Here is a 42,750-nt window from a genome sequence, read left to right as displayed (position 1 = left end):
AAATTAAGGAAAGTTACATGCCGATCATGCCACATTTGAAGCCCGAAAACTACGTGTCCCGTGATGGTTGCGGTTTAAAATGGTTTTTTCCACCCTGAATCTCCATCCGGCATGGCCTGATTGTCAAACCACTGGACAAATGTGTCATTGTGTCAAGGTTGAGTCAGTGACAATGACACATTTGTCCGGGCAAGAATGACAAATGACGGCCAAATTGGCTTGCAAGAGTGACATCATATCCGTTCAAACGGACACATTTCCCCTTGAATGACATCTTTTTGTCACCTTGATTGACAAATCGTCTGACATTGTCAAATGTAACGTACCATGAATAAAAAAGCGTATCGCTTGACCAAACCAAAAAAAGATCTTATTTTGGTCTGAAAGGAGAGCCGATCATGAAAATGTCCGAACAAATCAAACCCATCAGCTACTTGAAAGCCCACGCCCCCGAAGTCATTCGCCACTTGGCGGAAGGGGCCGATCCCGTGATCATCACGCTCCATGGCGAAGCCAAGGCGGTATTGCAGGACATCGGAACCTATGAGCAAACCCAGGAGACACTGGCTCTGCTCAAGCTCCTGGCAATGGGGCAGAGGGAGATCGAACAGGGTGAAGTGATGCCCGCCATGGAGGTGGTCCACCGGTTACGCACGGCATGACCCCCATGCGCTTCGAAGTGCTGCTCACGAAGAGCGCCGCGCGTGCTCTTGATATGCCGGCAAAGAATGCTCGCATTCATTGATGAACAGCAGACATCGCAAGACCCTTGAGACCATCTTCTCGCTTCCGGTTCCCGCATCGCTCGCATGGAACAGGATTGAGGCGTTGTTCGTGGCGCTCGGGGCCGAGGTGATCGAAGGCAGAGGTTCACGGGTCGGATTCAAGCTGCATGGCGAACGCGCCGACTTTCATCGTCCACATCCGGGCAAGGAAGCCAAGCCCTATCAAGTTCGCGCAACCCGCGACTTTCTGGAACGAATTGGAGTCAGGCCATGACCCCCATGATGCACAAGGGCTATGCCGCCCGGATCGAATACAGCGACGAGGATGAATGCTTCGTTGGTCGGGTCGCGGGCATCAAATCGATCATCACCTTCCACGGTGAGTCCGTTTCCGAAGTGCGACAGGCATTTCGAGAGGCCATCGATTTCTATCTGGAAACCTGCTCGGCCAGAGGCGAAAGTCCTGACAAGCCCTTCTCCGGCAAAATCATGGCAAGGATTCCGCCGGAACTACACGCCCGGGCCATCTCGGTGGCCGAGGCCCTTGGCAAGAACCTCAATCAGTTCGTTGCCGAAGCCATCGAACGGGCTGTGAAGTCCTGATCCTGAATTTCTTTTGTCGCGCCGTGACCAAAGTCTGCCGTGGTGCCTCGGCGAACCAGATGCTGTTGCGTCACATTTTTTCGTCAAGATTTTTCCCCGTCGCCAAATGCCGCAGCCCCGGAACCGCCACCACCAACCGCTGCGCCATGCGTTCGGTCGTCCAATCCTGGGAGTTCATCACTTCCGTCAATCCATCCAAGGCTTCCCGCACCCGCCCCTCGGGGAGGGGTTGGCCCTTGACGACGATGATTTGTTCGAACAGGGAAGCGTCGCGGGGTTCAGAATCATCGAAGAATTCCTCGAACGGTTTTTCCCCGGAGGTGTCGCTGGGAGAAAAACAACAAGGCCAGCGCCGATCATCGGCGCGCCGCGTCCGGGCAAAGGCTCGGGCAGACTGTTCGTCGGGACATGAATAAGGTTCCAAGCCCCGCTCCCGCAACAGCAGAACGGCAATCTCGGAAAATGTTTTCAAATCGATCCCCGGATCCAGCCTCGGGACGAAAATATCCCGATGCTGCCCCAGAAAACAGGACAGAAGACACAACTGCCCCGCCTCCTCATGGGAAATAAAATAGCGTTCGATGTCGTTGGGGGCCGACAAGGGTTGTCCTTTTTCCAGGCGCCGCAAAAATCCATGCAGCAGACTGCCATCGGAAAAGGCCACATTGGCAAAACGGGCGCTCGAACAGGTAAAGCCACGCGCGGGAAGAAACATCACCTGTTCCATTATCGCCTTCGACGCCCCCATCAAACTGGCCGGGCGGACCGCCTTGTCGGAGGAGACCGAAAAAAAATGGCGCGGCGGATCCTGTTCCAGGCGATCCAGCCAGTGCGCCAGATCAAGAATGTTGGTCTTGATCATCCGCATGGTGCTGAACGGATCGCGCTCGGAACGGACATGCTTGAGGGCGGCAAAGTTGACCACGACATCGAAGCGTCCCGCCTGGGCCATAAACCGGTCGAACATTATCGTCCCCAGGGCAATGGAGCGGGTCGAAAAATCGCGCGGAATGAAGGTTTCGGAAGATCGCAGGTCGCGCACCAACTCCACCAGATTGTTCTCGCTGGGATCGATCAGGCAAACCCCCCGGGGCCTCAGTCGCATCAACTGTTTGACAAAGAAAGACCCGATCGATCCCGCCGCCCCCACCACCAGAATCCTGGCCCCCCCCACCTTTTCTTCAAGCAACGCCTGGCAGGAATCATGATCATCCTGAAACAAACCCCGGTCGCGCCCCAGAATGCGCCTCATGAGTGCGTCATGCCCGATCATTCCGTCGTCCCCCCCGTCATCCGTTCCACCTGTTCCAGGAGCATGCGCGCCCCGGCATGCCCCTCGTCCTTGTCGAGGATCGTCCGGCAACACGCCTGGACCCCCTGCCAATCGCCCTCCTCCAGCAACAACTGCCCCATCTTGATCAGCGTGACAAAATCACCCCGTACCACCTTGTTGTAATCGCGATAGACACCCAGCGCCCGCGTCCTGTCGCCGGTCAAACGCAGCAGGTCGGCGTAAAAAGGAAAATGAATCAGCGAGTTTTCCGCCAGACGTTTGGCCACGGCGCAGGCGCTGACCAATTCTCTCTGCCGCAGATGAATGGTCAATTGCCGCTGCCACCCCTCCAGGACAAGCGACTCGAAGGTGATTTGCCGATATTCCTTCATGGCTTCCTCATAGGCGCCCCGCTTCTCGGCCAACAACCCCCGGATCAGATGGAGGAACTGCCCCTTCTCCTCCATCTCCCCCTTGCCGATCCCCTCCATAAACTGTTGCAACCGTTCCATCTCATTGTTCTGAAACATGGCCATCACCTTGGAGCGGATGGCCCGGGGTGCGGCAAGACGGTTTTTGCAATGCTCCTTGTAATCGTGTTCGGTCTGACGCATGAGCGCTTCGTGCGCAGCCAAAAACGCTTCCATCCGTTTCCGAATCCGCTCGGGGTGGTCGGCGATGGTCTCACCCCTGCGGGCAAGGAAAATCGCTACCCGCCCCTCCTGACCATCCTTTTCATACTGGTCTAAAAGACGTTTGATGTTGGCAGCGGGCCGATCCTCCTCGATGCGCATCTGCACGCGCGCCCGGTTGTCATCGATGGTTTTCAACAGATTGGTGGCACTGTCGCGATAGACCTCATAATAACGACGTCCCGTGGTTTCGACCTCCTCGTCGCTCCAGGCACGACTCTTGTCGGGACGGCTCAGCTTGAGCAGGTCACCGACACTCCATTTTTTCACCAGACGGGACACCTCCTTGTAGTCCTCGTCGAGAATACCTTCAATCTCATCCATCCGCTTCTTGAACTTGAAATCGGGTGGCTTGCCCCTTCGTCCGAACAGTCGGTCGTTGCAGTCGATCGCCTCCGCGGTCAACTTGCGAACGGCGCGAACCTCCTCGCGAATCCGCAGCAATTCCGTTTCGACCCGTTCATAATGTTCGATCCGGGTCTCCGGCGTTTCGCGGGGCAGAAGGTCCTGGAGGATGTCCCAGGCGCTGCGCTCGACCTCGGGACACACCAGTTCATCCCATGATCGAAACGCCACCCCCTCGATTTTTGCCGCCGCCGCCGCCGGATTGATCACCACGCAGTCCTTGGATTGGGCATATTCGGCCAGCGATTGCAGCGCCGGAATGGCATTGAAAAAATCGCTGCTGGTCTCGGCACGCCAGCCGCCGTTGGTCTCGACCCACAATTCCGAACGATGGACATACGGCCCCGTCGCCATCTCCACGCTGCCACGGGCATGGGTGAACCCCTCCCGACTGAAGCACAGATCCAGACCCGCCAGGATGATCCGCGAAAACCCCATCTCGACCGCCGTTCCCAACGCCTGATGACTGACCGTGATTCCCGGATAAAGTCGCGACGGGGGATTGTGTGGCGTCAGCCACGGAAAGAGTGTCCCCATGTACAGGCTCTGGCCACGCCACAGCCCCATCAACCGGGGATTGAGATGGTACATGTTGACCATCAGGCTTCGCTCGTGAAATTCAAGCACCTGCTTGCTCTGATGAAAGATGATGTCGTGCGGATCGATGGCAAAAAACAGGTCGGGAACGATCCCCTCGCGGGCCAGTTGCGTGGCAATCCGCGCCACTGCCATCACCACCAGACGCTCCCGGTTTTCGCGGACCCAGGCGAAACTTTCATCCAGACTCGGGCCCCCCCCCAAAAGAACCGCCGTCCGCCCGGCAAACACCCCGTCCAGAACATGTACCGGAGTCCGGTTCTCCGCCAAATTCTCCAGACACTTGAGCATGAAAATACGGGTCCCGATCTCCTGCCCGACCGCAATCTGAAACTGCCCCAGGCGTTCGTCAAAGTCGTTCCAGAGTTTGACATACCCTTCATGAAAGCCATCGAGCACCGCCATGGAACGCCAGGGATGGACATTGCCGATATAAAAATAATCCTTGAGCGACAATTCCTCCGCCTTCCCCAGCCATTCCTCGGGAGTGGCGACCACCACATGCTCGGGAAGATCCCGCGACAACAACCCCTCGTCGTACAACCGTTGCAAAAGCTCCGGATACTCGATAAACAGAAACCGGCTCCCCTCCCCGGTTTTTTTCTTGGCGATCCAATTGACCAGAAGGCCGCCATCGGTCCCCGGAATCAGATTCAGGGAATCCTTGCGCTCGACCATCCCGCCAAAATGACGCTGGAAATAATTTTCCGCGCCAATCCTGGAAAAAGTTTCCCCATTGATCGCCGGAAAATAACATTCACCGAACGGATTGGTGAGGATGGTACCAAAGGGGACGGAAGCGTTGCTCATGAGTGGCAGCCTTCGACTTAAGGAAAGTAAGGTCTTGATCTTTTCTTTGGCGCGGGCCTATCCTCGGTGCCATGGGGTAGCACAACCAGAGGCACGTTGAAAACACACCATGACTTCAGATCCGTCCGATCCCGTTCAGGCAATGATTCAGAAGACCGCCCGACTGTTGCAGGACCCTCGGGAACCCCTGGTCGCCCAGGACATCACGCCATTATTGCAACCATTATTTCAACTTTTAGAGCAATTTCCGGGCCATCCACGCCTGCATCATCTTTACGGGCTGGCGCTCGATCGGAGCGGCGACACCAACCGGGCGTTGCATCACGTCAGCCGCGCCATCGCCCTCGAACCGGGTCAGGTCGAACCTTTGCGCTCCCTGGCCCTGCTGCTGAAGAAAAAAGGAAAACCCCAGGTCGCCGAAGCGCGCATCAAAGACGCCATCGCCCTGCAACCCGATCACGCCGAACTCCATTTTCTTCTGGGCGACCTGTGCATGGACCAGGGGATCATGGAACGGGCCATTGCCTCCTTTTCCCGAGCCATCGATCTGGACCCGGAATTTTCCTCCGCCTGGGTCAACCTTGGGCTGTGCCGCAAGGCGATGGGAGATTTTCCGGCGGCGCAGGCCTGTTTCGAACGCGCCCTGGAACTTGATCCCGACAACGCTCTTGGCCACGTCAACCTGGCCCTGACCTTGCTCCTCGCCGGGGCCTACACCCGGGGATTTGCCGAATTCGAGTGGCGTTTCCGCCTGCCCCAGGGACATCCCCTGCCGCTCGAACCGCCCCCCGGAACGCCACCATGGAACGGCGAATCCCTGAGTGGCAAAAAAATTCTGGTCCTGGCGGAACAGGGTTATGGCGACGCCATTCAATTTGTCCGTTTCATCCCCAACCTGCACGCCCTGGGAGGGCAAACGCTGCTGGCGGTCCCCGCCCCCCTCGAATCCCTGTTCCAGGAGCAACAGGGATTGGGTCGGGTGCAATCGACTGTCCGTCGGGATGAGAAATTTGATTTTTTCATCCCCATGATGAGCCTGGGACGCTTTTTCGCCCCCACCCCCGACACCATCTCAGGCCCAATCCCCTACCTTGAAGCAAACCGGGAACGGGCCATGGCCTGGGAACGACGCCTCCCGCCAAACCGCTTCCGGATCGGGCTTGTCTGGGCGGGGAAACCGCTGCATGCCAACGACCCCCTGCGGCGCCGTTCGCTCCCCGCCGCCGCATTGACGCCACTGTTCCAGGAACAGGACAACCTTCTCTTCGTCAGCCTGCAAAAAGAGTCGCCAACCGAAGTGTGCTTCGACCTTCCCCCGGACAGGACGGTCCTTGATTTTGGCAAGGAGCTGCACGATTTCGCCGATACCGCCGCCCTCATGGACCGGCTCGATCTGATCATCACCATCGATACCGCCGCCGCCCATCTGGCGGGGGCTCTGGGAAAACCGGTCCGGGTCCTCCTGCCCCTGGCCCCCGACTGGCGCTGGAGCATGGATCGAACCTCATCCCCCTGGTACCCCACCTCCCGACTCTACCGCCAAACCCGCCCCAATCATTGGGAAGAACCGGTGGCTCGCCTGGCCCGTGACCTCAAGGAACGTCCATGAACGAACATCACATCCAGGAATGGCTCCATCAGGCCAGCGAAGCCTACGCCCAGGGAAACTTGGCCAAGGCGGGCGCCTGCGCCAATCGGGTTTATGGAATCGACCCCAAAAATCATCAGGCGCTCTACATTCTCGGCATGGTCGCCAACGCCGCCGGTCGTGATACCCTCGCCGTCACCCTGATCCGGCAGGCCATCGCCCAATACCCCAACCACCCCTATTATCATTTTCATCTGGGAAGCATTCTTCTCGGTCAGAACCGTTTGCAACCGGCCAAGGAATCCTTCGCCACGGCGCTCCTGTTGAAACCCGATTTTTGCGAGGTCCACCTTAATCTGGGCAACATTCATTTTTCCGAGGGTTTGACCGCGGAAGCCCGGGAATGTTTCACGAGGGCAGTCACCTGCAACCCCGATCATGCCACGGCCCATTACAATCTGGCCATCCTCTGCCAGGAGGAAGGTCACCATGAAGAGGCCCTCCCTTTTCTCGACCGGGCGTTACACTGCAATCCCGAGGCGCCGCAGACCCATATGGCCCGGGCATTTTCGCTCCTGATGCTCGAACGGTTCACCGAAGGATGGGAGGAATACGAATGGCGCTGGCGCCTGGACAACCTTTCACCAAGAATCTGCCCCAAGCCCCGGTGGCAGGGAGAACCCCTCCAGGGACAGAGCATCTACATCTACACCGAACAGGGATTTGGCGACGCCATCATGGCCAGCCGCTACCTTGCACGGCTTCGGGAACAGGGAGCCCAGGTCCATTTTGAATGCAAACCGGAACTTTACTCGTTGTTTTCCACGAGCCGGATCGCCGACAAACTCCATGCCCGGCTTCCCGACGATGATGAACCTCCCCCCTTCGACTACGATTGGCACCTGCCCATCATGAGTCTTCCCGGTTTTTTCACCCGGACAACCCAGGACATTCCGGCTGATCTTCCCTACCTCAAGGCCGACCCCTCCCGCCTCGCCCATTGGCATGCGCGCCTCTCCACGGCAACGGGATTGAGGGTGGGGATCAATTGGTCGGGCAATCCCCAGGCCACCGCCAACCGCCATCGCGCCTGCACCCTCCAGGATCTCTACCCCCTGACCCGGATCGATGGCGTTCGTTTCATCAGTCTTCAGAAAGGATCGCCCGCGGAACAACTTCGATTTATCGACAAGGATGGGCGGATCGAAGACATTTCCACCGACCTGATCGATTTTGCCGAAACCGCGGCGGTCCTTGGCAACCTTGATCTTCTGATCTCCACCGACACCGCCGTCGTCCACCTGGCCGGTGCCCTGGGTGTTCCCACCTGGACCTTGCTGCACACCGGCGCCGAATGGCGCTGGCGTCTGCAACACAAGGAAAGCCCCTGGTATCCGGGAATGCGTCTTTTCAGACAACACACACCACGGGAGTGGCATGGCGTCGTCGCCGAGGTCGCCCGCGAACTGGATCGACACCCACTTCGCAATCGACATCCCTGAACCCATCGTCACCCGAGGCAGAGGCGGTCGCTCTCCCCATTCGGAAACCGCGGACAGTCCATTCAAGGAATGAAGAAATGACCCAAGAAATCGTTCTGGCAACGATCCTCACCGGAGCAATCATCCTTTTTTTTACCCTGGGTCCTGGTCGTGCGTTCCGGCAACGCCGTCGTTCCCTTGCGGGCGCACCCCGTCCACAACGCTTCGACCGCAACCTGATCGTCATCGGCGGCGGGGCCGCCGGTCTGGTCAGCGCCTACATCGCCGCCGCCGTTCGCGCCAAGGTCACCCTGATCGAAAAACACCGCATGGGCGGCGAATGCCTGAATACCGGTTGCGTCCCCTCCAAGGCGCTCATCCGTTCGGCCAGACTGATTCACGAAACCCGTCATGCCGCAGCGCTCGGATGCCGCACGGGAGACATCGATTTTGAATTTGCCACCCTCATGGAACGGGTACAACAGGTGATCCGCAAGATCGCCCCCCACGATTCGGTGGAACGCTACACCGCCATGGGGGTGGAATGTATTCTGGGCGAGGCGCGCATTGTTTCTCCCTACAGCGTCACCGTCAACGGCAGAACCCTGACCTCCCGCAACATCATCATCGCCACGGGTCGCACCCCGAAGATTCCCGATCTTCCCGGAATCGAAACCACCGGATACCTGACCACCGACACCATTTGGAACCTGCGCGAATGCCCCCGTCGTCTGTTGATTCTCGGCGGGGGACCCGTGGCGTGTGAACTGGCACAGACGTTTCAGAGGCTCGGGTCCCAGGTTACCCTCGCCCTGCGCGGTTCGAGGCTGCTCAAGAAGGAAGACCCGGAAATTTCGACCCTCATCGGCGAACAGTTCCTGCGCGAAGGGATTGTTCTCCGGACCGATCTGGACATGCTCGGATTCGCGGTGGAACAGGGAGAAAAACACCTGCTGGCCCGGCGCCAAGGGACCTCCCTGCGCATTCCCTTCGACCAACTCCTGATCGCCATCGGCGGCAAGGCGAATGTCTCGGGATTCGGATTGGAGGCGTTGGGGGTTGAATTGAACGAGGACGGAACCCTGTGGACCAACGGCCTGCAACAGACCAATATTCCCACCCTGTGGACCGCGGGAGATGTCGCCGGTCCCCTCGCCTATACCCATGTCGCCGCCCATCAGGCGTGGTATGCGGTGGTCAATGCCCTGTTTGGCAGTTTGAAAAAGTTCAGGACCGACTATTCGGTCATTCCGCATGCCACCTTCACCGACCCGGAAGTCGCCGCGGTCGGGTTGAACGAACAGGAAGCCAAAGGACGAGGAATCCCTTTCGAAACGACCACCTATCCCCTCGATGACCTGGACCGGGCCATTGCCGACGAAGATGTCCTCGGCTGGGTCAAGGTATTGACGGTTCCAGGAAAGGACAAAATTCTTGGAGTCACCATCGTCGGTCGCCACGCCGCGGAGATGATCGCCGAATTTGTTCTTGCCATGCGTCACGGCCTGGGGATGAATCGGATTCTGTCAACCATCCATAGTTATCCAACCTTTTCCGAGGCCAACAAATTTGCCGCCGGAGTCTGGAAAAAGAACCATCAGCCCAAACGTCTCCTGGCCTGGGTCGCCCGGTTCCATGCGTGGCAGCGGGGTGAAGGAGGCCGTTCCCAAACGCCATTAGATTAAAATTATTGAAAGAAAAAAAGGGGTCTGGGGGATTGCCCCCAGGGTTTTGTTTTTAAATTTAAAAAAAAGCCTCATCCCTCGCTTTTGAACTTGTTTTTAACTTTATTTATCAAGAGCAAATTCAAAAGCAAAACCCTGGGGGCAATCCCCCAGACCCCTTTTTTCTTTCAATAATTATGCCCATCATTCGTGTCCGGATCGTGAAGCCAACGCCTCCCAGGAGAGCATCCCCAGAATGCCCAGGATGCGAAATCGCGCCAGATTGACACCATGTCGGCTCTTGACCTTCTCGGTTTCGGCGCTGAAGAATTCATTCTGGGCATCGAGCAGATCCAGGGAGGTTCGCGTACCGACCTGGTGTTCCCTGGTGACACCATCCAACGCATCCCTGGCTGCGGTCACCCGAACCTCATTGGCCTGATCCTCCGCCGCGAATTTTTCATGATCCAGGAGCGCCACCTTCAATTCACGCTGGGCACTCAAACGCAATCGCTCCAGATTCGACTGTCGCGCATCCCTGTTGGCAATCGCCTCATCAATCTGTGCCCCGGTCAACCCCCCCGAATACAAGGGCCATGAAACCTTCACCGTGACCGACAGATCATTCTCCGGTCCCGCCACACCCGAGGAAGGATCCCAGGTCCGGGCCCCGGTCGAATCCAGACTGGCAGTGGGCAGGTAGCCCGCCCGACGCGCTTCGACATTCATCCGTTCCACTTCGACCCGCTGCCGTTCCGCTTCGAGGTCGGGCCGCTTTTCCAACAGGAGTTCCAGCTCGGCCCAGGAGTTCCGCAGCAGTTCCAGTCGAATCGGCGGCAGTTCCAAGGGTTCCGGAATCGTTCCGGAAACCAATTCCGACAACCCTGCCTGCCGGGCCGCGACATTGGCCTTGGCGGCGATCCATCCCGCCTTTGCGGCATAGACACGCGCCAGACTCTGACTGACATCGGTCCGGGTCAATTCTCCCGCCTCGAACCGTATCCTGGTCGCATCCAAATGCGCCTGGGTCAGCGTATGATTTTTCTCCGACAGTGCTGCGACCTCCTGTTCCTGGATCAAGGCGGTGGCCAATTCAAGAAATTCCAGAAAAACCTTCTGCCGCACCGCCTCCAGGTCCATTGCCGCCGCCTTGACGTAAGGGACCATCCGGCGAAAATCGCGCATCGTTTCAAGATCGAACAACGGCTGCGATACCGAAAGCGTGGCCGAGGTCGGATCGGACTGACTGGAACCACCCTGCCACCGACTGGAAGAAAGGGTATTGTCCCACTCGATGGCAACGCTGGGAAGAAGCTGCGATTTTGCCTGCGGCATCAACGTTTCCGCCGCCCGCAATCGATCCCGGGCATCGCGAATCCGGGGATTGTCCCTCAAGGTCCGTTCCAACAGTTCCCGCAACGGAACGAACGATTCTCCCCCATGTCCTGCCACCACGCCTTCCGCCTTGGCCACCGACGGCCCTGTCGCATTCTCCGACCCCATCACCGGAATCGATACCAACACCAACACCACCGCCCAACGGATCATTGTTCCACGCATGGCATCCCTCGGATGGGTTTCATGTTCGACAGCCTCGACACTGCTTCCTTTCCGGAAACGCTCCCTTTGTCCCACGAGATCGAAAATAATGCAACCTGGACCTTGAACATTCGCACCACCGCGTCAACCACGGTACATACTTTTTTCTCCTGTTGCCGATAGGATTCGGTAACAGCCCATTGACAAACCCCTCCAGTTCGGGTACAAGGAGCGACTTGAAATTGGCGGATCGTCTAACGGTAGGACAGAGGATTCTGGCTCCTCCAGTCCAGGTTCGAATCCTGGTCCGCCAGCCACATCCAAAATCATTGCTCGGTAAAAGACCGTCGAAAAAGAAAAGGGGTCGCGGAGAATTGTCCCCGGACCCCTTTTCGCTTTCATGGAACCTGATGGGTTACGACGTCAGACTCCCGTGACAATGCTTGAACTTCTTGCCACTGCCACAAGGACAGGGCTGATTGCGACCGACCTTGTCGCCATCCCGACGAAACGGCACGCCGGAATTTTTCTCGTCTCCCATTCCCTGGCCCTCGGTCATCGCCCCGGTTTCGGGATGATTCAATCGCATCTCCCGTTCCCGGGCCTGGGCCCGTTGCGCTTCGAGGCGTTGCATCTCGTCAGGCTCGCGCACCTCGACCCGTGACAACACCTCGACTGCCTCCGACTTGATCCGTGACAATAACCCGTCAAACAAACCAAACGCCTCGCGTTTGTATTCGTTCAACGGATCCTTCTGGGCATAGCCCCGAAGATGAATCCCTTCCTTGAGATGATCCATGTTGAGCAGATGTTCCTTCCAGAGATAATCAAGGATCTGCAACAGGATCGTCTTCTCCAGATAACGCATCACTCCCGGTCCCATGCGCTCTTCGCGTTCCCGGTGATGCGCCTCGATCTTGTTCAACGTCCGTTCCCGAACCACCTCCGAGGTCACTCCATCCTCGTCCTTCCATGCCTCCACCTCGACCGAAACGCCAAACTGCCGCAACACGTTCTCGGCAAACTTACGGGTCTGCCATTGATCGGCATAGGCCTCTTGCGGAATATAGGTCGCCATCAGATCATCCAAAAGATCCTGACGGACGTCGGCGATGAACCCGGAGATGTCCTCCGTCTCCATCAATTCGCGCCGCTGCTCGTAAATGACCTTTCTCTGTTCATTCATGACATCGTCAAACTTGAGAAGGTTCTTGCGAATGTCAAAGTTGCGCCCCTCGACCTTTCTCTGCGCCGACTCGATGGCCTTGTTGATCCAGGGATGGATGATGGCCTCGCCCTCCTCCAGACCAAGCTTGACCAGCATGTTGTCCATCCGTTCCGAGCCGAAAATGCGCATCAGGTCATCCTGAAGCGATAAATAAAAACGGCTCGATCCCGGATCCCCCTGACGCCCCGCCCGCCCGCGCAATTGATTGTCGATGCGCCGTGCCTCGTGTCGTTCGGTGGCCAGAATATGCAACCCACCCGCCTGCAATACCTGCTCCTTCTCCTCCTGGCATTCCCGCCGGATCGCCTCGGCCTGGGCCGCCGCCAGTTCCTCGGGGAGATCGGTCCCGATTTCGGTCCGGATCCGCATCTCGGGATTGCCGCCCAACTGAATGTCGGTCCCCCGGCCCGCCATGTTGGTGGCGATGGTCACGGCGTTTTTGCGCCCCGCCTGAGCGACGATCAACGCCTCGCGCTCATGATACTTGGCGTTCAATACATTATGCGGAATCTTCTCCTTCTTCAAACGGCGCGATAAATCTTCCGATTTTTCGATGGAAATGGTCCCCACCAGAACCGGTTGCCCCCGGGAATGGCAATCGGCGATTTCCTCGATGATCGCCTTGATCTTTTCCTCGTAGGTGCGATAAACCACATCGTCATGGTCGATCCGGACCATGTTGCGATTGGTCGGAATGATCACCACCTCAAGGTTGTAGATCGACTGGAATTCCGCAGCCTCGGTATCGGCGGTCCCGGTCATGCCGGCCAGTTTGTCGTACATGCGGAACAGATTCTGGAACGTGATCGAGGCCAGTGTCTGCGATTCGTTCTGGATGACAACCTGTTCCTTGGCCTCCAGGGCCTGGTGCAGACCATCGGAATAGCGCCGTCCCGGCATCATCCGCCCGGTGAATTCATCGATGATGACCACCTCCCCATCCTTGACGATGTAATCCTTGTCACGTTCGAACAGGGCATGGGCGCGAAGCGCCTGGTTGACGTGGTGGACCACCTCGACGTTGCCGACATCATAAAGTCCCCCTTCCTTGAGAAGGTGGTTCTCCCGCAGAAGGGTTTCGATCAATTCGTTGCCTTCCTCCGAAAACACCACCGTCCGGGCTTTTTCATCGACATTGAAATGGGTCTCGCGGACCAGGCTTGGAATCAACCGGTCCACCTTGTAATATTTGTCGGTGTTGTCCTCCGTGGGACCGGAGATGATCAAAGGAGTCCGGGCTTCGTCCACCAGGATTGAATCGACCTCATCGACGATGGCAAAGTTAAGGTCGCGCTGCACCATGTCATCCAGGCTGAACTTCATGTTGTCGCGCAGGAAATCGAAACCAAATTCGTTGTTGGTGCCGTAGGTGATGTCCGCTCCGTAGGCTTTTCGTCGGGCGTCGTCGTCCAGACCGTGGACGATCACCCCCACCTCCATCCCGAGAAAACGAAAAATCTGCCCCATCCATTCGGAGTCGCGGCGGGCAAGATAATCGTTGACCGTGACCAGATGGGCGCCCCGCCCCGAAAGGGCGTTGAGATACAAAGGCAAGGTTGCCACCAGGGTTTTTCCCTCCCCGGTCTTCATTTCGGAGATTTTGCCCTGATGCAGGACGATGCCGCCGATCAACTGCACATCGAAATGACGCATTCCCGTCGTCCGGCGACTCGCCTCGCGTACCACCGCAAAGGCCTCCGGCAACAGATCGTCCAGGGTTTCCCCCCCCGCCAACCGCTCCTTGAAAGCCCCCGTTTTCGCACGCACTCCATCGTCATCGAGGGCGACAAGTTCCGCCTCCATGCCGTTGATGCGGTCGATGACGGGTCGCAAAGAGCGAAGATAGCGATCATTGCGTGAACCAAAGATTTTACGGACGATCTTGCCGAACATGGAGCGACATCCTTGCAGGTTCTCGATAAAATATTGGAGAATAACACCAATGGTCCCTTGCGGCAAAGAGCCTTGATTGCAATCGTGTCACGGATCTTGCCTTCTTCATGGTCAACCCCCCTTTACCCACGGCTCCGATGACCACCACCTCTTCCCGAATCGACTGGCTCCTGGGTCTGGGCGAACAGATGCACACATTCCTGGAGACGCTCAAGGTTTCCGGGACGCCGGGGCGTTTCAAACCCTGCCCCCGCGGGACCAGCGGCGCCGGCCTGGATGCGGCGCTCGGATTCAGTTGCCTCGCCCACAAGATCCACTACTCCCTGGGACTGTGGGAACGGCGCCTCCCCAGGGAACAAAACGCCTGGACCTCGTTCATCCAATCCTTCCAGAACCCTTCCGGCGATCCCCTGGATGGCTCCTGGACCGATGCCTTCATCGATCCCGGTCTTCTCTCCGGCATCGCCCCGCCCCCCCTCCCCGGACTGCGTACACGGCTGCACCACTTTTTGACCGGAAGACCCACCCCCAGGCCCCGGGAAGATGCCATCCGCTCCGAAACCAAACAGGCCATCGCCACCCTCGCCCAGATCGGCCTCCGGCCCCTCCGTCCCTTTCCCCATTTTCCCCGAAGCAGGCGAGACCTCCAACGTCACCTTGAACGTCTGAACTGGGCCGCCCCCTGGGGCGCCGGAGCCCATGCCGCCCTCCTGGCCGTCTTTGTCCAGACCCAGGCCGACCTTCTCCCCGCATCCCCCCGGGAAGAACTCGCCCAGGCCCTGCGCCATTTTTTCGATGCCCTCGTCCACCGCGAAAGCGGCGCCTATTTCCGCGCCGCCGCTCCGCCCGCCCGCGGCCAGATGATCAACGGCGCCATGAAAATCCTCAATGCCCTGGACTGGCTCGATCAACCCATCCATCATCCCGAACGATTGATCGATACCACACTGATGCAAGGCCCACCACCGGCAGGTTGCCATGTCGTCGATTGGATCTACGTCCTGCACCGCTGCGGTCTTGCAACCCACCATCGCCGCCGGGAAATCCAGGATCGGTGCCTGGAGATCATCGATCTCATTCAAACCCATCACCACCCTGATGGTGGATTTTCCTATCAACCCCATATCGCCCAGACCAGCTACTATCAGGCGACCATCTCCAGCGGGCTGGACGAGGGAGACATTCACGGCAGTTGCCTCCTGATCTGGGCCCTGACCATGATCGCCGAACTTCTCGAATGGGAAATCCCCGGCTGGAAGGTCCTCCGTCCCTGAACATTCCCCCATCCGGTACCGCAAGGCGCACCACCATGACCACGCCCCAATCCATCACCGATTTGCGTCACCTGCATCTGGTATTGCTGTTCACCGAAGGGGTTTCCCTGGCGACCTGGGAACGGGGAGGACTTTTCGACCGGGAAGTGGCCCTCTACCGCTCCCTGCGCCCTCATCTTGGCCGGGTGACGTTCGTCACCTACGGCGATCGCCATGATCTGAACCTGGCCCACCGTATCGAGGGCATCGGCATTGTCTGCAACCGCTGGCGGCTCGCAAAGAAATGGTATCTCAGGACGCTCCCACTGGCCCTTCGTTCCTGTCGCAGGGGGCCGACCATTTTCAAAACCAATCAGATCCGCGGCGGAGAAGTTGCGCTCAAGTTGGCCCGCCGCATGGGACAGCCATGCATCGTCCGCTGCGGTTACCTCCTGTCCGATCATCTGAAATGGCGCGAAGGTCCCGACGCGGAAGCGACCCAAAAGGCGACAGCCCTGGAACGGACCCTTTTTTCTCAGGCCGACCATGGCATTGTCAGCGCCGGATTCATGAAAAGAATGGTAGTCACGGATCACGCCATCGACCCGGGCCGAATCAGCGTCATGCACAACTATGTCGATACCCGCCTGTTTTTTCCCAACCCGGCCTGCACGCCCCATCCACGCCGGATCATTTTCATCGGACGACTTGAACGGGTCAAGAATACCCTGGCCCTGATCGAGGCACTGGAAGGTCTTGACCTCGAACTCTGGATCGTCGGCGACGGCACCGAACGGAAAACGTTGGAAAATGCCAGCCAGACACGGAAGGTCGCGACCCGTTTTTTCGGCATTCGCCCCCATCACGAACTCCCCGAGCTGCTCAACAGCGCCACGGCCTTCATTCTTCCATCCTTCTGGGAAGGGCATCCAAAAACATTGCTCGAAGCGCTCTCCTGCGGTCTGCCGTGCATCGGCAGCGACATTCCCTCCATTGCCGATGTCATCACCCATGGAGAAAATGGCCTGTTGTGCGGTCTTGCCCCGCCGTCGATCCGACAGGCGGTCACCACCCTTCTCGAAGATCCGGAGATGCGTACACGCCTCGGCGAAAATGCCCGAGCCTACGCCTTGCAACATCTGAGCCTGGAAAGCATCGTCGCCAGGGAACTCGATCTTTATCGTACACTTTTGTCCCGGCCCTCCCGGTAACCTCTTCCATCCCCCCCATTCACGGAAGTTCAAGACCGCGAGATGACGCTGCCAACCTTGATACCCGCGCCGGACTTAAGCGTCCTGATGAGCGTCCATGACGGCGAAGCATTTCTTTCGGATGCGATCGCGAGCATACACCGGCAAACCTGGACCGATTTTGAATTCATCCTCATCGACGATGCCTCGACCGACGCGACAAGCCGGATCATCAACGCCTGGGCGGCGCGAGATTCGCGGATCCGCCCGGTGACCAATGAGTGCAATCTTGGATTGACACGCTCCCTGAACAAGGGGATCGCCCTGGCCAGGGGACGTTGGATCGCCCGGCTCGATGCCGACGACATCGCCTTGCCTGACCGTCTGGAACGGCAACGCTCCTTCCTCGATCGCCATCCCGACATCGGCATTCTGGGGAGCGCAGCCCTGGTGGTCAATCCGGGAAATGATCCACCGGAAACCTGCCAGATCAATCCGGCCACGCATGAGGAAATATGCTGGCAACTGCTCCTGGTCAATCCGTTCTTCCATTCCACCGTCATGTTCGAGCGGGCCATCGCCCTGCGCCATCCTTATGACGAAACCCTCCGTTTCAGTCAGGATTTCGAACTCTGGGGCCGTTTGTTGCGTGTGACGCGGGGCGCGAACCTGGAAGACCCCCTGGTCCGTCTCGGACGCCATGAAAACCGTGTCAGCGTCCGCCATGCCCGACTTCAGTCCGACATTGGCCAGGGGATCATCGAACGCCGTCTGGCCGCCCTGTCGCCCGGATTTCACCGCGATGGCGCGACCCTTCGCATCATGCGCCAGATCATGCAAACCGACTGGCCCATCCCCAATGAAACCAACGCGGCATGGAGCGGCCTGTTCACCCTTTTTGCCGCCTTCCGCGACAACCAGGTCCACGATCCATCACTCCTTGCCCCCCTGGGACAGCGACTCGTCAAACGATTTCTGCTGTCGCTGTTCTCTTCCGGTGGCGTCCCGCCATCCCCGATGCTCATTGCCCAAATCTTGACCGACTTTCCCCGCGATACGATGGAAATACTGTTCAAGGAGATCCGAAAACGGGTATTCTCGACAAGAAAATCGGCGACGTAAGAATTCCTGGAACACATCGACCCGCGCCATCCATCCGAAGAGAAACGCACTCCTCATCGAGGTCATTCGATCATGTCCTTGCAATGGCGACTATCCATCCTCGTATCCCTGATCATCACCCTTCAAGTCATCCTGACCATGGTGATCCAGGAAACCGTGGTCACGCCGCGATTCACCTCGCTGGAACAAAAGGAGGCGGCAAAGAATCTCGACCGGGTCATCGAGGCGATTCACAGGGAAGGAAATCACGTCTCCCTCCTTGCGACCGACTGGGCCGCCTGGGAAGACGCCTATGAATTCGTTCACAACCCGACCCAGGCGTTCATCGCCTCCAACCTGAGCCCGGAACTCTTTGCGGGAATTCATGCCAACCTGATCTATTTTTACGATCTCCAGGGAACGCTGGTCTGGGGAAAATACTATGATCCGAAAAAAAAGGAATTCGTCCCCTGGCCCGATCTTCCCACGCGCATCGACGATTCCCTGCGCAGCCTGATCACCCATAAAAGCGAAAGCGATGCCCATGTCGCATTGTTCATGAGTTCGACCGGTCCCATGCTGCTCGCGGCCCGCCCGATCGTGCATACCGGTTTTGTCGGACCCATTCGCGGAACCCTGATGATGGCACGACAACTGGACGAACGTCTCGTGGAGGAACTGATCCATCAGACCCATGTTCCTTTTCAGGTATTTGCCGCCGACCGGGACGGCCATTTTGCCGAGACGGAGCGTCCCATCGTCAAACACCTCATGGCGGGCAATCCCTCCCTGTGGCGGGATGAAGGGGAGGATCGCCGCATCGGCCATGCCCTGCTCCGGGATTTCCACGGTCGTCCCGGCATCCTGATTCGCGCGGAAACCACTCGTGAAATCAGCCACGAGGGTCATGCGGCCTATTGGAGCACCCTGGTTTCCAACCTGATCCAGGGAATGGTCATGCTGGCCCTCCTTCTGACAGCCCTCCATCGCCTGGTGATCCGCCCCCTGATCCATCTGAATGCCCAGATTTCCACGGTCGCGACGCAGGGCGATCTGACCCAAAGGACCAACCTGGACAGAAACGATGAAATCGGAACCCTGGCCCGGCAATTCGACCGCCTGATCACCAACCTTGCCGACATCGTGGGCAAGATCCATCTGCACGCCCACACCCTGGAAACATCGGTCAAGGCGCTTGAATCAAGCAAGGAAACCCTGGAAAAGGATGCCCAGGCCTCACAGACGCTGGCGGTCGAAACCATCGCCGCCTACCGGATCCTGGAGGCCGACATGGAAACGATCCGGCAGGCGGTCACCATCACCAACCAGGAAGTGGCGGGAATGACCACCGCCACCGGCGGCCTTGGCGCCAATCTGGAAAACATCACCCGCGCCACCAGCCAGGCCGGTCTTCAGATCGACGCCATGGAAACCTCCGCCCGGGCAATCACCGGACATATCGACGGGGTCCGGGACAACCTTGACCAGGTCGAAGGATCCATCCAGTCCATCTCCGTTGCCATCACCGACCTTGCCGAAAGCCTTGCCGAAGTCCGCAACCAGTCCGGCGCCACGGCCCGTGAATCGGAACAGGCCCGCCGCCATGCCGACACCGCCAACGAGGTCACCCAAAGACTGTCGCATTCCGCCACCTCCATCGGCCAGGTGGTCGAAGTCATCAACAACATCGCCGAACAAACCAACATGCTCGCCCTGAACGCCTCCATCGAAGCCGCTGGCGCCGGCAGCGCCGGGGCCGGTTTTTCCGTCGTCGCCGACGAGGTCAAGGTCCTGGCGCAAAAAACCGCTCAGGCCACCGAAATGATCTCGGAACGGATCCAGGACATCCAGGACATATCCCGGGACAACGGTCGGGCCTTTTCCGCCGTCACCACCTCCATCGACCGCATCCATCGGGGCAACCAGACGATCGCCATCGCCGTCAAACTGCAAAGCGACCGTCTCGACGACATCTCCCGGGCGATCGGCGGCGTCACCCAGGCCTCGGGAGCGGTGCTCGACCGGGTCGGCGAACTCGGTAACGCCGCGCTCGATGTCACCCGTTCGGTCGCACAGGTCGTTCAGGATACCCGCGAAATCGCCCGTTCGGTCGATGAAGCCTCCAACGAGGCGAAACGACTCGTGGAACAAAGCGGCACCATGGACAAAACCGCCCGCCAGATGCACGAGTCCACCCTTCGTGGTACCGAAACGACAACTCTTGCCCACCAACGCCTCGATGCCATCATCCGTCAAATTCATCTGCTTACCGGCATGATCCATCGCATGGCCCACCTTGTCGCCACGACCGCCACCCCCGGCCATCACCTCCTCGAAGCGGCGCAAACCCTCGACATCGGTCCCGCCCCCTTCGATGTCGGCAGCATCAAAAGTCGAATCCTCGAACTTTCGGCCCCTGTCGAACAACAACCCGGACCTGAAACCGATCCCCCCGCACCCACCCACCACTTCGAGGCATTCGACCGGGACGTGGCGCAGATTCTCCTGGAAACCTGTACCCATGCCGGCCTGCCACGGGAACCGTTCGTCGAAGCCTTTGCCGAACTGAAAAATATCCTTCACAATCCAGGTGAAGATACAGACGATTCATCGGCTCGAATCCAGGCGCGCATTTTCTCGTTGATCGATGCGCTTTATCTTCACTGCCTCGGCCTTTCCAGGAAATAGACAAACCGTTCAGACCCCGTCATTCCAAGCGAAAGCGGGAATCCAGGACTTGCGGGGCCTCCCTGGATCCCCGATGTGGCTGGGGATGACGTTTGTCAAAGGGAGGTGAACGGTTACATACAATCATGTTTGAAAAATGCTTGCCAAATTTATATGATTAACTGATATTCATTTGTTTCACCATCACTCAATTTTCTCAACACTATTCCTGTTATTGGGTAACATCATGCCCCATCGATATCGATCCGTCGCGTCCAAGGTCATGGTTTCCACCGGCCTGGTGGGGATGGCAAGTTTGCTCATCCAGGGATGGATATCGTTGCACAACATGGAGTCCGCCCTGTTGGAACAGAACGAACAGTCGATCCATCGATTGACCGATGGGGTCAATCGGAGCCTCTCCTTGATGATGCTTTCGGGACAATCGGATATGGCCCGGGGATATGCCGCAGAAATGCGTGGTATCGAGGGATTGATCGATTTCAAGATTCTGCGCCTGGACGCCAGGGAGGCATTTCTACCCTATGATGACCAGAAAAACGGACGTCTGGAGGAAGATGCGGGCGTGGTCGGTTACACACATTATGATCCGTCACGAGTTCCCGCCCCTTTTGCGCGGGCGATCGAACATCTGGGTCCGGTGACCGAAAGCGCCATCTCTGCCGCCGACGGAACCACGCTGAGGACCTACTACATTCCCCTGCCCAATAAGGAAGAGTGCCAGTCCTGCCATGGGACGGGACACAAGGTCAGGGGAATACTGAGCTTGACCATTTCACTGGCCCCTCTGGAACAGCGGATCACCCAGGCGCGGATCAACGCCTTGGCAACCGCCGGGATCTCGACGGTCACATTTCTACTCATTTTATGGTGGTTGTTACGACGGTCGGTCACAGTTCCCCTGAACCGAACCCAGGAAATCATTTCGGTCATAGCCGCCGGGAATCTGACACGAAGGGTCCCTTTGAATTCCGACAATCAAGACGAGGTCTCCAACATTGCCCGGCACGTCAACGACATGGCCCATGGATTGGAAGCGACGCTGCTTCTGGTGCGCCGGCAATTCGCCACCATCTCCGAAAGTCTCGAACGTTTCGCCACCACCAGAAAGCAGGTAGAGGAACAGACATCCCGAAGTGCGACGGTCACCAATGAGGTTGCCCGATTCATGAAAGTGATCATGGAACTGATCTGGAAGAGCGCCGATCATTCACGCACCACCGAAAAGATCGCCCGGGAGGTTGCGGAGGAGGCCCAACAAACAGGACAGGCGGTCATGGAGGCAGTCGCCGTGATGGGGCGGATTGGTGAACGGACCGAGGTGATCAAAGCCATCGCCCGTCAGACCAATCTTCTTGCCCTCAACGCATCCATCGAGGCGGCCCGGGCCGGTGAACATGGCAAGGGATTTGCGGTTGTCGCCGCGGAGGTCCGGAAACTTGCGGAACACAGTGATGCCTCGGCCCGTGAGATTGGCCGTTTGACCGAAGAAAGCAGGTCGGTTTCGGAGAAGGCCAGCGCACGATTGAACACCCTTGTTCCAAAAATTCTCCATACCGCCCAACTGGTCGCCAACATCGACCATCTTTCCAATGCCCAAGGTGAAGGCGCCAGGAAGATTTCATCGGCCTTGGATCGCCTTGACCAGGCGGTACGGGAAAATGCCGAAACCTCCAATCAGATCACGACTGTTTCCTCCCAACTGAGCGCCATGGCCCATCGTGTCGAAGAGGCTTTGGGTGTTTTTCAATTGGAGTCCGAGGAACAAACCAACCTTCCCGACACCGCGAACCAAGGATCGATCTGAGGTATTACCGACCTTCCTCCGCTTGTTCAGCCCACCGGTCCGGTCCATGTTCCGATCCATGATTGCCTGGAAGTAACCGTTCACCCCTCCTTTGACAAACGTCATCCCAAACGAACGCGAGGATCCAGGAAGGCCCCGCAAATCCTGGATCCCCGCTTTCGCTTGGAATGACGGGGGCTGAGCGGTTACGCCTGGGACAGAAATATTTTCCCTCGACGCCGTTGACAAGGTTTGCCTTCACTTGCGATAAGTATGCATCGTTACAGGTCGTCATTTCTCTTTATCGTATGAAAGATAATCATGGACTGGTTTCATGCCTTGGTATTGGGAATCGTGCAAGGGGTCACCGAATTTCTCCCCATCAGCTCATCGGGACATTTGATACTGCTGCCCCGTCTTCTCGCCTGGCCCGACCAGGGACTGAGCTTCGATGTCGCGGTCAATACCGGTTCTCTCGTGGCGCTGGTCGGCTATTTTCACAAGGAGGTTTATCGACTCGTCACATCCTTTTTTGCCACGCTGCGCCGCGGCGGCTGGCACGCCCATCCCGAAGGCAGGCTCGCGTGGTGGCTGGGCATCGGTACCATTCCCGTCGGACTGGCGGGTCTGACCTTCAAGGACCAGGTGGAAACCGCCGCCCGCAATCCACTGATCATCGCCACGACCTCCATCCTGTTCGGCCTGCTTTTGTGGTACGCCGACCAAAGGGGAAAACAAGCCCGCACCCTGGAATCGATCGGGATCGGGGATGCCCTGCTGGTCGGTTGCGCCCAGGCCCTGGCGCTGATTCCAGGGACCTCCCGGTCGGGCATCACCATGACGGCGGGATTGATGATGAATCTAAACCGGGAATCGGCGGCCCGTTTCTCCTTTCTTCTGGCCATCCCCGTCAGCGTTCTGGCGGGAGGGCTTGAATTGATCGAATGGGTACGGCAGTCCCATTCCCTTGCCGAGTGGCTGCCGATGGCCATAGGATTTTTCACCTCCGGCATTTCGGCTTTTCTGGTGATCCATTGGTTGCTGTATTGGATACGCAGTCGATCCATGACCATCTTTGTCGTTTACCGGGTGATTCTCGGCCTGGCTTTGTTCATCATCTTCTGAGTCGCCATGACCACGGACCTCCCGTCACGAACGAAACAAACCTTTGCCAGGAAGGGGGCGGCCTGGCGCACGGGCCTTCTCTACCTGGGCATCACGCTGTTCTCTCTTCTCCTGGTCGAGGGGGTGGTACGGGTGCGGCAATGGTGGCTTTACGGGGCATCCGAAACCCTGGAGAAGGCCTATCACGATGATCGGAAAACAGGGCTGCGCCTGCCCGTGGCCAATTATGAATCCAGAACGACCCGGATCAATTCGTTGGGTTTTCGCGGACCGGAAATCGCCGTTCCCAAACCGACGAATACCTTGCGCTTGGCGTTTCTCGGCGGGTCCACGACCTATTGCGCCGAAGCCAGCGGCAACGACAAGGTATGGCCGCACCTGGTCTGGAAACGCCTTCAGGAGGCCCATCCTCATGTCCGGATGGATTATGTCAACGCCGGAGTCCCTGGAATCGCCGTCCCTGTCTCGCTGAAGGATCTCCGCCTGCGTCTTGCGGGACTGCAACCGGATCTGTTCGTCATCTACCATGCCAGCAATGACATGTCCTGGGAAGCGCGACAACTGGCCATTGCCGCGGGTCTGTATCGCAAGGAGGAAGAGACCGATTTCCTTGGGAAGTATTCGTTGTTCTGGTTTCTCATGGAAAAAAATTTCCGTCTGCTGCGGATCCAAAGGGAAATGCAGGACAAGCAGCGTCACCTGGACCGCCTTCCGGAAACCTTTGGCGCCGAGTTTGGCGGCAACCTGGTCGCGCTGGTCCGCGAGGCGCAACATCTGGGTGGGATGGTTGCCCTTGTCACCTGGTCCCAGCAAATGCGGCGGGGACACGATGATCGGGAAAACCTGAAGGCAGCCGCGTCATCGCTCTATTACATGCCATTCATGACGCCCGACCTGCTGCTGCAAGGATTTGAAATGTACAATCGGGTCATCGCCGAAACCGCCAAAACGACGGGAAGCCTGTTGATCGGCGGGGAGGATCGGATCCCCGGAGATGCGCAACATTTCAACGATGCGATCCATTTCACGGACGCCGGCAACGTTGCGATGGCCGACCGGGTGGCCGGGGCGCTGCTGGCATCCCGGGAGCTTCAGGAATTGCTCGTGAAAAAAGGGCAGGATCCTCATTGAACGGTGCGCCTTTGGCGTCGAAGGTCCATTGCGCCCATTCCATGAATCCGCTTGTTTGCACCCCCGAGGGAGGAGCCTCGAACCATGTCCCCGAAGAACGGAAGCGCCCTGGTTGTCCTGCGTCCCGGCGAGGCCAGGGCATTGATCGGATTATGCATCGCGTCCATGGATGCGGTGCGACAACGAACCCGGAGCGGCCACATGGTCGTCGTCGGGGGAACCACGACCCGACATGTCGTTCATCATCTTCTCGGCGAGGATCCCGGGCGGGACAGTTTTGCCGTCGGTCAAATCCGTCACGGCAACCTTGGTGAAACACCCCAACCAATCCGTGGTCCCGGTCCCTATTTGTTCGATGAGGGACAGGTTACCCGGGGCTGGCCGGCCCGGCTTCTGGAAAAATTTGGCCCTGGAGATATTTACATCAAGGGAGCCAACGCCATCGATCACGAAGGAAATGCCGCCATTCTATTGGGTTCTCCCATGGGTGGCAGCATCGGCGTTGCCCTGCCAATTCTTGCGGCCCGTGGTGGCCATCTGATCCTCCCGGTCACCCTCGAAAAGCTCATTCCCTCGGTCCCGAAGTCCCTGGGTCTTTTGGGACAGGGAAAAATCGACCATGTCATGGGCAACGAAACCGGTTTGATCCCCATCATGGCAGGAAGCGCCACCGTCATCACCGAACTTCAGGCCATGCGCCATCTTGCCGATGTCACAGCCACCGCCGTTGCCGCGGGCGGTGTGGATGATTGCGCCGGGGCCCGGGTCATTCATTTCACGGGCGCATCGGAAAACGTGGAAAAAATGTGGGACATTATTATAAGATTGCGTGATACGGAACTTGTGGATCCCTGACCCCTCAATCCTGGCCCTGAACATTTTCGAAAGGAACGATGATGGACGACATGCTGGATGAAGTCACGCAACGGGCCAACCTCGCGTTTTCCAATCAGATGGAAATGCTGACCTTTTTCCTGGCCGACCGGCAGCAGTATGGCATCAACGTGTTCAAGATCATCGAGGTGATCGAAACCCCAAGAGAAATCACGCAGATGCCCGAGACCCATCCCGCCATTGTCGGAGCCATCGATTTTCGCGGCAAGGTGGTGACGGTCATCGACCTGGGAATGACGCTGGGATTGAAGCCGATTGCGGTGGGCAAGGAGTTGAGCTACATCATCGTGTGCGAATACAGTGGCATGATCCAGGGTCTCATGGTCAGTCAGCCGAACAAGCTGATCACCCGAAGCTGGCAGGAGATCAAAAGCCCCGGAAGCAGTTTTCAGGAAGCGGCCTGCCTTACCGCCCTCACCTACGAGCAGAATGGCGAGGCGATCCAGATTCTCGACATCGAGAAGATTCTTGGCGAAATCATCGGCGCCGATGAAACCATTGCCGCGGAACTTCTGGCCCAGGGGCGGCAGTTGGACATATCAAGGTTCAAGGTATTGGTTGTGGACGATTCGAAGGCGGCGCGCAATCAGATCGAACGAACGCTTGAACAGATGGGCGCCCCTTATGATTCCTTCGACGCCGCCGCCAAGGCGTTCGACCACATCATGAAAAACTTTGCCGCTCACCCCGCCCCTTTGTACAACTTGATCATCTCCGACATCGAAATGCCCGGCATGGACGGGTTTACCTTCACCCGGAACATGAAAGGACATACCGACACCCGTCTGACCTCCATCCCCATGGTCCTTCACAGTTCCATGAGCAATGAATCCAACAAGAGCAAGGCCCAGGAAATGGGAGCGGACGATTTCATTCCCAAGTACCAGGCCGATGCCATTGCCACCATGGTCCTGAAGTGGCACTCGAAATCCCAGAGCGGCGCCATGCATCCATGAATACGGAAGTCATGGACATCCCTTGGCATGGATTCAAAGGATCGCAGGTCGAACCTGCCATCCAAGTGGTGGAAAGATGACGGATCAGAATGGATTCCGAAGCCCGAGACGTGGAAAAGCGTATCCAAGCGAAAATGATCATGCCTCGGAAATTGGAAAACATGGTATCTCGATGATTTCAAGGGAACGTTCAACGTCTATTTATGTGACAAGTAGAATTGGAGGACCTCGCGTGAAACATGTGTAGATTTTTCAATACCCTTGCAAATATGAGTAAACACATCATCATCAATGGGACTGTGGGCCGAGAACTTCCCTTCATTAACCCCGCGAATGATCTTGTTCGCATCCTCAATACGTGCCCAGGCATATAAAACGTAACTCTCTCGTTTAATAAAAGGATGGCCTGAATTTAATGTACACGTCTTATCATATGGAATTGAATTCTTGACGCTTGAAATTGGCACGATCAATACGCTCTTCACTCCAGACCCATTATCGAACGGGTCCGTGAGAACGACAAAAAGATGCTTGCGGTCAGGATCGGTCTTTGGGCCTGAAGGAATAAGAACCGTTGCCTTTTTGAATGGAATAAACAGACTCATAATGAGGCAAAGAGTTTGTCTATTTCCTGTCCCGTGGCAACTATGTTTGCCAGTTCTGTCGCAGCATCCTCGTCGAACCCAACAGATCGGGCTAAAGTATGAAAAGCGATCGGGCGAGACGAACCATCAGGGTCTTCCCATTCAGGACAATTTTCGTGTGTCCAATCGCGGATTTCCCACTTCCCCATCCGTCCAAACCGATCCCAGACAAATTCAAGAACATCGATCTCTGCCTCGCTTAGCTTTGTCAGGCATCTTGCGTCAAAAGCAACGCGGGCCGATACTTCATGATTCTCCTTGGCCGAAATCAGATCTTCCCACCCCCCTGGGGGTGAGTGGACATTGCCATTCATCAAGTCCAACGTCATGGAAAGCACGGGGCCATGCGGCATCGAAACAGGATGGTCCCATGTCATCGGCAACCCTGTTCTGGACACCGCCTCCCGATCCGCAAGATACATCAGTTTCATCAGCTTCAAATGGGACATGCGGCCATCTTGGGTCTTTCCCAGGAAAAACACTGCCACTTGCGCTGTTTTTGTCTCATTAAACATCTTAACCATCTCTCTGGTGTCTATGATTCTTAACAGCCCCAAGCCTTCCCCATGATCGTTATTGCACCTGGAAAACCATAAGTCAATCAAAAAACATGCCAATAATGCACATGATTACATGGCGTTCAGGGGGAAATGTTGCAGCGTTTCGACAATTTTGACACCGGAAGCAATGGATTGTCACCAGGAATTCATCAGGAGGACCATTTTGTCGGCGCCGACAAACAGCTTTCGACCGGGATCCCTCATCAAATCACAGGAACATTGGGGATTTGCGGGGCCTCCCTGGATCCCCTCTGTAGCAGGGGATGACGTTTGTCAGAGGGGATCTGAATAGTTACCCCCGAGCCGGGCAAAAACATTCTTCGCGATGGAAAAAGAATTTTCACCATTCCGACTCTCAATGAAGCGGAAATTTCGTCCTTCTCCGCGGTGAAGCGGCAGGAAGATTTATTTTATTCTCAACTATATCAAATATCTACATTGGGCAACATCCTTGAGATGCGCATGTTCCCGTGCCATGGCATGAAACTTGACCATGGAGTGTCGATAGGGCAGCGGTCCAATCACCGTGTTTATTCCTCGTTCATGAAGGGAGAGAAAAATGATCGATTCTCTTGTCGATGCCATTCTGGTCTGGAATGTGTCCGGCAGATTCCACATCGGGTCCATGTTCGAAGTCATCCTCTATTTCCTGATGGCTTTTCTCACCTTGTTTCCCATACTTCTGACCCATCGGAAACTGGCGGATCGATCGATTCGCGAGGAACGGCAACTCATGAATTCCGGAGGGCTGGATTGAGTCGTCATATCCCCCCTCCATGGATGCCGACCGGAGACACTTGGAACGCACGCTTCGGGTGACTCCATGCCCTTCATCATATGAGTGACAGGATGTTTTTCTTTATGTATTTGCATCCAATCATCATGATTTCATCACCAATCCGACGTTTCTGTTTATTGGCGTGCCTGCCGCTGTTTCTTCCATTCTGTTCCGAGGCGTCGGAACGGATGATGCTGAAATTCGGCATCTATACCTCGGAAAAGGCTTCAACCATGGTTCAGCAGTTTCGCCCTGTTCTCGACGCCTTGGAACAGGGAATGGAACAACGGTTGGGTCAACCGGTGACCATCACGACCATTGTCTCGCCAACCTATGAAGATGGAAGAAAAAAATTGACAACAGGACAGGTCGATCTTGCCCGGATGGGACCGGCCAGTTATGTCCTGGCCAAACTGGAGAATCATGATCTATCTCTTCTTGTCTTCGAAAACGATGGCGGGGACAAATGGCTCGACGGTGTGATTGCGGTGCGAAAGGACAGTTCAATCCAGCAGATCTCCGACCTGAGAGGAAAAAGTTTTGCCTTCGGCGATGAAAGCTCCACCATCGGTCGTTACCTGGCACAATACGCCATGATGGAAAACGGTGTCCTTGCACGGGACCTGTCGCAGTATACGTATCTGGGCCGACATGATCTGGTGGGGCAGGCGGTGCTGCACGAAACCTACGATGCCGGAGCCATGAAGGAAGATGTCTATAATAAACTTGTCGCCGCCGGAAAACCCTTGCGGGCAATCGCAAGGTTGCCCAACATCACGGGACCGTGGGCGGCACGGGCAGACATGGATCCCATCGTGCGGCAAGCCATCATCGATTCCCTGCTTGAACTCAAGGACCCAAAAGTCTTGAACACCATGAGAAAAAATGGTTTCCTCCCCGGTACCGACGATGATCTGGTGCATGTTCGCCGGACGATCGAAAACAATGCACGCTTTTTCCTTCCATAGAACTGGATGCCTTTGATCCGGATTTTCTCCATGCGTCTATTCGATGGCCGGCAATGACGATGCCTCGGGAAGTGGTGAAACGTTGGCGAAAACGTTTGAGCCGTTTGCCATTGCTGGTGCAGTTGGGCGTGGCATCCCTGGCTGTTTTTTTCGTCATGTTCCAACTGGTGACCGAAGGGGTCTTGGGCCTGGAACAGGATCATCTCGAACAGGAATTGCATACCCGCTTCGAAAACCGGGCCGACCTGTTCGTGGCAACCACCCAGGATGCCGTGGTCAGCCGCGATTGGCCGATCCTGGATGGCATCATCACCGAGACGGTCGCGGGAGACAAGGACCTGGTCTTTTTGCATATCCTTGACCGCGACCTCCAGACAATGGCCGATTGGCAGCGCAAAAAAAACACCCCTCTAAAACATTCCCTGATTACCTTCACCAGAGAGGTCAACCTTGCCGGGGAACACTTTGGCCGGGTAACGTTGACCTGGGACACGACCTCCATACGGGAAACCCATCGGCATCATTACAATCGCCTCAGGCTGATGCTGATCGGATTCGGGTTCGCTGCCGCTTTTGCCCTGGGGGGGACGGTTTATTTCCTGGTCATCCGTCCGGTCAAACGTATTCACCATCAATTGGGTGAAATCCATCGGACCCAAAGGATAAAACCGGGGGTACGGGTCTCCGGATCCCTGGAAATCAATCATTTGGGGCGGGCGGTCAATCGAATTGCCGAACTCGTGCAACTGCTCGATGAATCCCGAGTCCGCTTCCGCGACATGTTCGAGCACATGATGGTCGGCGCCGTCATCCTGAAACCGGATGGCAATGACTTTCTGGTCCTCGACATGAACCATACCGCCGAGGCACTTCATCGCAAGGTCAAATCCCAATGCCTGGGGCGGCGGGCAAGGGAGGTCTTTCCCTTCCTTCCCGACCTTCCCGTATGGGGGGCGCTTCAGTCCACCATCGCCCAGGCCTGGTCGCGACCGGTTCCCCCCTACCTCTACGATGATGGACAGGTTCAAGGATGGCGGGAATCCCATGTCTACAGACTCAATAGCGGTGAACTGGTCTGGATGGATACCGACATCTCCGCAAAAAAACATGCCGAACGGTTGCGCCGGGAAAAAGATGCCGCCGAGCAGGCCAATGCAATGAAAAGTACCTTTCTGGCGGCAATGAGCCATGAAATTCGTACCCCGATCAACGGTATGCTCGGTATGATCGAACTGTTGCGCGGTTCCAGGCTCAAGGGCAATCAACGGCGATGGGTCGAAGGATTGCGCGATTCGGGTGAAATCCTGCTTGCCACAATCAATGACATCCTCGACTTCTCCAAAATCGAAGCCGGACGAATGACCATCGAATCCAGTCCCTTTTCCCTGGATCACCTCCTCAAAAATCTTATCAATACCACCGTTGCCCGCGCCCATGAAAAAAATCTGGAACTGGTCATCTACAAGAATCGGGACGTTCCCGACACCATGGTGGGCGATTCCTTTCGTTTGCAACAGGTCCTGTCCAATCTGGTGAGCAATGCCGTCAAATTTACCCCTTCTGGAGAAATTGTCCTGAAAATTGCCATGCCCCGGGTCACGGAAGGGCCATCGAAGATCGAGTTCTCCGTTCAAGATACCGGAATCGGCATCGCGAGCGAACACATCCATGGAATTTTTTGCGCCTTCGATCAGGGAGACAATGCCACATCCCGTCTTTACGGCGGTACCGGGTTGGGTTTGGCAATCTGCAAGCGTCTGGTCAATGCCATGGGGGGCAGCATACATGTGGAAAGCCTTCTGGGATCGGGATCGACTTTTCGTGTCACCCTTCCCTGGTCCCCGTCCCCCGAGTCCGTGGACGGGGAAACGGCCATCGAACGCACGGTCCACGCCCTCTGCGGACTCAAGAATGCCACCGCCCTCGACTGCATGAAACGTACACTGGCCGACCTTGACTTCGTTTCCTTCGGTTATCGCGACGAGGATTCCATGTTCAAGGAAATCGACAGGTGGCGCGACAGGGTGGAGATCGCTTTCCTCGATGTCAACCTCAACGGTTCCGACATGGTCATCCTGACGCAACGATTGCGCAGTCAGCCAGGACTGGCCCATCTGCCGGTGGTCTACCTTCTCAATACCCATGATCAGCACAAGGGCGATTTTCAACGTCTCGAAAAGGTTCCCGATTCATCCATGATCATCAAACCGGTCTACGGTTCCCAGGTATTGGACGTGATCATGGAACTTCTGGAAAAACGGACGCCCAGCGCCACCAGACGCTGGGGGGTGACGGAAACATGGAAGGAAATGGCCGCCAGGGGAGGCGTCCGGGAACGACTCCTCGGCGGACGGGTACTTCTGGTGGAGGACAACGAAATCAACCGCATCGTCGCCCAGGAAGCACTCATCCTCGCGGGTCTGGAAATCGAGGTCGCCGCCAACGGGATGGAAGCGCTTAAAATTCTTGAGAAAAAACAGTTTGATGGCGTCTTGATGGATATTCAGATGCCCGTTCTCGACGGCTACAAAACAACACAGATCATTCGCAACCGTCTGGAGTTGACCCACCTTCCCATCATCGCCATGACAGCGGGGGTTCAATCCCAGGAACGGGATCGGTGTCTGGCGGCGGGGATGAACGATCACATCGGCAAACCCCTCGATTATGCTCTGCTGCTCGAAAAAATGGTCCTATGGATCCACCCTTCCCGGGCAAACACGGTCTCTTCCAACAGCCCATCCGAAACAACAGCAAGCCTGGTCACCGGGGAAAACAGGGAACAGCCTGTTTTCGAAAACCTTCCTGGAATCGACGTCGCCCTGGGACTCAACATGCTGGGAAACAATGTCAAACTCTATCGCAAGCTGCTCGACGGTTTCTTTGAAATTCATTCCCTGAGCGGACTGAATCTATTGGCCGCCATCAACGCCGGAGACCTGCCCCAGGCCATTCGTCTGACCCACACCCTCAAAAGCGTCGCGGGAACTCTGGGAGCCCAGGCATTGCGCGATCATGCCGCAAATCTGGAACTGACGCTCAAGAAAAATGATGCATCCGATTCCGACCGTCTGCAATCCCTTCTCCAACTTCTCGAAGAATTTGAACTGGTCCTGACAGGCATTCGTTCCCTGAAACATGTCGCGAACGTGCCCGGCAAACAAGAGCACGGATCCATGGGCGAAAAAATCATCGGCAAATTACAGACACTTGTTCATCAGGCCGATACCCGCGCCATCCGCCTGTTTCATAAACACCGCGAGCAGTTGGCCACCCTGTTGCCCGAGGAATCCCTCCAGACTCTTGAGGAACAACTGGGACGGTACGAAATGAAAAAAGCCGCGGAAACACTGACGATCGCCCTGATCGGAAAGCCCTGAAACAGGAGACCACGCAGCCCCGCCAACAAGCGACAGCATACATTTCTCCAAACGCCCGATGAAAAAAACCTTCCCGGCGAACAATAAGGTCCGCCGGAGGCGGAAGATCAAAGCAGTTTCACCAGCGCAGCCATGGCCCCAACGGCCACGAACATCAAACTTCCGAGCTTGATCACCATGCGTTGCTCCAATTCCTTGATATCTCGTTTCAACTCCGACCGGACCGACTCGATTCTGACATCAAGTTCTTTGAACCGGACCTCAACTTCCTTGAACCGAACCTCAACCTTCGTCTCCAGTTCCTTGAACCGGACCTCAACCTTCGCTTCCAGGTCCTTGATATCTCGTTTCAACTCCGACCGGACCGACTCGATTCTGACATCAAGTTCCTTGAACCGAACCTCAACCTCTTTGAACCGAACCTCAACCTTCGTCTCCAGTTCCTTGAGCCGGGCTTCGGCCTTCGCGTCCAGTCCCTTGAGCCGGACCTCGGTCTGCGCGTCCAGTTCCTTGAGCCGGACTTCGGCCTTCGTATCCAGTTCCTTAAACCGGACTTCGGCCTTCGTATCCAGTTCCTTGAGGTCCCGCTGCAAATCCGTCCGGACCTGTTCCAGTTCCAGCCTGGTGGCCAGCCGGTCTTCCATCCATTCGACGATGGTCTCGGCCTGTATTTCCGCCTGGGCCTCGGGAACGCCAGCGGCTTTCAATCTTTTAGCGTAGGCCAGCGAATCGAACATGAGCGACATGGTGGGGTTCCTCGTTTTCCCGGACTAATGAAGCCTCCCCGCAGGCACATCCATTGGGGCAATCATACAATAAAACGACGATTATTGTCACCAAATCGCACCACTTTCATCATTTATCCTGGGACCATTCCAGCCATGCATCCATCAATGGAAAACAAATAATATAATGTCCCCAGGTTTCCGAGGAGTCCACCCAGAGGCGGAAGATCAAAGCAGTTTCACCAGCGCGGCCATGGCCCCGACGGCCACGAACATCAGGCTTCCGAGCTTGATCACCATGCGTTGCTCCAGTTCCTTGATATCTCGTTTCAACTCCGACCGGACCGACTCGATCCTGACATCGAGTTCCTTGAACCGGACCTCAACCTTCGCCTCCAGATCCTTGATATCTCGTTTCAACTCCGACCGGACCGACTCGATCCTGGCATCGAGTTCCTTGAACCGGACATCAACTTCCTTGAACCGGACATCAACATTCGTCTCCAGCTCCTTGAACCGGACACCAGCATTCGTCTCCAGTTCCTTGAACCGAACCTCAACTTCCTTGAACCGGACATCAGCATTCGTCTTCAGTTCATTGAACCGGACATCAGCATTCGTCTTCAGTTCATTGAACCGGGCTTCGGCCTTCGTGTCCAGTTCCTTGAACCGGGCTTCGGCCTTCGTATCCAGTTCCTTGAACCGGACACCAGCATTCGTCTCCAGTTCCTTGAACCGGACATCAACATTCGTCTCCAGTTCCTTGAGCCGGACTTCGGCCTTCGTATCCAGTTCCTTGAGCCGGACTTCGGCCTTCGTATCCAGTTCCTTGAGCCGGACATCAACATTCGTCTCCAGTTCCTTGAGCCGGGCTTCGGCCTTCGTGTCCAGTTCCTTGAGCCGGGCTTCGGTCTGCGCGTCCAGTTCCTTGAGCCGGACTTCGGCCTTCGTATCCAGTTCCTTGATGTCCCGCTGCAAATCCGCCCGGACCTGTTCCAGTTCCAGCCTGGTGGCCAGCCGGTCTTCCATCCATTCGACGATGGTCTCGGCCTGTATTTCCGCCTGGGCCTCGGGAACACCAGCGGCTTTCAATTTTTTGGCGTAGGCCAGCGAATCAAACATGAGCGACATGGTGGGGTTCCTCGTTTTCCCGGACTGATGAATCCTTCCCTCGGGCATATCCATTCGGGTCATCATACGACAAACGGGCGATGATTGTCACCATAACATACCATGTTCATCCTTGGGACCATTCCAGCCACGCATCCATCAATGGAAAATAAAGTCCAAGGCGAATGGGACGGGATTCGATGGCACCGACCAATCGCGCATAGAGTTCCATCTGTTCCTGATACCGTCTCTTTTCGTTTTCCAAAAAGATTTCGCGGTCTTCTCCTTCATTCTGGCTGGTCTTGAAATCGATGATCCAACGCCGGTTCGCGGAATCGACGAAGGAACGATCGATGACACCACGGACGAAATCCCCGTCCATCACCCCCGTCAGTCCCCACTCGACGTGGACGTCGGAATGGCCCGGATCGAACAACCAACGTCCCCGCGATGAAACAATCACCGACCTCAATCCCGCCACGACCCGATCGATGGCGACATCAAGTCGTTCCCTGGACAGTCCCAAATCCAACAGATGCCCCGCGAAGGATGGACGCAGACGATCAATCCGATCCCCAGACCAGGCATCCACCCCTTCGGCCCCCACAAGCGCCAAAAACCGATGAATGACCACCCCGATCCGGCGCGATTCGAATCGCTCTTCGTCCTCAAGAAAAGTGTCCGTTCTTTGTATCCCATTCTCCCACCCTCGCATCGGTTTTTCATGGCGCCCCGGCCAACCGGGCGGGCGCCAATCCGGTGGCAGACGGCGACAGGGCGGCAGGTCTGCCGGATCTTCCTTCTCCAAGACTTCCTGGCCCGGGTCGGAAGATGAAAACATTTCCGCCACCAACGGCCAAAGGACTGCCAAAAACGAACCCGAGACAGGATTGCGTTCTTCCTTCGGGCCACACCCGACCAGATGAAGCCGCCGACGCGCCCGGGTCACCGCGACATACAACAAGCGGCACACCTCGTTGCGGACCTTCTCCTGTTCCATCCGGGCCACAAACGTGTAGATCGGATCCCCCTCCCCTCCATCCCAACTGCCAATCGGCGCCAACAGAGGCGCCAAAGGGGCGGACCGGAATGATCGATCCGCCAACACCGGTGGCTCCATCCACATGAGCAGGCGTGCCTCCTCGGTTCGGGGACCACGATCGATCCCTGGAATGATGACACAATCGAATTCAAGCCCCTTGGCCTTGTGGATGGTCATGACCGCAAGTTCAGGATCCCCTTTCGGATCGATGGTGGAATAAAGGGTCGCCACCTCTTCCTCAAGGATCCGAAGATCGGGAAGCGTCCCATGAACCTCCAATCGTTCCAGAAGCGCGAAGAAACTTCCCGCATCATCCCATTGATGCCGGTTCGAGAAGACCACCCCACCCCCAAGACGACGCCATGTCCCTTCAATCCAGCGCCGCAAGGAACCGGGACCAGGAAATGCCGACCATTCCCCCCGCCGGTTCCACGCTTCCTGAAGAATGGGCCGGATCCGGGAAAGAATCCGGCGTCCATCGGCGGAAAGTACACCATCGATTTCCGGATGATTGCAACAGTCATGCACGGCGGCTCCCTTCTCGAAGGTGGCGATGGCATGAAGGTCCGCCAACGACAAACCACTCCAGGGGGCTCGAAGAAGGGCAAGCCATGCAATCCGGTCGTCCGGATGCAACAACGCCCGCGTCAATGTCAAAAGATCCTGGACCACGGGCCGTCGGGCCAGAGGATGAAGATCCACCGCCTGGTAACGCAGCTGTCGCGCATCGAGCGCCTTGATGATTTCATCCAGGTGTCCTCGGGTCCGAACCAGAATACAAACACTCAGACCCTGGCAGCGCAGTTCTTCGGCCAGGATCGCCACCCTTTGCCCCTCCTCCTGGCGATCGGAAACCCCCTCCACCACCACCGCCGGACCGGGAACGGCCTCGTGGACCGATCGTGACGGCGCATATTCGACCGCACCCGTTTCCGGACGTCCCCTTCTCGGAAAGACCCGGCGCATGCTGTCGTTCACCCAATCGACGATTCCCGGCGTGGAACGAAAATTGACCTCCAGAAAAAGCGGCTCGGTCCGCACCGGACCCATTCCGTGACGCTGAACCTGGAGAAAAAGGCCCACTTCCGCCTCACGGAAGCGGTAGATCGACTGCATCGGATCCCCGACCAGAAACAAGGTGTTCCCCTGATCGGGATTCCAGCCCGTAACCAGACGTTCCAGAAGTTCGTATTGCAGGCGTGACGTATCCTGGAATTCATCCACCAGGATGTGGCGCAGGCGATGATCCAGCCGCAACGCCAGATCCGACGGATCGTCCACCCCTCCCAGGGCGAGGATCGCCCGCCGCGCCACCTCCAGATGATCCACCGACTCTTCCAGGGAAAACTGGGCCAGAAGATGTCCCGCCGCCACCTTGAGCAAGGTTAGAAGGGCCTGAAGGACCCGCCATTGCGACGCCGAAAAGGGCTCGGCGGGCACATGGCGAACACGATCCAGCATCCCCTCAAGATTTTCGATGCCCCGCAACGAATCGACCAGAGCCGATACCCTTTGTTTCATCGATTCCCATCGACGTCCCTCTTCCCGTGACGCCGCTTTCGATCCGGGGGGAAATCCCAGGCGTTTGTCCCAGCGTTTGCGCCACGTTCCGTTGGTCGTGAGCAGCGTTTCGGCCAGGCTGTGCCACAGGGAAACATCCTTGAAAACAGGATCCGGCGGTTTCTTTCGTCCGATCCATGAATCATCCCCGCCCCGATCCGCCAAACGATGATGCGTGGCAAACGCCATGAGGGCCATGATCTCCTCCCAGAAACCGCTCCGGGAGATCTCCTCGGACAGTGGCGCCAGTTCGGCGCCAACCATGGCGGCCAGGCTTTCATCGAGGCGGGCCAGGAGCGTCTCGTCCACCTCCTCCCCGACATGGCGCAACCATTGATCACGCCGCGCCAGAAGATCCGAAAGCATGTTCTCGATCGGTTCCCAATCGTTGTCCAGATGCCCAAAGAGGACGAGGACGGCCCATCTCCAGGGGCAGTGTTCATCGTCGAAGACGTCGAGCGTCTCATGCGCCGCCTGCCGGTAGAACCTTTCGGGATGCTCGGCCAAATCCCCCTGTCCCCCCATTTCGGTCAACAGCGGCAACTGACGCACCAGAAAATGACAGAACGCATCTATGGTCATGATGCGCAACCGGAATGGATTTTCCTGCAACCGCCAACATTGGCGTCGATCCTGGTCGCGAACCTCTCGGGCAAGAATCCAGGTTTTCTTATCGAACGAGGACTCGGGGGGCGAAGGGATCAGGGCCCGATCCAGGGCCTGCAACACCCGGTCCTTCATTTCCCGCGCCGCCTTGCGGGTGAAGGTGATGGCGAGGATCTCCTCCGGTTGCTCCACCCGTCCCAGGAGAGCCAAAATCCTCTGGGTCAACAATCCCGTTTTTCCCGAACCGGCAGGGGCCTGAACGATGAAGGAACGATGAACGTCCAAAGCCAGGTCACGTGCCGTCTGATCGATCAGGTTCATGATGTCCCTCCGTCCTGCCGCTCCGCGACACGGCACAAGGCGTCCAGGTCACACTGATCACACACTCCCTTCAAAGGCATGACCCGGGCGTCTCCCTGGACAAAAGATTCCGCCAGATCCTTCAAGACCCGGCGCCAATGGTCCTTCAGGACAGAAAAATCGACGTTCCCGTCCGGATCGCCATTTTCAATCCTGGTGGCGACCCCGGGAAGGATGTCTTCCCGTTCCGCCAGACCCAGGAACCGTTTGGATTTTCGTGACAACATGCCATAGGACAAGGCCACAAGGTTGTCATCCAGACCAAGGGCATAAAGTGGCATCTGCGGGTCCCTGGGACGCACGCCGGACCAGTCGCCATACCTGGCCATGCCGGTCTTGTAGTCGATGATGACGAAGCCTTCGTCATCCAGACGATCGACCCGGTCCATCCGGTACCGCAATTCCAGGGAATGAAGGGACAAGGATCCCGATCGTTCCACGGCCATGACCGTGAAATCGGACTCACGCCGTTCCTCGATGGCCATCCATTGACCCAACAAAGCCCTCTGCCGCCGGAATTCCAATGCCAACAACCCTTGCGGCAACTGCCGTTCCGCCAGATCCTCGATCCAAGCGTCCATTCCCCGGACACAGGCGGTCTCGATCAACGCCCGACGCCCCTGTTCCGGAAGAAGACGCCATTGTTTCATCGAAAATCCGGGAACCAGCAAACGCGACAAGACCTGATGGGTCAGTTGTCCACGCAACGCCGGCGACAATCCGATCATCGCCGCGGGAAAGGTCTCCCCCTTCAGCCGGTAACGGGCGAACGCCTGGAACGGACAACGGGATTGGGCCTTCAACATGCCGGAGGAACCGGAAAAGGGACCAGCGCCCACCAATGGTACCGCCCCGTCCCCCGTGATCACCTCAAGTCCGGGTCGATCCGCATCCCATTCCATCGGTTCCAAGGGTGGTTCTTCCGTCGCGTCCGCGGCCACGATCCCCTGGATCAAGGGACTCGGACGCAATGCCACATCCCCGTCGCGCCGGGCGTGACTGACCACGACCACCGGAGCCGCGCCGAGAAGTTCCCCGGTCAGACGTTGGGCGAATTCGTGTTCACGGAGGCTCGATGATCGCGGCATCAGGTGTTCCTTTTGGAACGCCCGCGGCAGAAACGGATTCGGTTGAGGAGGTCGTGGCCAACGATCATCCGACATGCCCAGAAGCCAAAGCGCGGCAAACCTTTCCCCACCCGCCTCAAGCGAGCCCAAAATCTGAACCGGGGCATCTTCGCCCCTCTCGGGCTGAAACAAGGCCATGCTTGATTCGGCATCGAGCGCCGCCAGGGCCTCGGTTGCCGTCAAACCGGTTTCCACCATCTCCAGGGTGTCGAGGCCCGCCACCAACGCCCACCACGAAACGACGATCTGATGTTCGGAACTTGAAAGCGACCGTTCCCCCGGCCAGCCAAAGGCGGCCAGAAGGGCGGCAAACCGTCGCGACCAGTACCTTGGAGGCTGTTTTCTTGATTCGAATTCCGCTCCGGAAACAAGGGCGATCACCGCATCGAGCAGGACCACCAGTTGGGGAACCGAGCCATGATCCACCGCCATGGCGCGCAGATGTTCCAAAGAGACCCGGCGCCAGCCGCTTTCACGCCACTTCCGATCGAGGCGCCCGCGGAATGAATATTCCGCGCGTCCCCCGAGGCAATGGGGACACAACAGCAGACGGCTCGCTTCCTCCAGGGTGCAGCGCCCCGCGAAGGCAAGATGCAACAAGAAACGGGCATCGGCGATCATGGGATGATCCGCCAGCGCAAATCCCATGGAAACATTGAAAACCGGCTCCTCCGGCAGGGCATCGCCCACCAGCCCCCCGGGATGGAAGACCTCCGTGAAGATACGGATCACCTGCCGGCGCCACCGGGCAAGTTCGGGATGGATGATTCCGATCACCCGTCCCGGGGGCACAACCATCGCGCCACCATCGACACTGAGTTCCCCGACCACGGTCGCGCGCGAACGCTCCCGATCGATCCACCCCTTGGCCCATCGCGCCGCGGCCATGATTTCCCCCTCGTGATCGGCCAGAAGGCGAAACACCGGCGTCCCCCGCTCAGGCTCCGGAAGATAACGGGTCACGAAAACGCCATGCCGTTGCAGCAGTGAAAAAAATTGTTCGTTTTCCGGGGTCCATGAATCGAATCCCGCCAAAACGATCCCCTCGGGCCAACGAATCCGGTCCAGACGTCCCGCGACATATTTCGGCAGCAAGGAAGGGATGATCCAGCCCCCACGGGTCAACCGTGCCAGAAATTTTTTGCGCCAACGGATGAAGGTTTCGCAATCTTCCTGGCCCAGGGATTGTCCCTCCGGTGGGGGCAATCGCCATGCCACCAACAGGTCGAACGCTTCCCGCGCCAGGGCCGCGGCCCGACGCGGCCAAAGAATAGTGCGCGTTCCCTGAAGGTCCTCGGCAACGATCCGCTCCCATAAATACCGAATGGCCAGGTTCGACAACATCCGGGGCGGATTTTTTCCATCTTTTTCCGCGCCATCGAGACATTCCAGCCACAATGTCGCCATCCATGCCTGCAAGGGAATGACGGCCAACGACGTCCAGACCGCTTGCCCCCGGAATGCCTTGAAGGTATTCAATCTTCTGGTAAGGTGCCTGGAAAGGCGCCGGTTGACGGTGACCAGGAGATGGCCCCGGTCGAGGAGACCGGCAAGCTCCTCGATTCCCTGGACAGTGGCAAATGAATTCATGAGGTCGTCCCATGGTGGTTCGGATCAATCCCTTGGAAAAAGGAATGGTACCATGAGCGACGGAAAAAGGAAGACAATGCCCTTCCGGATCACGAAAAACAAACAAAGATCATTGACAATCATATCGAGAATTTCGATCCATTGGGGGATCATGTTCCTTGGACTGTCTCTTTCCTTCCCGATTCAGGCCGAAAAGACCGCCACCCATGGATCCTGGAGGGATTTTGCTCTTGGAATGAGCCGGTTGCCGGAAGGGACGACCGTGGACCGGATGGATGGATTGTTCGATACCCTGCTTGCCGCCCGAATCGCCCCCGGAAACGATGATGACGATGTCATCCTTTGGGTATTTCATCTGGGACGGATCCATTGTGACAACCGTTCCTGGGAACGATGCGAACACCTGTACGTCAACGGTTTTCGCTGGCTGGAAAAGATTCATGGTTCCCAGGAAATGATTCTGGTCGAACCCCTTGTGGAACTGGCCTCTCTCTGGTTTGCCCGAAGCGAGGATGCCCGCGCGGTCCAGGCAATTCTCCGGGGCATGCACATCATCGAGCGCCATCATGGAAGCGACCATCTTTTCCAGGCGCCGCTGCACGAGCGTCTGGCCGCGATTTACCGTCACATGGGCAAGGAAACCCTGGCCAGGCGTCATGAACAACGCCGGCTGGAACTGTGGCGGAAGGCAGTCGTTCCAGACGGCCTCGCCGCGGGCTTGCTGCCGAGGACAGGCCCCCCCATGGACGATCCGAAGGAAAAAACCATCGCCGCCGGAATTCTGGAACTCCTGGCCAAGACCCCGCAAGAGCGCCATGAACTGAAGGCGCGTCTCATCCGAATGCGTATCCGTCATTCCGACACTTTGTCCCCGGAAGAAAAGATCGCTTCCCTGACCACGGCGCTATCCCTGCTGGAACAGTCGAAAGGGAAAAATCATCCCGGACTTGTTCCGGTGTTGATGGAACTGGCCATTCTCCAGCAAAATTCGGGAATGATTGGGGAAGCCAAGGGACTGATTCATCGGTCCCTGTCCCTGGTGAGCGAATTTTTCGGACCCGATCATCCGGGAATCGCCCGGATACAACTCCTCCTTGGAGAAAACCAGAGGCTGGAGGGGCGGATGGAAGAGGCGATCGCCACCTTCGAACAGGCCATCGCCGCCCTTCGAAGGTTGTCCCCGCCTCCCGCGGAGCCCCTGGCCGCGGCCCTGATGGATCTGGCGCATCTGCACGCGACGACAGGACGCATCGACCTGGAAGAACAAACCCGAATGGAATACCTGGTCCTTCTCGCCGCGAACAAAGAAACCCCACCCATGCAACTGGCCCTGGCCCGGCAGCGCCACAAGGAAACCGTCGCCAGACTGCCGCGGGAGGCAGGCGAAGAAAAACCGTTGCAAAGTCTTAACTTTCCCACGCTGATGAAACGGGTGCAACGCCGCCTCGCATCCCGGGGATTGTATCCCGGTCCCGCGGATGGCTTTCTCGGCAGGCCATCATTCACGGCGATCCGCGCCTTCGAAAAAAGGATTGGACTGACGGAAAGTCCAAAGATCAACACAAAAACCCTGATCCGAATCCTGGAACACCTTCCACCTTGATGCTATTCTGGAAAAAAAATCATTCGACAAATCGCGCCGCGAAAGACGCCTTTCACACGCCCCACCATGGAGGAT

At 57.3% G+C, this 42,750-nt stretch carries 28 protein-coding genes and 1 tRNA gene; 20 read left to right on the top strand and 9 right to left on the bottom strand.

Annotated features, from left to right (window positions below; translation table 11 throughout):
• Window positions 1-398 precede the first annotated feature (398 nt).
• The 3 genes from HQL76_01775 to HQL76_01765 all read left to right on the top strand — a co-directional run bounded on the left by HQL76_01775 (window position 399) and on the right by HQL76_01765 (window position 1,328).
• The gene (locus tag HQL76_01775; GenBank protein ID MBF0107892.1) at window positions 399-662 is read left to right on the top strand and encodes a type II toxin-antitoxin system Phd/YefM family antitoxin; all 264 of its coding nucleotides are present in this window, start codon (window positions 399-401) and stop codon (window positions 660-662) included.
• 82 nt (window positions 663-744) lie between these two features.
• Window positions 745-999 (top strand): type II toxin-antitoxin system HicA family toxin, encoded by a 255-nt coding sequence (locus HQL76_01770; protein MBF0107891.1) that lies wholly within the window; start codon window positions 745-747, stop codon window positions 997-999.
• Window positions 996-1,328, top strand: a complete 333-nt coding sequence (locus HQL76_01765; GenBank protein MBF0107890.1) for a type II toxin-antitoxin system HicB family antitoxin — start codon at window positions 996-998, stop codon at window positions 1,326-1,328. Before HQL76_01770 ends, HQL76_01765 begins: the two co-directional genes overlap by 4 nt.
• A 70-nt stretch (window positions 1,329-1,398) precedes the next feature.
• Here HQL76_01765 and HQL76_01760 read toward each other — a convergent pair whose 3' ends face one another.
• Together HQL76_01760 and HQL76_01755 are read right to left on the bottom strand one after the other, a co-directional pair.
• Window positions 1,399-2,601: a polysaccharide biosynthesis protein gene (locus tag HQL76_01760; GenBank protein ID MBF0107889.1), complete on the bottom strand. Its 1,203-nt coding sequence runs from the start codon at window positions 2,599-2,601 to the stop codon at window positions 1,399-1,401.
• The gene (locus HQL76_01755; protein MBF0107888.1) at window positions 2,598-5,105 is read right to left on the bottom strand and encodes a DUF115 domain-containing protein; all 2,508 of its coding nucleotides are present in this window, start codon (window positions 5,103-5,105) and stop codon (window positions 2,598-2,600) included. The genes HQL76_01760 and HQL76_01755 overlap by 4 nt, the downstream gene beginning before the upstream one ends.
• A 109-nt stretch (window positions 5,106-5,214) precedes the next feature.
• On the opposite strand from HQL76_01755, the gene HQL76_01750 reads away from it, so the two are divergent.
• The 3 genes from HQL76_01750 to HQL76_01740 all read left to right on the top strand — a co-directional run bounded on the left by HQL76_01750 (window position 5,215) and on the right by HQL76_01740 (window position 9,859).
• A complete protein-coding gene (locus HQL76_01750; GenBank protein ID MBF0107887.1) occupies window positions 5,215-6,714 on the top strand; it encodes a tetratricopeptide repeat protein in 1,500 nt (499 codons plus the stop codon).
• Window positions 6,711-8,195: a tetratricopeptide repeat protein gene (locus HQL76_01745; protein MBF0107886.1), complete on the top strand. Its 1,485-nt coding sequence runs from the start codon at window positions 6,711-6,713 to the stop codon at window positions 8,193-8,195. Before HQL76_01750 ends, HQL76_01745 begins: the two co-directional genes overlap by 4 nt.
• Window positions 8,196-8,272: 77 nt before the next feature.
• The gene (locus HQL76_01740; protein MBF0107885.1) at window positions 8,273-9,859 is read left to right on the top strand and encodes an FAD-dependent oxidoreductase; all 1,587 of its coding nucleotides are present in this window, start codon (window positions 8,273-8,275) and stop codon (window positions 9,857-9,859) included.
• 183 nt (window positions 9,860-10,042) lie between these two features.
• Here HQL76_01740 and HQL76_01735 read toward each other — a convergent pair whose 3' ends face one another.
• Entirely contained in the window at window positions 10,043-11,398 is a 1,356-nt protein-coding gene (locus HQL76_01735; protein MBF0107884.1) for a TolC family outer membrane protein, read from the bottom strand.
• Between the two features lie 222 nt (window positions 11,399-11,620).
• Here HQL76_01735 and HQL76_01730 point away from each other — a divergent pair.
• Window positions 11,621-11,694, top strand: a tRNA-Gln gene (locus HQL76_01730).
• Window positions 11,695-11,792: 98 nt separating this feature from the next.
• Here HQL76_01730 and secA read toward each other — a convergent pair.
• A complete protein-coding gene (gene secA, locus HQL76_01725; protein MBF0107883.1) occupies window positions 11,793-14,498 on the bottom strand; it encodes a preprotein translocase subunit SecA in 2,706 nt (901 codons plus the stop codon).
• Window positions 14,499-14,605: 107 nt separating this feature from the next.
• Here secA and HQL76_01720 point away from each other — a divergent pair, with 107 nt between their 5' ends.
• The 9 genes from HQL76_01720 (at window position 14,606) to HQL76_01680 (ending at window position 26,622) form a co-directional block, all read left to right on the top strand.
• The gene (locus HQL76_01720) at window positions 14,606-15,772 is read left to right on the top strand and encodes a hypothetical protein (protein ID MBF0107882.1); all 1,167 of its coding nucleotides are present in this window, start codon (window positions 14,606-14,608) and stop codon (window positions 15,770-15,772) included.
• A gap of 35 nt (window positions 15,773-15,807) precedes the next feature.
• A complete protein-coding gene (locus tag HQL76_01715) occupies window positions 15,808-16,962 on the top strand; it encodes a glycosyltransferase family 4 protein (protein ID MBF0107881.1) in 1,155 nt (384 codons plus the stop codon).
• Window positions 16,963-17,004: 42 nt separating this feature from the next.
• A complete protein-coding gene (locus HQL76_01710; GenBank protein ID MBF0107880.1) occupies window positions 17,005-18,063 on the top strand; it encodes a glycosyltransferase in 1,059 nt (352 codons plus the stop codon).
• A gap of 72 nt (window positions 18,064-18,135) precedes the next feature.
• Window positions 18,136-20,730, top strand: coding sequence for a HAMP domain-containing protein (locus HQL76_01705; GenBank protein MBF0107879.1), 2,595 nt, complete (start codon window positions 18,136-18,138; stop codon window positions 20,728-20,730).
• Between the two features lie 226 nt (window positions 20,731-20,956).
• The gene (locus HQL76_01700) at window positions 20,957-22,537 is read left to right on the top strand and encodes a methyl-accepting chemotaxis protein (protein ID MBF0107878.1); all 1,581 of its coding nucleotides are present in this window, start codon (window positions 20,957-20,959) and stop codon (window positions 22,535-22,537) included.
• 300 nt (window positions 22,538-22,837) lie between these two features.
• Entirely contained in the window at window positions 22,838-23,641 is an 804-nt protein-coding gene (locus HQL76_01695) for an undecaprenyl-diphosphate phosphatase (GenBank protein ID MBF0107877.1), read from the top strand.
• A gap of 6 nt (window positions 23,642-23,647) precedes the next feature.
• Window positions 23,648-24,772 (top strand): SGNH/GDSL hydrolase family protein, encoded by a 1,125-nt coding sequence (locus tag HQL76_01690; GenBank protein MBF0107876.1) that lies wholly within the window; start codon window positions 23,648-23,650, stop codon window positions 24,770-24,772.
• An 84-nt stretch (window positions 24,773-24,856) separates the two neighbouring features.
• Window positions 24,857-25,627 (top strand): hypothetical protein, encoded by a 771-nt coding sequence (locus tag HQL76_01685; GenBank protein MBF0107875.1) that lies wholly within the window; start codon window positions 24,857-24,859, stop codon window positions 25,625-25,627.
• A gap of 38 nt (window positions 25,628-25,665) precedes the next feature.
• Window positions 25,666-26,622 (top strand): chemotaxis protein CheV, encoded by a 957-nt coding sequence (locus HQL76_01680; protein ID MBF0107874.1) that lies wholly within the window; start codon window positions 25,666-25,668, stop codon window positions 26,620-26,622.
• A 601-nt stretch (window positions 26,623-27,223) separates the two neighbouring features.
• Here the strand turns inward: HQL76_01680 and HQL76_01675 are convergent.
• Window positions 27,224-27,790 (bottom strand): SocA family protein, encoded by a 567-nt coding sequence (locus HQL76_01675; GenBank protein MBF0107873.1) that lies wholly within the window; start codon window positions 27,788-27,790, stop codon window positions 27,224-27,226.
• 595 nt (window positions 27,791-28,385) lie between these two features.
• Here HQL76_01675 and HQL76_01670 point away from each other — a divergent pair.
• The 3 genes from HQL76_01670 to HQL76_01660 all read left to right on the top strand — a co-directional run bounded on the left by HQL76_01670 (window position 28,386) and on the right by HQL76_01660 (window position 32,952).
• The gene (locus HQL76_01670) at window positions 28,386-28,583 is read left to right on the top strand and encodes a hypothetical protein (protein ID MBF0107872.1); all 198 of its coding nucleotides are present in this window, start codon (window positions 28,386-28,388) and stop codon (window positions 28,581-28,583) included.
• A gap of 209 nt (window positions 28,584-28,792) precedes the next feature.
• Window positions 28,793-29,572 carry a PhnD/SsuA/transferrin family substrate-binding protein gene (locus tag HQL76_01665; protein ID MBF0107871.1) on the top strand — a complete coding sequence of 260 codons (780 nt, stop codon included), beginning with the start codon at window positions 28,793-28,795 and terminating at the stop codon, window positions 29,570-29,572.
• 53 nt (window positions 29,573-29,625) lie between these two features.
• Window positions 29,626-32,952, top strand: coding sequence for a response regulator (locus HQL76_01660; GenBank protein ID MBF0107870.1), 3,327 nt, complete (start codon window positions 29,626-29,628; stop codon window positions 32,950-32,952).
• A gap of 107 nt (window positions 32,953-33,059) precedes the next feature.
• On the opposite strand, the gene HQL76_01655 is transcribed toward HQL76_01660, so the two are convergent.
• The 4 genes from HQL76_01655 to HQL76_01640 all read right to left on the bottom strand — a co-directional run bounded on the left by HQL76_01655 (window position 33,060) and on the right by HQL76_01640 (window position 41,072).
• The gene (locus HQL76_01655; GenBank protein MBF0107869.1) at window positions 33,060-33,698 is read right to left on the bottom strand and encodes a DUF1640 domain-containing protein; all 639 of its coding nucleotides are present in this window, start codon (window positions 33,696-33,698) and stop codon (window positions 33,060-33,062) included.
• A 207-nt stretch (window positions 33,699-33,905) separates the two neighbouring features.
• Window positions 33,906-34,808 carry an apolipoprotein A1/A4/E family protein gene (locus HQL76_01650; GenBank protein ID MBF0107868.1) on the bottom strand — a complete coding sequence of 301 codons (903 nt, stop codon included), beginning with the start codon at window positions 34,806-34,808 and terminating at the stop codon, window positions 33,906-33,908.
• A gap of 106 nt (window positions 34,809-34,914) precedes the next feature.
• Window positions 34,915-38,316, bottom strand: a complete 3,402-nt coding sequence (locus HQL76_01645; GenBank protein MBF0107867.1) for a UvrD-helicase domain-containing protein — start codon at window positions 38,314-38,316, stop codon at window positions 34,915-34,917.
• Window positions 38,313-41,072: a PD-(D/E)XK nuclease family protein gene (locus HQL76_01640; protein MBF0107866.1), complete on the bottom strand. Its 2,760-nt coding sequence runs from the start codon at window positions 41,070-41,072 to the stop codon at window positions 38,313-38,315. Before HQL76_01640 ends, HQL76_01645 begins: the two co-directional genes overlap by 4 nt.
• Window positions 41,073-41,223: 151 nt before the next feature.
• Here HQL76_01640 and HQL76_01635 point away from each other — a divergent pair, with 151 nt between their 5' ends.
• Window positions 41,224-42,675 carry a tetratricopeptide repeat protein gene (locus HQL76_01635; GenBank protein ID MBF0107865.1) on the top strand — a complete coding sequence of 484 codons (1,452 nt, stop codon included), beginning with the start codon at window positions 41,224-41,226 and terminating at the stop codon, window positions 42,673-42,675.
• Window positions 42,676-42,750: the final 75 nt, after the last annotated feature.

Source organism: Magnetococcales bacterium, assembly GCA_015228815.1.
Taxonomy (GTDB): Bacteria; Pseudomonadota; Magnetococcia; order Magnetococcales; family UBA8363; genus UBA8363.
This window is presented reverse-complemented; position numbering and strand designations above follow the sequence as displayed.

Bases quoted from the DNA above. Each gene is read 5' to 3' on its own strand.
- HQL76_01775 (MBF0107892.1), top strand. From the start codon at position 399: ATGAAAATGTCCGAACAAATCAAACCCATCAGCTACTTGAAAGCCCAC.
- HQL76_01770 (MBF0107891.1), top strand. From the start codon at position 745: ATGAACAGCAGACATCGCAAGACCCTTGAGACCATCTTCTCGCTTCCG.
- HQL76_01765 (MBF0107890.1), top strand. From the start codon at position 996: ATGACCCCCATGATGCACAAGGGCTATGCCGCCCGGATCGAATACAGC.
- HQL76_01760 (MBF0107889.1), bottom strand. From the start codon at position 2,601: ATGATCGGGCATGACGCACTCATGAGGCGCATTCTGGGGCGCGACCGG.
- HQL76_01755 (MBF0107888.1), bottom strand. From the start codon at position 5,105: ATGAGCAACGCTTCCGTCCCCTTTGGTACCATCCTCACCAATCCGTTC.
- HQL76_01750 (MBF0107887.1), top strand. From the start codon at position 5,215: ATGACTTCAGATCCGTCCGATCCCGTTCAGGCAATGATTCAGAAGACC.
- HQL76_01745 (MBF0107886.1), top strand. From the start codon at position 6,711: ATGAACGAACATCACATCCAGGAATGGCTCCATCAGGCCAGCGAAGCC.
- HQL76_01740 (MBF0107885.1), top strand. From the start codon at position 8,273: ATGACCCAAGAAATCGTTCTGGCAACGATCCTCACCGGAGCAATCATC.
- HQL76_01735 (MBF0107884.1), bottom strand. From the start codon at position 11,398: ATGCGTGGAACAATGATCCGTTGGGCGGTGGTGTTGGTGTTGGTATCG.
- secA (MBF0107883.1), bottom strand. From the start codon at position 14,498: ATGTTCGGCAAGATCGTCCGTAAAATCTTTGGTTCACGCAATGATCGC.
- HQL76_01720 (MBF0107882.1), top strand. From the start codon at position 14,606: ATGGTCAACCCCCCTTTACCCACGGCTCCGATGACCACCACCTCTTCC.
- HQL76_01715 (MBF0107881.1), top strand. From the start codon at position 15,808: ATGACCACGCCCCAATCCATCACCGATTTGCGTCACCTGCATCTGGTA.
- HQL76_01710 (MBF0107880.1), top strand. From the start codon at position 17,005: ATGACGCTGCCAACCTTGATACCCGCGCCGGACTTAAGCGTCCTGATG.
- HQL76_01705 (MBF0107879.1), top strand. From the start codon at position 18,136: ATGTCCTTGCAATGGCGACTATCCATCCTCGTATCCCTGATCATCACC.
- HQL76_01700 (MBF0107878.1), top strand. From the start codon at position 20,957: ATGCCCCATCGATATCGATCCGTCGCGTCCAAGGTCATGGTTTCCACC.
- HQL76_01695 (MBF0107877.1), top strand. From the start codon at position 22,838: ATGGACTGGTTTCATGCCTTGGTATTGGGAATCGTGCAAGGGGTCACC.
- HQL76_01690 (MBF0107876.1), top strand. From the start codon at position 23,648: ATGACCACGGACCTCCCGTCACGAACGAAACAAACCTTTGCCAGGAAG.
- HQL76_01685 (MBF0107875.1), top strand. From the start codon at position 24,857: ATGTCCCCGAAGAACGGAAGCGCCCTGGTTGTCCTGCGTCCCGGCGAG.
- HQL76_01680 (MBF0107874.1), top strand. From the start codon at position 25,666: ATGATGGACGACATGCTGGATGAAGTCACGCAACGGGCCAACCTCGCG.
- HQL76_01675 (MBF0107873.1), bottom strand. From the start codon at position 27,790: ATGGTTAAGATGTTTAATGAGACAAAAACAGCGCAAGTGGCAGTGTTT.
- HQL76_01670 (MBF0107872.1), top strand. From the start codon at position 28,386: ATGATCGATTCTCTTGTCGATGCCATTCTGGTCTGGAATGTGTCCGGC.
- HQL76_01665 (MBF0107871.1), top strand. From the start codon at position 28,793: ATGATGCTGAAATTCGGCATCTATACCTCGGAAAAGGCTTCAACCATG.
- HQL76_01660 (MBF0107870.1), top strand. From the start codon at position 29,626: ATGACGATGCCTCGGGAAGTGGTGAAACGTTGGCGAAAACGTTTGAGC.
- HQL76_01655 (MBF0107869.1), bottom strand. From the start codon at position 33,698: ATGTCGCTCATGTTCGATTCGCTGGCCTACGCTAAAAGATTGAAAGCC.
- HQL76_01650 (MBF0107868.1), bottom strand. From the start codon at position 34,808: ATGTCGCTCATGTTTGATTCGCTGGCCTACGCCAAAAAATTGAAAGCC.
- HQL76_01645 (MBF0107867.1), bottom strand. From the start codon at position 38,316: ATGAACCTGATCGATCAGACGGCACGTGACCTGGCTTTGGACGTTCAT.
- HQL76_01640 (MBF0107866.1), bottom strand. From the start codon at position 41,072: ATGAATTCATTTGCCACTGTCCAGGGAATCGAGGAGCTTGCCGGTCTC.
- HQL76_01635 (MBF0107865.1), top strand. From the start codon at position 41,224: ATGTTCCTTGGACTGTCTCTTTCCTTCCCGATTCAGGCCGAAAAGACC.